Source organism: Bacillus sp. V3-13 (genome assembly GCF_002860165.1).
GTDB lineage: Bacteria > Bacillota > Bacilli > Bacillales > Cytobacillaceae > Bacillus_BJ.
On sequence record NZ_PGUZ01000049.1, the window covers coordinates 1 to 47,717 of the forward strand.

Consider the following 47,717-nt stretch of genomic DNA (forward strand, 5'->3'; position numbering starts at 1 on the left):
GCTCAAAATCATGGAAATGTATTAACTGAATATTCTAACTACATTTATGCAACGCTAGTGATATAAAGGCAAGCTTTAAGTTTTCACACAAAAGTTTGTAAAAGAAGAAATTGTGTTAAAAATCTCACTGACATACTTAATTTTTTCATTTTTAATGGGGAGTAAGTTGATCAATTTCTGACCTTTTTTACTTTATACGAGCGGGTTAGCAAGGGCGGGAGAAATTCCAAAATATAGGTTGGGGTTTGTCGACACATATTTCGAAGAGTGCTATAATGGTATCGGTTACAAGTTTAAATGTTGTGAATTTTGTAGCGTTAGGGGGGAGGGCATGGAGCTTTTGAACTTGTATCAGAATAATTATTTAATTGTTTTCGTGTTTCTGTGTCTCGGCGTTTTGCTGCCAATCGTGGCAATTACCTTTGGGCGGTTTTTGCGTCCTTTCAAGCCGATGGACACGAAGTACACCACATATGAGAGCGGTATTGAGCCATTCCACGACTCAAGGGTGCAGTTCAATGTCCGCTATTATATTTTTGGATTGATGTTTGTGATTTTTGATGTCGAAACGGTTTTTCTTTATCCCTGGGCAGTAGCTTATGAAAAGCTTGGTATTTTTGCTTTGATTGAGATGCTCATTTTTGTGTTTATGCTCATTATTGGCCTTGTGTACGCATGGAAGAAGAAGGTGCTGAAATGGATTTAAAATTGGACAACGTTACACCAGAGGAAATGGAAGAGCTAAAACGGAATGTTTTTTTAGCCACGCTTGAACAGATTAAAGCATGGGCACGGAGTAACTCGTTGTGGCCAATGACGTTTGGACTGGCATGTTGTGCAATTGAGATGATGGGAGTAGGATCTTCCCATTATGACTTGGATCGTTTCGGGTCCTTTTTCCGCACTTCGCCGCGCCAGTCAGATGTAATGATCGTCTCCGGAACCGTTACAAAGAAAATGGCGCCGATTGTCCGCCGCTTATACGATCAAATGCCTGAACCAAAATGGGTAATCGCAATGGGGTCGTGTGCTACTGCCGGAGGCCCTTACGTAAGATCGTACGCGGTTGTAAAAGGGGTTGACCAAATTGTGCCTGTTGATGTTTATATTCCCGGCTGTCCGCCGAATCCCGCAGCACTGATCTACGGGATTAATAAATTGAAAGAAAAAATCCGTTATGAGGCGAAAACCGGGAAGAAGGTGATCTAGTCGATGAGCGGGGAAAAAGATCTTGAACAATTAAAGAAGGAAGCGGCAGAGAAAGCGAAAGAGCTTGCCCGGCAACGTTTAGCCGAAAGGAAAGCCGCATCTGCCAAGACTGAATCACAGGCTTCCTCGGCAAAACCGGCAGCACCGGTTCTGAAAGAGGAACCATCTGCAGCAGAGGACGGTGACCTCGCAAAGCGCAAAGCAGCTGCTGCAGCAAAGGCAAAAGCCGCCGCGTTAGCGAAAATGAAGGCGAAGCAGCAAGCAGAAGGAAACGCAACACCTTCGGAAGCAGAACAGCCAGCACAAGAGGAACCATCTACAGCAGCGGCTCCCACGGATGAGGGAGATGACCTGGCGAAGCGTAAAGCCGCCGCCGTAGCCAAGGCAAAAGCGGCAGCCGCAGCGAAAAAGAAAGCAATGGAACAAGCCGGGGGAGCAAGCGATGCGACCGGTGACGAGAAGGCGAAAGCCATCGCAGCAGCCAAGGCGAAAGCCGCTGCGGCAGCGAAAGCAAAGGCGGCCGCACAGGCCAAACAGGCTGGCGGTGCAGCAGGTGATGATGAAAAAGCGAAAGCGATTGCGGCCGCGAAGGCAAAAGCAGCAGCTGCAGCCAAAGCGAAAGCCGCAGCATCCGGCAATGCCGGGAGCGAAACTGAACAAGCCGCCGAAGCGGCACCGTCTCCAAACCAGCCTTTCCTTGATAAATACGTGAAGGTGATTGAAGAGCATCTTGGAAATAGTGTTTTAGAAGAATACTATATTAATAAACTTTCAAAAGATGTGCCGACTCTTGTCGCCAATAAAGATACATATTTTAAAGTAGCTGAATTTTTAAAATACAATGAACAGCTTGGCTTCGATTACTTATCAGAACTGCACGGCACAGATTTTGAAACACATATGGAAGTGTATGCTCATCTATACTCATACAAAAATCGCCAGTCAGTTGCATTGAAGGTGAAAATTGATCGTGACACACCGGCTATTCAATCGCTGCAGCCACTTTGGGCCGGGGCAAACTGGCCTGAGTGTGAAGCGTATGATCTACTGGGGATTCAATTTATTGGCCACCCAAATCTGCATAGGATCATGCTTGGTGATGATTGGGTCGGCCATCCGCTTAGAAAAGATTACAAACCGTATGATGTGGAGGTATAACTCATGATACGCACAGAAGAAATGCTGCTTAATGTAGGACCTCAGCATCCAAGTACACACGGTGTTTTTCGTCTTGTCATCAAAATCGACGGTGAAATCATTACGGAAGCGAAGCCAGTAATCGGCTATCTGCACCGAGGTACGGAAAAGCTGGCTGAAGACCTTCAATACACACAAATCATCCCATATACGGACCGATTGGACTATCTGTCGGCAATGACGAACAACTATGTCCTTTGCCATGCTGTCGAGACGATGATGGACCTGGAAATACCTGAACGTGCCGAGTACTTGCGCGTGATCGCAATGGAACTGGGAAGAGTGGCAAGCCACTTGGTCTGGTGGGGAACATTTTTATTGGATATCGGCGCCGTCAGCCCGTTTCTCTATGCATTCCGTGAGCGCGAAATGATCATTAACATGTTAAATGAATTATCCGGAGCCCGATTGACCTTTAACTACATGCGTGTCGGCGGGGTGAAATGGGATGCCCCTGAAGGCTGGATCGAAAAGGTTGGCGAGTTCGTCCCATACATGCGCGAACAACTCAAAGGCTATCACCAGCTTGTAACCGGGAATGAAATTTTCCTGAACCGTGTAAAAGGCGTTGGAGCATACACGAAGGAGGATGCCTTGAATTATTCCTTAAGCGGGGCAAACCTGCGCTGTACGGGTGTGAAATGGGATTTGCGCAAGGATGAGCCGTATTCCATTTATGACCGCTTTCATTTTGATATTCCTGTCCAAAGCGGCGGAGACGCATGGGCCCGCTACCAGGTCAGATTAGCCGAGATTGAAGAGTCATTAAAGATTCTTGAGCAGGCGGTTGAGCAATTCCCGGCTGGGGGAGAAATCATGGCGAAGGTGCCGAAGATTGTCAAGGCGCCAAAAGGGGAAGCTTTTGTACGGATTGAATCACCGCGTGGTGAGATCGGCTGCTATATTGCCAGTGACGGTAAAAAAGAGCCTTACCGTTTAAAATTCAGAAGGCCGTCCTTTTATAACCTGCAAATTCTCCCGAAATTATTAAAAGGTGAAAATATTGCGAACTTGATTGCGATTTTAGGAGCCATTGATATTGTTCTTGGGGAGGTGGACGGCTAATGGTAGAGGATCTATTATATTCAACCCCTGGCCTGGCCAATTTTGGGATATTCTTTTTACTCGCAACCGCTTTACTGTTTGTTGTTTTAGGCTTCGTTACATATGCGATTCTTGCGGAGCGGAAGGTAATGGGGTTTATGCAGCTGCGCCATGGCCCAAACCAGGTCGGCGGCCGCTGGGGGCTGCTCCAGACAGTGGCCGATGTTTTAAAGCTGCTTCTTAAAGAGGATACGATTCCAAAGCTTGCCGACCGGCCATTGTTTATTTTGGCTCCTGTCATTGCGTTTGCACCGGCGTTTATGGTGCTGGCGACGATTCCGTTTACCGACCGGCTCCAATTTGCCGATCTTGGTGTTGGCCTCCTCTATTATATTGCGATTTCCGGCTTAACAACGATCGGAATCGTGACCGGGGGATGGGCGTCCAATAACAAGTATGCTCTGCTCGGCGGCATGCGTGCTGCTGCGCAGATGATTTCCTATGAGATTCCGCTCGTCATGTCAGTGCTCGGAATCATTTTGTTATCAGGCAGCTTAAACTTGAACGAAATTGTGGCCACGCAGGCGGAACATGGCTGGTTCATTATCTGGCAGCCGATCGCGTTTATTATCTTTCTGATTGCGTCTGTTGCTGAATTAAACCGGGCACCGTTCGATTTACCCGAGGCAGAATCGGAGCTTGTCGCCGGTTTCCATGTCGAATATTCCGGATTCCGCTGGGCGTTCTACATGCTTGCCGAATATGTGTATTTCTTTGCGATGGCGTCATTGACCACAGTGCTGTTTCTCGGCGGATGGCTGCCGCTGCCATTCCTGGATTTCATTCCAGGCGCTGTCTGGTTTGCATTAAAATTCAGCCTCGTCATTTTTGTACTGGTTTGGTTCCGCGTCACCTTTCCGCGTGTTCGTGCCGACCAATTAATGGAGTTCGGCTGGAAGGTGCTGCTGCCGGTTGCACTCGCCAACATTTTCTTGACGGCAATCATTAAAGAGATTTTCAACCTGTTTTAAAACAGCCTATTTTAACCGCAAGGGGTGAAAACATGCTTGGATTAGCGAAAGGTTTAAAATATACCCTGAAAAATATGACGCGCAGCAAAGTGACCTATGATTATCCAAATGAGCCGCTTCCGCTCCCTGACCGGTTTCGCGGAATTCAAAAATTTTATCCGGAAAAGTGCATCGTTTGTAATCAATGCGCTGCCATCTGCCCAACCGACTGTATCCAGCTCACGGGTAAAAAGCATCCTGACCCGGCGAAAAAAGGGAAGATCATTGACACATACGATATTAATTTTGAAATTTGTATTTTGTGTGATCTCTGTACCGAGGTATGCCCGACAGAGGCAATTATCATGACCAATAATTTCGAGCTGGCGGAGTACAGCCGCGATGAGCTATTCAAAAATCTTGAATGGCTGGATGAGAATGATGAAAACAAACGGCAGGTGAATAAAGCATGACGTTATCAGGCGAATTAGTTGCATTTATGTGCCTGGCGATCGTGGCGGTGATCGGCGGCGTGCTTTTATTAAACCTTTCCAAAGTCGTCCATATGGTCATTGCGCTCGTTTTTACATTTATCAGTATCGCCGGCATTTATATTCTGCTGTCTGCTGAATTTTTGGCCGTTGTCCAAATCTTGATTTATTCAGGTGCCGTTACGATTATTATGCTATTCGGGATCATGCTGACGCGCCATAATGACACGAGTGAAGCAAAAGCGGGGAAATGGCGCAAGCTGCTTTTGCTCGCAGCTGTTCTTGGCTTTGCATTTGCCGTCTATGTTGGAATCTACAATCTTGAGCTTCCTGCGGCAGAAAGTGCGCTCCACGAAAACAATACGGAACAGATCGGGATTGCATTGTATTCGAAATTTATGATTCCGTTCGAGCTCGTTTCCGTAATCCTGCTCGTTGCGTTGGTAGGCGCGATTGTTCTCGCCAGAAAAGATGATGTAAAGGAGGAGGGTAAGGAATGAGCAATGTTCCTGTTTCAGCTTACCTGGCCCTTGCCTTAATTTTGTTCTGCATCGGCTTGTATGGAGCTTTAACAAAGCGCAATACGGTCATTGTCCTGATTTCGATTGAGCTGATGCTGAATGCGGTCAATGTCAACCTGGTTGCCTTCAGCAAACACGGGGTCGCGCCGTCCATTGACGGGCAAATCTTTGCTCTGTTCGGAATTACGGTTGCAGCGGCTGAAGCTGCTGTCGGACTGGCGATATTAATCGCTTTATACCGCAACCGTAAAACAGTCAACTCGGATGAAATGAATATTTTAAAAAATTAACCATGCCAGAGAAAAAGGTTCCAAAAATTTTTTTAGGAATCCAAAGACGCCCCCGGCCCTGATCGGAGGGTTCGTCTGTCAGACCCGCAGCATGATGCGGGTCCAATCAAACGCGCTGACTGGACCAGGCAGCTTGCGTGGCACCTGCGCGTTCTAAAAGGGGATTGTGATAGAGATGGAGAGTGCTTGGATCATACCGCTTTTCCCGCTTTTATCGTTTGTAATCCTTCTTCTATTTGGCAAACGGCTCAAAGAAGCAAGCGCATATGTAGGGATTTTGCTTACTTTAGCTTCTTTTGTCTATTCCCTGTTGGTATTGTTTGAACGTTTTACTTCACCGACATATAAGACAGAGGCCGTCTGGCTGACGATAGGAGATGTTCAGCTAACAGCGGGGTTTGAAGTCAATCAATTGAATGCATTGATGTTGATTATAGTATCGCTCGTCAGTTTTCTTGTACATACATATTCAAAAGGCTATATGCATGGCGATGAGCGGCTTTCAGTTTTTTACGCCTATTTGGGATTATTCACATTTGCAATGCTTGGCCTTGTTTTATCACCGAACCTTTTGCAAACCTATATTTTCTGGGAGCTTGTCGGTCTCGGTTCGTTCCTGTTAATCGGGTTTTACTATTATAAAGATGAAGCGAAGCAGGCAGCTAAAAAAGCGTTTATTATGACACGCGTTGGCGATGTCGGCCTCTTTATCGGGATGATCCTGCTATTCTGGCAGGTCGGCAGCTTTGAGTATGATGAAATATTCAGGGCGGTTGAAGAAGGAATTATTTCCGAAGGAATGATTACGCTGACGGCGATTCTCGTCTTTGTCGGGGCAGTCGGAAAATCGGGCCAGTTTCCGCTTCATACATGGCTACCAGATGCAATGGAAGGCCCGACTCCTGTTTCCGCCCTTATTCACGCAGCGACAATGGTAGCGGCCGGTGTCTATTTGGTAGCTGCGCTATTCCCGCTTTTTACAGCGAGCGAAACGGCATTAATGACCGTCGCGGTCACTGGGGCATTCACGGCGATTTTTGCCGCAAGCATCGGCCTTGTCCAAAAGGATATTAAAAGGGTTCTCGCCTATTCCACGGTCAGCCAGCTTGGCTACATGATGCTGGCATTGGGTTCTGCCGGATATGTGGCCGGTGTGTTTCACTTGATGACCCACGCTTTCTTTAAGGCCTTGCTGTTCCTGGCGGCTGGCAGTGTGATCCATGCTGTCCATACGCAGGACATTGAACAAATGGGCGGCTTATGGAAGAAGCTGCGCATCACCGGACCGTTATTTCTAATTGGGACTCTGGCAATAAGCGGTGTACCGTTATTTTCCGGGTTCTTCAGTAAGGATGAAATTTTAATTGCGGCATGGGCCCACGGGAATACCGCATTGTTCTGGCTTGCAGTGGCAGCCGCGTTTTTTACAGCGTTCTATATGTTCCGGCTCTTCTTTATGGTATTTACGGGAGAAGCCCGCTCCGATATCGGAAAAGTCTATGAATCGCCTGCAGTGATGACGTTTCCGATGATCGTTTTAGGTGTGCTCGCGATTGTTGCCGGCTACGTCAATACCCCTTGGTTTGGAACCTTTTTGGGTGATTGGCTGGCGGAAGGAAATGAAGCGCTTGGCCATGGCCACATTGAAGGCCCGGCCTGGATCATGGTCGTGGCGACCGTTGTTTCCCTGCTTGGAATCCTGCTCGCCTGGCTTATTTACGGCAAAGGCTCGCTTGCAAGGGATATGTTCAGCAGCCGGATGCCAATGGCCTATAACATCCTGTATAACAAATACTATATCGATGAGTTTTACCAGCTTTCGTTTGTCAATGGCGCAAAGGGCATAAGCTACTTTCTCCGTTACATTGAAGTGTTTTTGGTCGAGGGAATCATTAAGGGAGTCACCACGTTCGTCCAGGCGTTAGGAAAAATGGGCGCAAAACTCCAGGATGGCCAGGTGCAAACATACGGTACGGTTGCCTTTTTCGGCCTCGCCTTGCTGGTCGTCATCTTTGCTTTGACAGGGGGGTATTTTGGATGAACAGCAGCTATCTTTTAACCGCTCTGGTTTTCTCCCCCTTGCTCGGTATTCTTGTGCTCGCCTTTGTGCCAAAAGCAAAGGAAACGTTGATTAAGACGATCGGCTTTATCGCAACACTGCCTGCGCTTATCCTCGCGTTGGTTGCTTATTTTCAATACAGGGGCGGGGCGGATTTGGACCGTTTTTCGGTTGAGCTTCCATGGATAAAATTTGCGAACCTGCCGGACGAGTATTTATATGCGATTTTTTATGAGCTCGGTGTCGACGGTTTCTCGTTAATTATGATTGTGTTAACAGCTGTGCTGTCGACCCTGGCAGCGATCGCGTCCATTCATATAAAAAAAGAATGGAAAGGCTATTTCATGCTGTTTTTGCTTTTGCAAACGGGAATGCTCGGCGTGTTTGCGGCTGAAAACTTGATTTTGTTCTTTATCTTTTTCGAGATCACGTTGATCCCGATGTTCTTTTTAATCGGGAAGTGGGGCTATTTTGAAAAAGAAAAAGCAGCATTCAGCTTCCTTGTCTACAACGGGTTAGGGTCTGCTGTCCTGCTGATTGTCATTATGGTGCTGTTTGCAAAAACGGGCACAGCGAATATAGATCTGCTCTCACAACTGGTCAATGCGGGAGGACCGCAGTCACCTTTGTCCGATCCGCTGAAGTTCGGCTTGCTGATTGCGCTGATTGTCGCTTTTGGCGTCAAGCTGCCGATTTTTCCTTTGCACAGCTGGATGCTGAAGGTTCACGTTCAGGCACCGCCATCAATTGTGATGCTTCACTCCGGAATACTTTTAAAAATTGGTGCATTCGGTTTGATCCGTTTTGGGATGGGGATTTTTCCGGAACAGTTTTTGGAGCTTGCTCCGCTGCTGGCGGTCCTTGGTGTTGTTAACCTGCTTTACGGGGCGTTCCTTGCCTTGATCCAAAAGGATTTCAAAATGGTGCTTGCGTATTCTTCGATTTCCCATATGGGGATCGTCTTAATAGGAGTGGGGGCAGCCAATGAGGCAGGCGTTCAGGGAGCCATTTTCCAGGTTGTCTCCCATGGGCTAATCTCCGCGTTGCTGTTCTTCCTTGTCAGTATTTTTTATGAACGATTGCAAACGTCCCAGCTTGACAACCTTGGCGGGCTTGCAAGAGGAATGCCGCTAACGGGGGGCTTTTTACTGGCCGGGGCAATGGCTTCGCTCGGCCTTCCGGGAATGTCCGGCTTCATAAGTGAGTTCATGGCGTTTCTCGGCTTGTTCGAAACAAATCCAGTTTTAGCGGCGATCGGGGCAATCGGGATCATCATGACAGCTGTTTATCTATTAAGGGCTGTCCTTTCGATCACGTTTGGTAAAGCACACCGCGAGTTTGCCGGAGTTCCCGATTTGCGAACGGTTGAAATGGTGCCAGTCTTAACGCTGATCGGTTTAATCATTTTAATTGGAGTGTACCCGGCTATTCTCGGCGGGGCACTGGAGACAACAATAGAGTCGATCATGCTCGGGATAGGAGGCTGATGAAGGATGGATCTCAAAACTTTATTATCGTTTGAATGGGGAATCATGGCACCTGAATTCATCATCCTCGGACTAGCGGCATTGCTGTCGCTGCTCGATCTTTTTATGCCAAAGCGAATCGACCGGAAACTGTTGGGCTGGCTCGGACTTGCCGGGATATTGGCGGCAATTGCTTTCCTCGTTGGTTTAATCGACGATCCGGTTGGCTCGATTTTGTATGATACTTTCAGGCTTGATTCATTTGCGAAGCTTTTCAAGCTGCTGCTTTTAGGGGGCGCTGCTTTAGTCATGCTGCTCGCGATCAGCTATGAACCGAAAGAAGGAATGAAGGAGTACAGGGGAGAGTTTTTCTACCTGTTTCTCGCCGGCCTGCTCGGCGCGATGATCATGACGTCAAGCGGTGACCTGATTACGCTGTTTGTGGGCCTTGAATTGTTATCGATTTCCTCATACATTTTAGCGGGAATGCGAAAAACGAATTTGCGCTCCAATGAATCAGCGATGAAGTACGTCATCAACGGCGGAATCTCAACCGGAATCACGTTGTTTGGGATGAGCTATGTATACGGCTTAACAGGAACAACCAATTTGAAAGAAATGGGCAGTGTTTTGAGGTCCAGTCTTGAATCCCAGCATATCTACCTGCTCGGATTAGCCTTTTTTATGATCCTTGTCGGGTTATCCTTTAAGCTTGCAACAGCTCCGTTCCATATGTGGGCACCGGATGTTTACGAAGGGGCGCCGACACCGGTTACAGCTTTCTTGAGCGTTGTCTCGAAAACGGCAGGATTTGTTTTGTTAGTGCGCGTGCTGCTGACGATTTTTGCGAGCATCTCTTCCGAAGGGCCAGGCTCGCTTCCTCTGTTGCTTAAGGTGCAGGATTATATCGCTTTTCTGGCAGGAGCAACGATGGTGATCGGAAATGTTGTCGCGCTAAGGCAGCGCAATATAAAAAGGATGCTCGCCTATTCAAGTATCGCACACGCCGGTTATCTGCTTGTTGCTGTGACCACCTTTACGTTTATATTCGATGCCTTGTGGTTTTACTTGCTGGCTTATCTGTTTATGAATCTGGGTGCCTTTGCGGTCGTGCAGTTACTGACTGAAAAGGCTGGCACTGAAGACGTCAGCGAGTTTGCCGGCCTTTACCGCCGCGCACCGTTCCTCGCTGTTATAATGGGAATTTTTATTCTCTCGCTAGCCGGCATTCCCGGAACAGCTGGTTTTATCGGAAAGTTGAATATTTTTATCGGTGCACTCGCACCTAACCCGGGCCATTACGTGTTGGCATCACTTATGATTGCAGCGACAGTTGTGTCATATGTTTATTATTTTGGCATAATGACACAAATGTTCTTCAGGCCTTCAGCAAGTGATGAAAAGATTAGGATCCCGGCTGGTGTTTCAGCCGTCATGATCGTGTGTGCTATTGCCACCGTCCTGTTTGGCCTCATGCCAAACCTGGCAATTGACTTTTTCCACTCTGGGAATTTTAACTTGCTGGATTATTTACAATAATAAAAATCGAGACAGTATCAGGCAAAGCAAGGCATTATGAAGAGTAAAATAATCGAAGGGGGCAAAATTGTCTCCTTCTTTTGTTGTTTAGCTGAAACCTTTCACCATGTTTTTCGTCAAATGATAAGGCAACTGTCTTTCTTGTGCTTAACAGAGATGGTACAATGGTCAACAGTGAAAATTAGGAGGTCGTTATCATGATGACAGGTTTTGGACAACAGGCTGTAATCAGCATTTTGGCACACCTCGTCTTTATTGCTCTCGCATGGTGGGCACTTCAGGCTATCAATATCGATAAGATTCTCCGTGCAAACCATGTGATCCAGGCCAGAGCACTCTATATTCTTTTATCGATTGCGCTCGGGTCGACTGTCAGCAATTTCTTTCTCGACTACTTGTTATGGTCCCAACAGCTCCCGCTCATTTTCCAATTTATTTTTATGGTAAAAATTTAGGTCTTCATACATGTTCCCAAACGGGAAGTTTTTAAGTAAAATACTTTTTGTTGCTGTTTTTTAAGGAGTACTTTTAGTCCCTACATAAAAGGCCGCTTCGCATGTATATGAAAAATGCATTGTGATTTGTTGAGCACACCTGTTCTCCCATTGTCTAAAAGTGACGAGAATTCCCAAGTATGATCAGCTCCCCCGTGGTAACACTGGTACTAAGGGGAGGAGTCTAAAAAATGAAGAAATTATCAATCGTGTTATCATTTATTGGCATAATTGGTTTTATCATCTTTCAACTTGGGAATAGAACGACTGTAGCAAATGGACAACAAGACCTATTGACATTGGCAAAGAAATTGCGTGACGAGAATATTATCATCAGTGAATGGTCTCTACATGCAAGAGAAAAACTGGAAACTTTTCAAACCGCCCATGATGCAGAGCAGTACATAGATGCTTTGCAACAGGAATTTTCGACATGGAAATGGTCGAATTTTGACGGCAAAAAACATCGTGAAGTTACTGCTTTCCTGGACGGTTCGAATTATCAAGAAAAGATTCGGGTCCTGATCACACCCGGCAACCAGGAAATCCATGCATATCTAATTTACGAGGTGAATGGAAAACAATGGAACGAAATTTCGGAAAATTTTCTCAAAATTGGTATCGCTGAGCGAATTTCTGACATTTTTCGTGGAAATACCACAATTTTCTCTTGTATCAAAGGCGAATTCAATGATAAGCTTAAAACGGCTTTGCCTGAATATGTAAACATGTTACTCGAAGTCTTAAATGGAAAAAAAATCGAAGCTTTACAGGAAGATTCATTTATTTCAGTGTCGGCATATTCGCCGCTGTTTGCCGCTGAGCTTAATGGCAAATCTGAAAAGATGAACTTTCAGTTGGCTTTACGCAATCATGGATTGGGCGAAAAGACTACCGTCGTAGTTGGCACACCCATCATAACGATTGAATATTAATATAGAGAAATTGGACGCGGAGGGGAATACTTTTGGAAAAAATCATCGTCCGCGGCGGAAGAAGGCTTAACGGTACCGTAAAAGTTGAAGGAGCAAAAAACGCCGTATTGCCTGTAATCGCTGCAACACTATTAGCAAGTGATGGAAAAAGCGTAATTCGTGATGTGCCGACTCTCTCCGATGTATATACCATCAATGAAGTGTTGCGCTATTTGAACGCCGAAGTGGAGTTTAAAAATAACGAAGTTGTTGTTAATGCATCTGGTGACTTAAAAGTGGAAGCGCCTTTCGAATATGTTCGTAAAATGCGCGCTTCAGTATTGGTGATGGGCTCACTTTTAGCGCGAAATGGACGTGCGCGTGTAGCATTGCCAGGCGGATGTGCGATCGGCTCCCGTCCGATAGACCAGCACCTCAAAGGGTTTGAAGCAATGGGTGCGGTAGTAAAAGTAGGGAATGGTTTCATTGAAGCGAAAGCACCTAGGGGCCGCTTGCATGGAGCAAAAATATATCTTGATTTTCCAAGTGTCGGCGCTACGGAAAATATCATGATGGCAGCAACTCTTGCTAAAGGTACAACAGTTATTGAGAACGTTGCAAAAGAGCCGGAAATCGTTGACCTTGCAAATTTCTTAAACAAGATGGGTGCAAAGGTAAGAGGCGCCGGTACCGGCACGATTCGCATTGAAGGTGTGGATGTACTTTTTGGTGCTGAGCACAACATTATTCCTGACCGAATTGAAGCAGGAACATTTATGGTTGCGGCAGCGATCACAGGTGGCAATGTCCTTGTTAAAGGTGCTGTTCCCGAGCATATCGCTTCATTAATTGCAAAGATGGAAGAAATGGGCGTCACCATTCGTGAAGAAGCAGACGGCATCCGCGTCATCGGCCCTGAAAAATTAAAGGCAGTCGATATTAAGACGATGCCGCATCCGGGCTTTCCGACTGACATGCAGTCCCAAATGATGTCTTTATTGCTTAGAGCCAAAGGAACAAGCGTGATTACCGAAACCGTTTTCGAAAACCGGTTTATGCATGTGGAAGAATTTAGAAGAATGAATGCGGAAATTAAAATAGAAGGCCGTTCTGTGATTGTAAACGGACCATCCGATCTGCAAGGAGCAGAAGTGGCTGCAACCGATCTTCGCGCAGCTGCCGCGTTGATCCTAACAGGACTTGTAGCAGATGGAGTTACCCGCGTAACAGAATTAAAGCACCTTGACCGCGGCTATGTCGATTTCCATCATAAATTAGCTTCGCTCGGTGCTGACATCGAAAGAGTCCGCGAAGAAGACGACATAATTGCGATTGAAGAAACAATGATCTCTGATATGAATGCTTAATACACAAAAAGTCGGGAACGATCTCCCGGCTTTTTATCGTTTTGCCGGTGCACGCGCATACTCCGATGTTATTGGGCATCTAAATGCGCGGTCATGGTCATGATGTAGTTTCACTTGTAAACGTGAACGTGAAGGACTTTTCCCAGGCACGGAACGCTCAAATTGTCCTTCATAAGCTGGATGAAGGACTTTTCCCTGGCCCGGAACGCACAAAAAGTCCTTCATAGCCTGGATGAAGGACTTTTCCCAGGCACGGAACGCTCAAATTGTCCTTCATGAGCTGGATGAAGGACTTTTCCCAGGCACGGAACGCTCAAATTGTCCTTCATAAGCTGGATGAAGGACTTTTCCCGGGCACGGAACGCACAAAAAGTCCTTCATAGCCTGGATGAAGGACTTTTCCCGGGCACGGATCGCACAAAAAGTCCTTCATAGCCTGGATGAAGGACTTTTCCCAGGCACGGAACGCTCAAATTGTCCTTCATGAGCTGGATGAAGGACTTTTCCCTGGCACGGATCGCACAAAAAGTCCTTCATTACCTGGAGAAGTTCCGCTCGTAAATCCGTGTTTCCGCTCATGAATTTTGAGTTCCGCTCGTAAATCTGAAGATCCGCTCGTAAATCTCAAGGCTCACACTCATAAATCCGAAATAGTATTCATAAATCATGAATCGCTCCCCCGGAAAATCCGAAATTCTCTTCCAATATTCGAAATTCCGCTCCAAAACCACAACCAATTATTTTTCTGACATATTTGGTTAAGCTTCTCCATATGATGAATCGAGACGGGAATGAGCCACTATCCCGTTTACATTTCGTATGGGGGCCTTATCATGATAAAGATCAAACCATTCATTGTACTAGCAGCCATTCTATTTGTCATCACCTTAATGGTTCCAACAATGCTTGTCCTTCCATTTGCAGAGGAAAAGGCAGCCGGACAGCTTGGCGAAGAGAAGGATCCATCACCACAAGCAACTGAAGGTGGAAACGCCGCTGAGCCGGCACTTGAAGTAGCCGTGTACAGAACTGCTGCAAAACAAATTGAAAAAATACCTCTTGAAAAATACTTGGTTGGCGTTGTCGCTGCAGAAATGCCGGCTGATTTTGAAAAGGAAGCACTCAAGGCGCAGGTATTGGCAGCAAGAACTTATATTCTCAGCCAAATGATCAGCGGCAAGACAGTCGGGGTACCCGAAGGTGCAGATGTGACAGATACAGAGCTGCACCAAGTATATAAAAACGATCAGGACTTGAAGAAAAATTGGGGCAAAGACTATGACTGGAAACTGAAGAAAGTTACCGCCGCAGTTCAGGAAACGGCCGGACAAATTTTAACATATGAAGGTTCACCGATCACGCCAACCTTTTTTTCGACCAGTAACGGCTTTACCGAAAACTCGGAGGATTATTGGAAAAACTCTTATCCTTATTTAAGAAGCGTCCAAAGTCCCTGGGATAAAGAATCTCCCAAGTTTACTGCCCAGAAAGTGATCCCGGTGGCACAGTTTGAATCGACGCTGGGCGTAAAGATTACTGATCCCGCCAACTTTGGGAAAACCATCACCGAAAGAACAGCAGGAAAACGGGTTGGAAAAGTGAAGATCGGTGGAAAAGAGCTGACCGGGAAAGATATCCGTGAAAAGCTTGACCTTCAGTCCTCCGATTTTAGCTGGGTATTAAAAGGGGAAAATGTCGTGATCACAACAAAAGGGTACGGGCACGGCGTCGGAATGAGCCAATATGGGGCAAACGGAATGGCATCTGAAGGAAAAAACTATCAGGAAATTGTCCAGCATTACTACCAGGGCGTTGAAATTACGCAATCTGATACACTTTTGACAAAAATAACGGCACAAAAATAACACCGAAGCCGCGCGCTTCGGTGTTTTTATATCTTTTTTAATTTATCCAATGCGGCAGCTACTACAGGAAAACGCCTCTGAAAATAAGCTTCCCTGATGATCCACCAGGCAACCGTCACACCAATGACATCTTTTATAAAATCAATTAAAGTCGCCGAGCGGTATGGGACGAAATATTGGTGAACCTCATCGAGTAATCCATAACACGCAGCGATCAGGGCGCAAACGAGATTTGCCGTTGCCGAAAACTTCCCAAATGTTAAAAAGGCTGCTGCCAACAGTACATGCAATATTGCAAATTCTACTAAATGAAGCGATTCCTTCGTGAAGCGGTCAATCGAAGAGGACGGGAGTTCAACGACGGCATTATCAGGCAAGCTCGAAAGAATCCAAATCAACGCCATATAAGCGAGCGGCAGCAGCCGTATCGTCCACTTTACAATCACCATGGGAAAAACTCCTTCAAAAAATTTTTTAAATAAATGCATAGATTTAAATTTTTGTCGAAAAATAAGCAGAAAAAAATATTTATAGAAACGTATATATTTTTCCGTATCTGTTCAAACTGGTTGCTGAGGTGATGAATATGAGAGAGGAAGAAAAGAAACGATCTTCTCAAGGTTCCAGTTTGAAGCGCTTTTTTAAAAAGCGTTGGGTATTTCCAGCCATTTATATTGCAAGCGCAGCAATTATCCTAACCGCGGTTCTCTGGTATCAACAAAGCAGCAACAATGCAGACACTGACAAATATGATTACAGTGCTTCCGACGTACCAGGCAGAAGCGCCAGTGATGAGCCTGCAGTAGAAGTAAACCGCTCGATGGAGAACTTTGTAATGCCGGTGACGGACCCTGACTCAGTTGTAATCCAAAAACAATTTTATGATTACAATGGAGATGAAAAAGATCAGGAAGCTGCATTAGTATTCTACGACAATACGTATCATCCGAATACAGGTATTGATATTGCAATGGAAAATGGCGAGACATTTGAAGTTGTCGCAGCACTCAGCGGGACAGTTACAAAAGTCGAAAAAGATTCCTTATTGGGAAATGTCATCGAAATCGAACATGACGATGAAATTACCACACAGTATCAGTCAATAACAGACATAGGCGTTGAGGTTGGCGACAAGGTCGAACAAGGACAAGCTCTTGCCAAGGCTGGACAAAGCTTGTTCAACAAGGATGCCGGAGTGCATGTGCATTTTGAAATCCGCAAGCAAAATGAACCTGTAAATCCACTTGACTATTTTAATAAACCATTGAGCACGCTGCAAGAAGAAACATCTGCTGAAGACAGCAAAGCTTCTGACGAAGGCGCTGCCGATGACAGTGGAGCTGCAGAAGAAAGCGAACCGGCAAAGGACAAACCTTCTGACGACACAGGCTCTCAAGAAGAAGAGAACGGTGCTGAAGACAGCCAATCCGGCCAGGATGAAGGCGACAGCACAAAGAGTGATGAAGGAAAATCTGGCAGCCCAACTCAAGATAAAGAAAATCAAGATGAGAATAAAGAACAATCTTCTAAATCATCAGATGCATAAAATGGATCTTGGCCCGCTCTTTAGCGGGTTTTTTTCTGTGCATTGAAAACTCAGCCCTGGAAACGTGATATTTTCTGTCAGTAAATATTGTGAAAATATCGACTAGTAGCTTAAAATACAATAGTCGGAAAAATGTAGAGCGCAAACTGGAACAAATATTAAACGAAAATCTCCTACACCCCCTACCTTCACAAAGAAAATACAAATTACGCACAGTACCCGCATTAATCAAGCGAAGCGCTGAAAACCGGAAAGCAGCTCTTTCATTTTATGACCAGAGATAACAAAAAGCAGAAGGACTGAGACGATGATGAATGTTTCCATCCAGCAATATATGCTAAACACGTTTGACCATTTGCACAGTATTCCTGAAGTAAGCTGGCAAGAATTTAAAACAACAAGCTTCCTGAAAAATGAAACGGAAAAACTCGGCTGCCGGGTAACAACATTTCCCGACAGCACCGGCCTGATCGCCGAGATCGGCAGCGGCAAGCCGGTTGTAGCGATCAGGGCGGATATTGACGCGCTTTGGCAGGAAGTGAATGGAGCCTTCCAGCCTAACCACTCCTGCGGGCATGATGCGCATATGACGATTGTGCTTGGCGCAATCCAATCTTTACAGGAGCGCGCTTCTGAGTGGGCAGGAACGATCCGCTTCATTTTTCAGCCGGCTGAGGAGAAAGGCACCGGTGCATTAAAAATGATCGAGTTCGGTGCCGTTGATGATGTCGATTATTTGTTTGGCGTCCATTTGCGCCCGGAAAATGAAATGGGTGACGGCTATGCCGCTCCGCTCCTGATCCATGGGGCAGCCCGTTTTATCAGCGGCAGCATTTCAGGTGAAGATATGCATGGCGCCAGGCCACATATGGGAGCGAATGCAATCGAGGCAGGAGCTGCGCTCGTGCACATGCTAAAAAACATATACGTAAACCCGCTGACACCGGCCTCGATCAAAATGACAAAGTTTATCTCAGGCGGGGACAGTTCCAACATTATTCCCGGCAATGCCGAATTCAGCCTCGACCTGCGCGCGCAAACGAACGAGGCGATGGACCATCTTCAGAACCAATTGGAGAAGGCTTTTAAAGCAGTTGAAACCTTTTATGATGTAAAAATTTCGTTTTCAATCCTGGCGACGCTTCCGGCAGCCGTTAAAAATGATGAAGCTGTAAGCATTATGAAAAAAGCGATTATAAATTCTTTATCAGAAGAACGATGCTTGCCGCCAATCATTACAACAGGCGGGGACGATTTTCACTTTTATACGATCAAGCGCCCGCATTTAAAAGCAACAATGCTCGGTCTTGGCTGCGGACTTGTGCCGGGCCTCCATCATCCCGACATGACATTCAGGAGGGAAGCGATGGTGAAAGGAGCAGAAATCCTGACGGAGGCAGCGATTCTCGCATTGGGAAAGGAAAAGTAGAGATTAAACGGAAATTAAACCAGGACACTTGCCAATATTTATTTTTTCTAAATCTTTCGACACAACATGGATGCGTCTGCTATAATATTTCGGTAGACGAAGTTTTTATTGTAGAGGGGGAAAACCTTTGTCATACCTTACATATCCATATCCATCGCAAAGAATGGCCGCTGTTTCCCGTAACGGCATGGTGGCAACTTCACAGCCGCTTGCTGCGCAGGCAGGGCTGGATATTTTGAAAAAGGGCGGTAATGCCATCGATGCTGCGATCGCAACGGCTGCCTGCTTAACGGTAGTTGAACCAACTTCGAACGGGATCGGCGGAGATGCATTTGCCCTCGTTTGGGTGAAGGATAAGCTTTTCGGGTTGAATGGGAGCGGACCGGCGCCGCAAAGCATTTCAATTGAAAAAGTGAAGGAATTGGGACATGAATCGATGCCAATTACCGGCTGGGTCCCGGTTACGGTGCCTGGGGCGCCATCTGCCTGGGCCGAGCTGTCGGAACGGTTTGGCCGCCTTCCGCTTACGGAAGTATTAAAGCCGGCGATCGATTATGCCCGCAATGGCTATCCGCTCACACCAATTCTGGGCAAGTATTGGGAGAGGGCTTTTACCGCCTATAAAACCCGCTTGAAAGGCAAAGAGTTTGACGAATGGTTCCGTGTTTTTGCAGCACAGGGCCGGGCGCCAAAAATCGGCGAAATGTGGAAGTCGGATGGCCATGCCGATACATTGGCAGAAATAGCCGAAACAAAAGGCGAAAGTTTTTATCGCGGCAGCCTTGCCGAAAAAATTGCCGCTGCTTCAAAAAGCTCCGGTGGATTCCTTGGCAAGGACGACCTGCATGCCTTTAAGGCTGAGTGGGTGGAACCGGTATCGGTGAACTATCGCGGCTTTGATATTTGGGAAATTCCGCCGAACGGACAGGGTCTGGTCGCCTTAATGGCCCTTAACATTTTAAAAGGGTTCGAGTTTGTTAGCCGTGAAGATGCAGACGCTGTCCATTTGCAGCTGGAGGCAATGAAACGAGCATTTACGGATGGAAAAACTTATATATCCGACCCGAGAACAATGAAGGCTAAAATAGAAGATTTATTATCAGAGGAGTATGGCGAAAAGTGCCGCAGCGCCATCAAGCCGACGGCCCAGCTGCCGCCGGAGCCGGGGACGCTGCCAAAGGGCGGGACCGTTTATCTGGCAACTGCGGACGGAGAAGGCAATATGGTTTCGTTTATTCAAAGCAATTACATGGGCTTTGGTTCAGGTATCGTCGTGCCAAATACCGGAATTTCGATGCAGAACCGCGGCCATGATTTCTCGCTTGATCCTTCTCATGAAAATGCACTTGCTCCGGGCAAGAAAACATACCATACGATTATTCCTGGATTTATCACAAAGGACGATCAGGCTGTCGGGCCATTCGGTGTAATGGGAGGCTACATGCAGCCGCAGGGGCATGTCCAGGTCGCGATGAATTTGATCGATTTTGGCTTAAACCCCCAGGCAGCGCTTGACGCGCCAAGATGGCAATGGATTGAAGGGAAGAAGGTCGAAGTTGAGCACACCTTCCCGAATTATATTGTCCAGCAGCTGGCGAGAAAAGGGCACGACATAAAGGTTGCTCACGATTCGGGCGGTTTTGGCAGGGGGCAGATCATTCTCCGTGATCCGGACACAGGTGTATTATCCGGTGGAACAGAACCACGTACAGACGGCTCGATTGCAAGCTGGTAAAAGGAGAGAGAAAGATGAAAACATTATTACTAACAGGATTTGAACCATTTCTGGAGTTTCCAATCAATCCAACCGAAAAAATCGTAAAAGAGCTGGATGGGAAACAGATTGGAGCTTACGAGATCACAGGCTTGCTGTTGCCTGTCGATTATGAAACGACAACGGCTAAAATGATCGATGCGGTGCAGACTGTAAAGCCGGATGCAGTGATTTCCCTTGGCTTGGCCGCAGGAAGAACAGCAATTACCCCGGAACGGATCGCGATTAATTGCCGCGACGGCGCACAAGACAATAAGGGGAACTCACTGCAGGACAGCCTGATCGTTGCAGGCGGAGCTGATGGTTATTTCAGCACCCTTCCGATCAGAAAGTTTGTCAACGTGTTAACCGAAGCAGGATTACCCGCGCAAATTTCAAATACAGCAGGAACCTATCTGTGCAACAACACGATGTATTCGGTTCTTCACGAGTTAAACGGCTCAGGTTTGGACATTCCGGCAGGTTTTATTCATATTCCCGCCTCCCATGAGCTCGCCTTAAATACGAAGAAGAGCATGCCTAGCTGGTCACATCAAGACCTGCTAAAATCAATTGAACTAATAATTGAAGCGCTCGACTAGAAGCGCATAGAAAAAGCTCCGGTTGCTTTGAATGCAACACGGGGCTTTTTTTTTCATGCAGGTTAAACAATAGAACCACATAGCCTCGACAAATTTCTCGGGAAATAATTGTTGTCCCCGCTTTGATTGCCCACCCATCAGGTGAAATTCTTTAGTTTCAAAAAATAAGCTGCGGTAAGCTCTCCGCAAAGACTGCTGTTGTCCCGTTTTCGAAAAACTTCTGCCACTCCTTGTCCCGATTGACTTTTTCGTGCATAATCCCTTATCCAAGCTAATAAAATGTTACAAACCTTAAAAGAGAGTGTTTGAGGTGAGGAGTCGTTTGAAAGCAGCGGGAATTTACTTGGAGACTTGATTATACTTGGCAAAAAAGCAAGCAGCGACTTTCGGAAGCATTGTCCAGGGACTTAAGATTCCTGTGCGGAGCAGCAGTATCTACGAAGCGAAGAGCGAGTCTCATTTCACACTTCTCACATCCAACTTGGGGAGGGCGAGTGGTGTGCACGATTACATCAAAGAGAGAACTATCAAGATTGGAAAGTATATCGTGGAGACGAAAAAAACTGTTCGCGTTATTGCGAAGGAGTTTGGCGTATCCAAAAGTACAGTCCATAAAGATTTGACAGAGAGGCTTCCAGAAATTAACCCTGAACTTGCAGCTGAAGTGAAAGAGATCTTAGATTATCATAAATCAATTCGCCATTTGCGCGGCGGAGAAGCAACAAAAATGAAGTACAAAAAAGAAGAGGAGCCTGTACAGTAAACGAAGAATGTAAAAAATTTTTCCTCCATTTAAATTATTTCCGCAAATTTTTCGCGAATTACGACAAAAAGTTACTTATTTCTACCTTTTTGTGATAATATATACAATTAGGATAGAAATGATTTCGTGAAGCGGAAGCGAAAAGGACAGAATGACGCTTGCTAAAATGAAAGACTGATCTTGGTCGGGAGCATCAATTTTAGCAAAGCCTCCATCAAACATCCGGTTTCAAGCTTAATATGATAAGAAACCGTTTTTTAACAAACAGAGTCCTTCGGAGCCGATGCTGGACAAAGATTAGCGGAGGCGGCTGTACAACAGCATTGCCTGCATAAACGATGATAAAAGGAATCATTGTAGTATTCTTTTAAATCGGGTTATGGGAATGGTATGCGTTCATGGCCGGGCAATCGTTCAAGGAGGAAAAAAGATAATGTTTGCTAGGGATATTGGGATTGATTTAGGAACGGCTAACGTGCTAATACATGTGAAAGGCCGGGGAATCGTACTGAATGAACCGTCTGTAGTCGCAATTGATAAAAATACGAACAGAGTTCTTGCTGTCGGTGAAGAAGCGAGACGAATGGTTGGCCGTACGCCAGGCAATATCGTCGCGATCCGTCCGTTAAAAGATGGGGTCATTGCTGACTTCGATGTAACAGAAGCGATGCTAAAGCATTTCATAAACAAGCTGAACGTAAAGGGTTTTTTATCAAAGCCAAGAATTTTAATTTGCTGCCCGACAAACATCACAAGTGTTGAGCAAAAAGCGATTAAAGAAGCGGCTGAAAAAAGCGGCGGCAAGAAAATCTATCTGGAAGAAGAACCAAAGGTGGCCGCAATCGGTGCAGGCATGGATATTTTCCAGCCAAGCGGTAATATGGTTGTCGACATCGGCGGCGGTACAACCGATATTGCCGTCCTGTCAATGGGTGACATCGTTACATCATCCTCGATTAAAATGGCCGGGGATAAATTTGATTCCGAAATTTTGAACTATATTAAAAGAGAATATAAATTATTGATTGGAGAACGGACTTCCGAAGATATAAAAATCAAAATCGGAACCGTCTTTCCTGGTTCACGGAACGAAGAGCTTGATATTCGCGGCCGTGACATGGTAACCGGTCTGCCAAGAACGATCACTGTCCGTTCGAGTGAAATTGAACAGGCATTGCGTGAATCCGTTTCGGTCATTGTCCAGGCTGCCAAAACCGTTCTCGAACAGACACCACCAGAATTATCGGCCGATATTATTGACCGCGGTGTCATTTTAACAGGCGGCGGCGCCATGCTGCACGGATTTGACCTGCTGCTCTCAGAAGAACTGAAGGTCCCGGTACTTGTTGCTGAAAATCCGATGAACTGTGTCGCAGTTGGAACCGGCATTATGCTTGATAATATCGACCGTCTTCCGAAACGGAAGTTAGGATAAGCAATCAAATAATCTGCCAGGCCGGAAAAACGGTATCGCCTGATTTTTCGGACTGCAGATTTTTTTGTTATTTACCCCTTGCCATCGGATTTAAACTTAAAAAGGAATATTTTTTTCATCTTTTGACTCTTTTCTGCAAATTTTTAATGTATCTTTGCAAAAATTTTTCTATAATAGGAAGTAAGTGAAAAAATTTGGACAAGCCCGCTTGATGCGAGCTTATGTTTATATTATATATTATGTCTATGGTGAGCTGTACATAATCGCTGTTGCGAGGTGGAGAAATGTTTAGAGGATTTTACACGGTTGCTTCCGGTATGCTGTCCCAGCAAAGGCGCACGGAAATGTTAACCAATAATATGTCGAATGCCAATACGCCAGGCTTTAAAGCCGACCAGTCGGCAATGAGGGCCTTTCCGGAAATGCTGCTGCAGCGCTTTGAACAGCAGTCGATCCCGACAGAAAATAATTTGCGTTTCCCTTTTAACCAAACAGTCGGTTCTATCAATACCGGTGTTTATATGCAGGAGGCAATGCCAAAATTCATTCAAGGCGATTTGCGTGAAACGAGCAAAAATACCGATGTCGCTCTTGTCGACGTAAATATTCCGGCAAGCGCGGAGAATGGTTTGCCGGGTACAGTGTTGTTTACGGTCCGCGAACCTGGCGGTGATATCCGCTACTCACGAAACGGCAACTTTACGGTCGACGGCCAGGGATTTTTGACTTCAGCAAGCGGCATGTATATTCTGGATGACGCAGGCAATCAGATCCAGCTTTCAAGCGACCGCTTTACAATCAGTGAAGACGGGCAGCTAACCGGGGAGAATGGCGAAACAGCAAGATTGGGCATCGCCTTTGCTGACAACCCGCAGCGCTTAATCAAAGAAGGAGACGGGTTGTACCGGACAGAAGACGGCGCCCCGCTTGCTGACGCTTTTGGGGCCGCGGGCGTGCAATTCAGGCTCCAGCAGGGGTTTTTGGAAAGCTCGAACGTCGATGTGTCGAGAACAATGACAGATATGCTGACAGCCTACCGCGCTTTTGAAGCGAATCAAAAGGTTTTGCAGGCGTACGACCGAAGCATGGAAAAAGCCGCGAATGAAATCGGCAGAGTCGGTTAATACGAAAGTCTCGAGCTAAACACTGACTCAAGGATTTCCGCAACCCGGACGACACTTTAAAGAATTAGTAAAACCCGCCCGAGGGGGACCAACATGAACAGAACAATGATTACCGCAACCAATACTTTAAATCAACTGCAAAAGCAGATGGATATGATCAGCCATAACCTTGCCAATGTCGATACAACCGGCTTTAAAAGACGCGAGGCGAGCTTTACAGACTTGCTTTTTCAGGAATTTCAAAACCAGCCGTATCCCAACCTGGAAATAGGCCGACTGACGCCGAACGGGGTCAGGCAGGGAGTGGGCGCCAAATTAGCGCAGGCACAAATGATCCTCAAGCAGGGCAGCATTAAAACGACCGACAGGCCTTTGGATGTTGCTTTTACAAAAGAAGGACAATTCTTCAGGGTTCTCGTCCAAACCGAAGACGGGGCAGCGGTCCGTTTTACAAGGGACGGTTCGTTCCATTTAACACCGATCGCCGATGATGAATTAATGCTTGTGACCGGTGACGGCCATGCCGTATTGGATGAAAACAATAACCCGATTTATATAAACGGGGAGCCAAATAATTTTGCCATGAACGAAAATGGCGAATTAACGGTGGCGATGGCAAATGGTACAACTCAAACCTTTGACCTTGGAGTGATCCTCGCCAACAAGCCGCAGTTCCTTGAGCAAAAGGGTGGCAATCTATTGGGACTGCCCGAAAACATGGACCAGCTTGGTGTGGCAGAAGAAGAAATCTTTACCGAATTAAACGGCCCTTTGCGCAACCAGATCGGCATCCAGCAAGGAGCGCTTGAACAATCGAACGTCGAGATGTCAAAAGAAATGACCGATTTAATTAATGTTCAGCGTTCTTACCAATTCCATTCGAGAGCAATTACTCTGGCCGATCAAATGATGGGACTCGTGAATGGAATCCGCTAAAGGGGAATTATCAAATGTCTTTGAACAAAAATAACCAGGAACCAGCTCAAAGTCGCGAACAAGTAAAAAAGCATAAAAAAGAGCAGCAGGAAAAAGCGCGGAAAACAAACGAACGAGTTCGCACCCGGCTTATTCCGATCTGGCTTCGGGTTATCATTGTAATCGTACTTATCTTTGTATGCCTGGTTGCCGGAGCAATGGTTGGCTATGGAGTCATCGGTGACGGCAAAGCAACCGATGTCTTTAAAGAATCAACCTGGACCCACATCATCGACTTAATCGAAGCTGAATAAAAAAATCGTTGGAAGGGATCAAACCCTTCCTTTTTTATGCCCCTTTTTAGTACAATAAAAGAAATGATACCTAATATTATGAGGAGGTCATAATAATGCTTAATATTAACGAGATCAAAGAGATCATTCCGCATCGCTACCCATTTTTATTGGTGGATAAAATTTTGGAAATTGAGGAAGGCCAGAAGGCAGTTGGCATTAAAAATGTTACAGCAAACGAAGAATTTTTTAACGGACATTTTCCAGACTATCCGGTAATGCCCGGGGTGTTAATCGTTGAAGCCCTCGCCCAGGTCGGTGCGGTTGCGATGTTGAAAAAAGAGGAGAACCGCGGCCGGCTCGCTTTTTTTACAGGCATTGATAATTGCCGCTTTAAAAGGCAAGTAAAACCCGGTGACCAGCTCCGTTTAGAAGTTGAGATGACGCGCGTGCGCGGCTCGATTGGCAAGGGCAAGGGAATCGCAACGGTTGACGGCGAGCTCGTTTGCGAAACAGAAATCATGTTTGCGCTCGGGGATAAATCAAGCAACTAATTTTTTCAATGGTCACAAACCTCAGTTTGACCCGATTTTTTCAAATCATGCAGGGCGATAAACATTTTTAAAAGGTTTCCATGACCATAGTTTCAAGGTAAAAATTTTACCTTTCCTATGCAAGTATTTACGGATTTTTGGACAATATAAGTTGAGACCAGTAAATGCGGTCAAAATCAACATTACTATAGGAAAGGGGCTTTTACTGATGAAGAAAAAGCTTTTAATGTTAATCGGGGGTTCACTCTTATCCGCGATGTTTATCGCTGGATGTGCAGATGACCAGGAGCCGCCTCCAGAAGATGATGTAAATGTGGAGGATCCAGCCGGTGATAACGACAATGGCGGCAACAATGGAAACAACAATGGCAACAACGGAGGAAACGGTAATAACAACGGAGGAAATGGCGGCAATAACGGTGATGACAACGGTTTAATAGACGATAACAACGGTGGGGACAATGGCGATAACGGTCTATTGGACGATAACAACGGAAACAACAATGGAGACAACAACGGCGACGTCGAAGATGAAGGCATCTTAACAGAAGACGGCCTGAACGACGACGAAAATCAATAACAAAGCGGACAGGCGCGTTGCCTGTCCTTTTGATTAACCCAGTTTCGGGCTTTCGCTTAATTAATCGCCCGTTTCGCGCAATTATTGATTTTCGCTTAATTATTCGGACTTTCCGCGTAATTAATATGAGTTTTCGCTTAAATAATTTTTGAGCATGAGTGCGAGCCTCTATGTCGTTTGCAAAACTATACTTGTGAGGAAAACTCTGAAGTTTTCCTCCAGAAAAATTCGATAATTGATACAAAAGTGTGTAAAAAGCCAGACCTGCTACCACATAATCACTGTTTTACAGCTTTTTTGAAGCCGGAATTTTTGGCCTGCTTTGCATTTTTTCCTTGAACTCATTCAATAGCTCATCCCCACTGAGCCCACTCTGCAACAGACTGCCAAGCAGCAATTCAGCATAGTCTTTTTTTGTTCTTTTTAAGGTTCCCTGGAGAAGGACACTCATCTTCGTTTCAAGCTGTTTCACGGAATGGACAGCCGTTTCAAAAGCAGCCGGGTCATTTTCCTTTTTTGTAATCACTGCCTGGACAAGCACCTCTTTATTTTGATCAGCAAGCTTTTGAAAGAACTCGTAATACGATTTATCTGTATAAGCCTCAAGAAGCCACGTATTTTTTTCATCTTCCTTATTAATAATCAAGCCATCGTCCAATTCGATATCAATTAAGTCTGTTCCATCAACGATCTGCAACGAGATTAATTTAAAAGTTTTCATCCTTTTCCTCCCGTTATCTTTTGCCAAAATTATAACATACGATTCCTTCAATGCGAATTTGCACCTCGTGTCGAAAAATAATTGTCGAAACCGCAGTTTCTCCAAAACAAAGGAAATCTTTCTGCGGAAAATTCTGTTTTCCCCTATAGAAAACAACGTTTTCGGATCTTTTTTTGCTCCAAAATCGGATTTTCCCCTTTTTACTTTGGCAAAAGCAACCTGCTACTATGGAACTATCACTTAGAAAGGAGATGAGCCATTGATTAATCAAGTTACCCTCGTTGGCAGGCTGACGAAAGACCCGGAGCTTCGGTATACACCCGAGGGCACCCCGGTTACCAACGTCATATTAGCTGTAAACCGCAACTATCGCAATCAACAGGGCGAAATTGGTGCAGATTTTGTCGCCTGTACGCTCTGGAAAAAGGTTGCCGAAAATACAGCCCAATATTGCCGCAAAGGATCTGTTGTCGGAATAACAGGTAGAATCCAAACGCGAAATTATGAAAATCAGGACGGCAAAAAAGTCTATGTCACAGAAGTCGTCGCTGAAGGCGTCCGGTTCCTGAGCGCAAAGCCAGCTGATGACGGGATAAGCCATGATGAAAAGGAGGCCTTGCCGATTGTGTAATTCAGGAGAATCTGCAGACAGACTCGAAAAGCTGCTTGAAAGCTTAATCACTATGCTCGGGAAAACAAACGGGCGAGTCGATGATCTGGCGAAACGGGTAAACCAGCTGGAAATGTATGTGACAGAATCAGCAAAGAACAAGCCGAATCCCAGCGTCTACACATTTATTTCCGAAGCAGAAAAAGCCAAATTGCCCCGCAATAGCAAGACCCGGAAAAGCATAGCCACATCCCAGTAACCACAAAATTCTCTTCTAAATTTTGTCTCCCAACTTCCTTTCCAAAAACCTTCAAAATAAAGAATCAATAAAATCTTCGAATTACTGCCTCTTTTTTTGATCCGGTGCTTTTCTGCCGGATTTTTTTCGTTGTGGAATAAAAATTGATTAACGAGCGGGTTGTAATTTCTTAAAAAATCGAGTATCTGAATACGCCTTTCTAGTATTTTTAATTTTGGATAAAAGAAAATAAATGGTTGGTTAATAATATATAATTCTGCAGTTTTAGAATGTTATTACTCTCTCTAAAATAGATTACCGATAGTGTCAAATTTTATCGGAAAATGTAAATGGGAATTTGTTGTTAATTGTAGTTTTACCAACTATACTTTAATTAAATTCCAGAAAATGCTACCCGGGTTGATCTTTTTCTATTTATTCAACTTATTAATTGGAGGGAAAGAGAATGGGAAAACGAAGGTTTGCGCGTCAGAGAAAAGTGATCTGTTGGTTAGCAATTATCATTTTATTATTTGGGATTGTGCCACCGAAAGGGAAAGATGTTGTTCAAGCTGCTCAAACCTCATCCGCTGGACAAGCTAAACAAGATGACGAAACAATAAAGGCTCCACCATTTGTACCTCCTGCTAATTCAGAACAACCACCAGTTATTTCTAATAATTTACCATCTCCACCAATTAAACCAAAGAAAAAAGCTTCCAAACCAGTTGAGATTGTCGAGGAACGGACAGAGACTGAAAAGATCTTTAAGAATGGGGACGGGACATTTACAAAAAAAATTTATATGGAACCAGTTCATGTCCAAGAAAATAAAAAATGGGAAGAGATCTCTTCCGAATTGATGGAGACCACTTCAAAGACCCTTATCACGAAGAAAACAAAGTTGAAGTCGAATTTCAAAAAAGACATTAAAAATGGAGAAGCATATGCAACCTTTGAGGCGAAAGGGCATTCAATTGAATTCGCACTTAAACAAGCAAAAGGGGACAAAGGCCAGATAGAAGCTTCTAAGGCAAAAGCTGCTTACAAGGAAAATACAATCAAGTATAAAGACATTTTCCCGGGAATTGATTTGAGAAGCACAACATTTAATAAAACGGTTAAAGAAGATATTGTTCTTCATCAATTCACTGGACAGCATCAATTTGTATTTGAATTAAAGACAGACTTACAACCTAGTATGAAAGATGACGGAGCAATCACTTTTCAAGATGCTAGTGAACAGGTCGTTTTCGTTTTACCAAAACCATACATGTCTGACTCTAATATAAATCCTGAATCAGCAGAGGCTGTTACTTCACAGGATGTAACCTTTGCTCTTGATCAAAAAGGTAATAATGTCTATGAGCTGACTTTAACTGCTGATCCAAATTGGCTACAGGCACCGGAAAGAGTATACCCGGTTTACATTGATCCATCTTTAACAATTGACTATTTTGATGATGCTTTTGTTGCCAGCAGGTATCCTACTACCAATTATTCGGGCGGGAATTTATGGAATCCCGGCTTAAATGCATATGTGCTAAAAGTAGGCTATTATGACGGAACGACTGGTACGAATGAGGCTTTTATTAAGCAGGAAATATCAGGTTTACAAAATACGTATGCCAGTATTTATAGTGCGAAGTTTTATGCCTATGCAGTCCACCATTATTATGTGAATAGTCCTAATGGAGTATGGCTCGACCAGGTAACATCGAATTGGTATCCGGCTTCACTCAACTGGAACAATAGGCCTGGATCTTTCAATGTGACGTCTACGAATGTTGGCAGAGGACAATGGGCAGTATTTAATGTTACAGGGCCTGTTCAATCCTGGGCAAATGGATCAACGTCCAACTATGGTTTTAAGTTGCATACAGCAGGGAATGGGCAAGCATATTGGAAGAAGTTTATCGCATCTGAAAACGGAACAAACGCTCCATATTTGGAGATAAACTATTCCTATCCAACACCTGCTAAGCCACGAGTTAATGCTTATTCCAACGGAACTGGCAGCAACTCAGGATATTTAGATGTTTCATGGGACCCAATGCCTGGAGCTACGGGATATGAGGTACTGATCTTCAATGGATATGACTATGTATATATTCCGGTAGGAAATGTAACGAATTGGTCAACAAAAGGAAAAAATATTTGGCCAACCCCAAGTCAAGTGGCCAGTGGCGAATTTAACCTGCATCTTGATGGCAGAGGAGCCGAACTCGCTTTAGATCCGTCGCCGGTGTATCGTAATGCCTTTTTAGCCGGAAGTCCATATGGAGATTACAGCTCCGCCCACGGTTATTGGATTCGAATAATGGCTAACTACCCTTATGCGGATAGTCCAATATCAGCTGAGAACATACCTTATATTCCACTTGAGCAAGTAAATAGGCCTGTTGGTTCAGCCTATACAAATGTAACAGGCAATAGTGGTTATGTGACTGTTAAGTGGGACCCTGTACCTGGAGCGACAGGCTATAAAATATGGATATACAATGGAAGAGATTATGAACCGTTTGATGTCGGAAATGTCACCACTTGGACGACGCAAAACCAAAATATTTGGCCGACTGATACAGAGATTGCCCAGGGACGGTATCTTCTTCACCATGATAAGGGAGGGACTGAACTATCGCTGGATCCGTCGCCTGTTTATCGAAATTCGGGGGGTGTCTATGGTTCGTGGACAAATTATTGGTTTCGTGTTACAGCGTATAGCACAACCGGATATCCGGAAAGCAGCATTTCACAAGAGTTTACTCCACGATTTACAACAACCTCGTTGTTAGGAATACAAGATTATTGGACAAACATTCCGGTCATCGGAGGAAGCGTCACCGCTTTTAATGGAAACTTTGTTATGGATGAGACAGATTTCCAATTAGAAGGGCGTGGTCCGGGTATTTCCATTACCCGTACGTACAATAGCCAGGACTCAGGGAATGGGTTGTTTGGTAACGGCTGGTACAGTTCCATTGAAGAAAGGATCAAAGAAGAAGCGAATGGTAATATTCTGCTTACTGAAGAAGACAAAGGAACCATTCTGTTCACAAAAACAGGAGACAACCAGTATCAACCACCAAATGGTGTCTACCTGGAAATAAAGAAAACAAGTACTGGCTTTGAAATTAAGGATAAAGACCAGTCGGTCACTGTTTTCTCAACAGAAGGTAAAAAACAACACGAAAAAGATGAATATGGAAACCAGGTCACATACACATATGATTCGACAGGGAAGTTGACCACAATTAAAGATGCGTCGGGACGGGAATTTTTGCTTACCTATACTGGAGAGCATGTAACTAAGATTACAGGACCGGAAAATCGCACCGTAACGTATGAATATAGTGGGGATAATCTGATTGCCTCGACAACCCCGCGCGGCAAGAAGTACCGATATGGATATGAGAACGGGAACTTACGTTATATATATGATCCTAAGCACACTGACACCGAGCCATATAAAACAACATACACCTATGAAAATAATAAACTTGTAAAAATAACGGACCCTCTTGGAAAAGAGACGTCATTGACATACAACGACGGCACACGTGAAGTAACGGTAACGGATCCGAAAAATGTCATGGATGTATATGGTTACACCATTGCTGGAAATCCGCTAAAAACAGTTGTAGATGCAGATGCGTTGAAACTAACAACAACGTATGAATACCAAACGAATAATTTAACGAAGAAAACGGATCCGAAAGATCAAGGACAGCGTGTATCTGAGTCATATACCTATGATGCAAAGGGGAACGTTACGACCGCGACAGATGCCATCGGCACAGAGAAGTATGAGTACAATCAGAATAATGATGTTACGAAGGTAACGGATGCGGAACAAAAAACAACATCTTTAACTTATAACGGCGCCAATCCAGTTTCCGAAACAGAGTACCAGGGCAGGACGTCTTCCGTTACGGGCTACGATCAATTCGGGAATCCAAATGCCGGCAGTGATGCTTTAGCACCTGCGGCTAATCTGTTGCGAAATGCCGGGTTTGAAAGTGCACTTAATTCTACCTGGCTAATTTCTCGTTTCAATGAGAATGGAAACATCACCTTGGATAGCAATGAAAGAATGGTTCAGATGGGCGGAAGCTCCTCATTGCTGATGACCCCGCAGCCTGTTTCCGCAGAATGGGGCTATGTATCCGCTATTCAGGTGATTCCTGTTGAGCCCAATAAGATGTATACATTAAGTGGCTGGATCAAACTCAATAATGTTACGAATGCCAACGTATTTTTTAACATAGAGATGTTAAATGAACAAGGGATACCAATCGCAAACCCTTGGCGTGATAATCGTTATGCCCAGATGACAGGCACGCATGATTGGACAAAACGGCAACTAACATTCACAACAAGCAGTGAGACCCGAAAAGTGCGGGTTTACCTTGAAATGGATCATAGCGGCACGGGAATCGGAGGAAAAGCGTGGTTCGATAATGTTCAATTGGAAGAGGGACCTGTCTCTTCTTCTTATAATCCGGTTGCGAACAGTAGTTTTGAGTATGTAAGTAATGGAAAACTAGAAAACTGGACATCGGTATGCAATCCACCAACAGATCCATTGGGGGACGGATTTGCAGGGTATTCCAGCCTTGAAATGGAACGCAAAAGTACTGCAGACCCAAGCTGCCACTATCGGCAAGAATTAATTCTGAATCAAACTAAACCACAAGATATAACTGTGACGGCCATGTCGAAAGCTGAAAAAGTGACACACACAACTGGTAAACCAAACATCGGTTATTCCTTCTGGGTGCATGTGTATTACGCAAACGGGGTAGAAGCAGATTATAATGCTGTATTTCCGATCGGTACAAAAGAGTGGAATCGCAGTGCCATTGTAATCCCTACATCTACCCATGGCGCGATTCGGAGATTGGACATTCATCCGGTGTTTAATGGAGATAATATTGGTAAAGTTTGGTTTGATGACTTCCGTGCCATAGAGGGCAGCATACTCACCAAAAATGAATATGACAATGGTGGAAACTATGTAACAGCATCATATGACGAAGAAAACCGCAAAACCTCATTTTCTTATGATATCTATGGAAATAAAAATACAGAAACAGATCCTAAAAACAATACAAAGTCCTATGAGTATAATTTAGACAACCAGCTAACAAAAACTACTCTGCCTAACGGAACCTCTGTTGCTTATAAATATGACGACAATGGCAATACGACGGAGAAACTGGTGTCCAGTGGTACAAAGGTACAAACCGTCACATACGAATATGACGCCGACAACAAGCTCACGGTATTCCAAGATGCACTACTTCGTAAAATCTTGCATACGTATGACGCGAATGCAAACCGCATAAGCACGAAAATGCCAAATGGAAGTTTGTTAGAATGGACGTATGATGCAGCCAACCGCGTCACAGAAGCAAAACGAAATGGAACTGTTGCGTTCTCGTATCAATATGACGCAAATGGGAATGAAACAAAAGTCACTGATTCGGTAAATACCATCACAAGAGATAAAGCCTATGATGCAGGGAACCGTATAACCAGCATGACAGACCGGGGCGGCAGCATCGCCTGGTCGTATCATCCAAATTCCCATAAGCTGAAAGAAACAAAGACTACACACGGAACATACACGAATACGACAACGTATGACTATGATGCGTTAAATCAAAATACGAAAGTGGTTGATGCTGACAAGTCATACTACTTTGAGTATGATGAGTTTGGAAACGTAGGCCGTTATCAATCGGGAAATGATACAGCAGCTCTATTCACCTATGATAAAACACAGAAAATTACAGATTTATTCATTGGAACAAAGAACGCAACACAAATATTATCTGAGAAGTACACCTATGATGCTAACGGCAACCGGACCAGCATTGATCGAAAAACAGGCCTGCACCATGGAAAGACCGCCTATGCCTATGACGAAGTCAACCAATTAACAAAAGAAACATTGCCAGATGGCACTGTAAATGAATTTACGTATGATGGCTTCAGCAACCGCACCAGTGTGAAAGTAACGAAACCTGACAGCACCGTTTCGACCACAACAGCCACCTTCAACAGTGGCAACCTGCTAACATCCTTTGGCAATGAAGCAATAACGTACGATTTAAATGGCAATCGTCTATCCGACGGCCAATTTACGTACCAGTGGAATGAAGCCGACCATCTTATTTCGGTCACCCAAAGAGGCCAAACCACACCTTTAGCCATGTACAAGTACGATGATGACGGCCGCCGCATTGAGAAGAATGTAAACGGCCAAATCACCCGTTACCACTACGACGGTGACAGCATCAATGTCTTGTACGAAACAGACGGAAATGGAGCAGTGCTGCGCCAGTACGTATATAACGCTGATGGTGTACGTCTTGCCATGAAATCGCAAGGGCAAACGCTGTATTACCACTACAACCCGCACGGCGATGTCATTGCGATCACCGACCAAGGCGGCCAAACGTTAGCCCAATATGCATATGATGCATGGGGCAATATCCTGCAGCAAACCGAGCAGGGACTGACAGTCGATAATCCATTCAAATATGCCGGATATATGTATGATGAAGAAATAAGTATGTATTACCTTATGGCACGGTATTATCATCCTAAGCATGGTGTCTTTATCTCAGTAGATCCAGATCCGGGGGATGAGGATGATCCGATTACGCAGAATGGGTATGCATATACGAATAACAATCCGGTAATGATGAATGATCCTGATGGGCACGTGGCTTGGTGGGTAGCAGGTGCTTTAGGTGGGGCCGCTTGGGATGTTGGTTCATATTTATGGAAAAATCGTAATAAGGGGTATACATGGAAGGGTGTAGGCAAATCAGCTTTAAGAGGAGCAGTAACAGGAGTAGCGTTAGGCGGAGTTGGAAAGATTGGTGCAACTGTATTTAGTAAAGCTGGGTATAAACTAGTTGGATACTCAAAAAATAATGGAAGGATTTTTGCTCTTGTTAACAAAAATATGAAACCAAATAAGTCGAGAGATTCACGATTATTTGCTCTCGATTATCATAAAATAAGAGAGAATAAACTACGGACAACTAAAAAAATATTACATGTACATTGGAAATATCAAAAGAATAAACATTACTTTGTATATCCGCCTAGAAAAAAAACAAAATGGACTAATTAAAATGTGGGGGAAACAAATGAATGAGTTAAGATTTAATCATAAACAATCGACCAATATGGATGATTTACCTTTAATAATTAATGATTTTTCTCAAAAAAAAGTATATGAAGTAGATTTATTGGAGAATGATGAGGAAAATATCGATTTTCTTATTACTCTAATAAGAGGCAGACTCGTAAAAGTATTAATAAGTCCTTATCATTTTTTGCAAAAAGAATTGGAAGATGAATTTAAAGCTAGAGATCTCGAATATGAAATTTTTACTCCTAGTAAAAAAAATAATTTTTTTACCATTAGTATCTCAGATCAAACAGACATCTCATTTTTAATAAATACGTGTTACGATCTGGGGGTACAAAATTGTTCAGTTTTTTTCTTTCTCGATGATGATGTGCATATCACTTACACTAAAACATCCAGTAAATTAAAAAACTATTTCATCGGTGAAGAATGGACACCTACCATAACATTGTTGGGTAATGGAAAATGTCTCTTTATGAGATATGATGGAGCATTATTAACTATGGTGGCTAACAACTAACAAATGTATAAGGAACATATTAGCATAGTCCACGGTTTCTCATAGGATGTCTTTTCTATATGTTAATTATTTTTAAAAAAGAGTGAAGAGTTCCTTTAATAAATGCGCGTTTCTGCGACAATTTTAGCAATTTAGATAAAAAGAGCACATAATGACAAATGGCCATTCTAAGTTAATGGCCATTTGTCTTAGCCGTAAACATCTTTATTAGGTCAGAATTCCCCTCGATTTGTCTCAGCTCTTAAATTGAAAGCACTGTTTAAATTAACAAATCAATACTTCTCAATCTGCTCAGCAAGATAAACGCTCAATTTCCTTCGTGCTTTCCTTTGTTTCATTCGGTCTTCCGCGGAATTAAACAAGTATTTTTCTTCTTCGGTCTCAGGATATACCTGCGGCACTTGCTTTGGCTTCCCATTTTCATCTAAGGAAACAAATGTGAGAAAGCTGGTCGCTGCGACAATGGTTTCCCCGTTAATCAAGTGTTCGGCGATTACTTTTACGAAAATCTCCATGGAACTTCTGCCTGTATAAGTAACGAACGATTCCAAATGGACGGCATCTGTCGGCCGGATTGGATGCAGGAAATCAACAGAGTCCATTGAAGCTGTTACACATTCTGACCGGCAGTGTTTAGCGGCTGAAATAGACGCGACTACATCGATCGAAGCCATCAACTTGCCTCCAAACAATGTTTGATGGTTATTCGTATCAGGCGGCATCACTCTGTTTGTCTGGAATACCCTTGATTCTGAACAAGGTTTGCTGTTCGGTGTCTTTGTCATAACTAATCCCCTTTTTCATTTCAACTACGTATAGATTTCATTATATAATTTCTACCGTAAACAAACCAAATTTGATTTTTGTAAAACCCCACTTATTAACCATGCCAATAGAACTAAATCCTCCCACATCCAACACTATGTCTACCAATCTACCATCCCCAAGAAAAATGGTTGTTTTTACCTATATCTAGCAATCTATAAACATTACTTTTGTACCTAACTACAAAAAAAAGGATGTGATACCTTTTATTTGTATCTAAAATTCTGAATATTGAGAAGGGGGTAAAGCATGAAGTTTAAGCGAATTTTACCGGTCTTATTGATTCTACTTCTCGCTTTTTCCAGTGCGGCTGCAGGGGCACAGGTGCCTGAAAAGGCAAAGAGCACAAAAGGCGAAGAAAACAAGAGAACGGTTCAGCAGATTAAGAGTGAAGAACTGGAAAAACAGTATAAGAGCACGGATATCGTCAGGGTTATCGTAGAAATGAAAACCGAGCCGACCGTTCTGTACGCGCAAAAGCAAGGGAAACGCGTAAAAGAGCTTGCGGAAGCAACGAAAAAGCAATTGAAAGCTGAAAAATTATCTGAGCATAAAAAAGTAAAAGACCGCGCAAAGCAATCGAAAGTAAAACTCGTTGAGCATGAAAGTTTTACGACGATTGTCAACGGCTTTAGTGCAGATGTCATGTACGGGGATATTGAACTGGTGAGAGAAATGCCGGAAGTATCGGAAGTACATATCGTTCATGAGTATACACGCCCGCAAGAAAAGCCGGAAATGCTTTACAGCAAAGAGCTTGTCCAGGCTCAGGATGCCTGGAGAGACTATGGATTTAAAGGGGAAGGTATGGTTGTCGGAGTCATTGATACCGGACTTGACCCATCCCATAAAGACATGGTTCTTTCTGACGGTACTGAACCGGAGCTAACAAGCGACGAAGTTAATAAGTTCAAAAATGAAAATGGCCTGGTTGGAAGATATTATACTGAAAAAGTTCCATACGGCTATAACTATATGGATGAAAACCACGTCATCCAGGACATTGCTCCTGGAGCCTCAATGCATGGAATGCACGTAGGCGGTACTGTGGGTGCAAACGGTGATGAGGAAAATGGAGGGATTAAAGGAGTTGCGCCAGAAGCGCAGCTACTCGCATTAAAGGTATTCGGAAATGACCCGAATATGCAATCGACCTGGGGCGATATTTATGTAAAAGCAATCGATGACGCGATTGTTTTAGGCGCTGACGTTCTCAACATGAGCCTTGGTTCGACTGCCGGATTTGTCAGACCTGAGGACGCGGAGCAAAAAGCGATCAAGCGCGCGGTTGACAACGGAATCTTAATGTCGATTTCGGCAGGCAACTCTGCTCATTTTGGAAATGGGTTCGCGAATCCGTTCACAGAAAATCCTGATATCGGTGTATCGGGATCACCAGGGGTTTCTTATGAGTCCTTACAGGTTGCTTCGATCGAAAATCAATTTATGGATTTGGATGCTGCCACTTATCAGTTTGGAAATGAGACTGGAAAAGCTCCTTTTCTATCAGCAGGAAGTGTCCATCCAAACGATGCAACACAAAAAACTTTTGAACTTGCCTATGCAGGTCTTGGAACACCGCAAGAAGTGGCTGCGGCCAATGTTGCCGGAAAATATGCGCTGATTAAGCGCGGCAGCATTACATTTGTGGAAAAAGCCATCAACGCGCAAAATGGCGGGGCATTAGGGGTTATTATTTATAATAATGCTGATGGCTATGTGAGCATGGCCACAGACCCTGCGATTAAAATTCCGCAGCTGTTCATGCTGAAGAACGATGGTGATAAGCTTCAGGCTGCGATTGCCGCTGGTGAAGCTGTAACAGTTTCCTTCACTGGCGAAAAAGTAAAAGCAACCAATCCTGCTGCAGGAAAAATGAGCGATTTTACATCATGGGGCTTAACGCCAAACCTTGATTTCAAACCGGAAATCACGGCTCCAGGCGGACAAATTTACTCTACACTCGAAAACAACCAGTACGGAATGATGAGCGGAACGTCAATGGCTGCGCCACATGTTTCCGGCGGTGCTGCGCTGGTTCTTGAAAGAGTAGACAATGAATTTGGCGTAACCGGATTTGACCGCGTGAATGTCGCCAAAAATCTATTGATGAATACATCACAGCCGGTGACCTATCAGGGAACTATAAATGCTGCGTTTGGCTGGGAACTGCCATACTCGCCACGCCGCCAGGGTGCCGGAATGATGCAGCTTCATTCTGCACTGCAAACTCCTGTTATTGTAACGGAAGCAAAGACGAATGAAGCGAAGGTTGCCTTGAAAGAGGTGGGCGATCAATTCGAATTCACGTTAAAAGCGCAAAACTACAGCGACAATGCCGTCGATTACAATGTTGCGGCCAATCTGCAAACGGACTTTGCCGCATACGGGGAATTGGGCTGGAGCCCGAATGTACTTGAAGCACAAAAGATTCTGGATGCCTCTGTGAAAGTAAACGGGGCTGACAATGCGGTCATAACTGTGCCAGCAAACAAATCAGTCACTTTCAAAGTCCAGGTTGACGTCAGCGACGCAAAAGTGATTGATCCGTCAAAAACACGCAGCTGGGAAACACCGATTGCGATTGAAGAAGTATTCCCGAACGGATACTTTGTCGAAGGATACGTCACATTAACGGATCCGACAGACACAAATGCAGAGCTAACTGTTCCTTATGTAGGCTTTAAAGGAGACTGGGACGATGCTTCCATTCTCGATGGCATGAAGTATGACGAAAAGTCTTTCTACGGAATGAGCGGAGCCGTTACTAAAAGTGGTGCAAACTATAACTACCTTGGTTATGATCCGGTTACAGACAAATTCCGTTCTGACACGATTGCCATTTCACCAAACGGTGATAATGTCCAGGAACAAATCATTCCGGTTCTTTCTTTCTTAAGAAACGCGAATGAAGTTAAATTTGCAATCGTCGATGAAAAAGGAAAAACACTAAGAACATTGCGGACTGAGAGAAGTATTACCAAGCATTACTATGATGGCGGCCGCGGTGCCACTTATACGCTCGACCCGAACCGGGCCTGGGATGGAAAAATCAATAACCGCCTCGCAAAAGACGGTCAGTATTTCTATGAAATCCGTTCTGTCGTCGATTTTGCAAATGCAGAATGGCAAAGCGTCAAAATTCCAGTCAAGGTTGACACTGCAAAGCCAAGCGTTAAAGCTGAATTAACTGATGGCAACACAGCTGTGGCGATTGAAGCAGCCGACAACCAAGGCGGAGCAGGAATCTCATATTTGGATATCCTTGCCAGCGAAAAATCAATTTTAACAGAGCCTTTAAGCGGTGACACAACGAAGTTTGCTCTTCCTGAAAGTGTGGAGCCAGGAACTGTCTTAACGGTCGTTGCGGTTGATAACGCAGGTAACCAAAATGCAGCAGCAGTGACAGTTGCCGGGGAAAGCAGTGACAAAACCAATCCAGAGGTATATCTTGAGAATCCGGCTGCGTTAGCGATCTATAATACGAATAAAATCAACTTTACGGGCCGAATTGTTGAAGAGTCAGGCTTAAAGGAATTCACTATTGCCGGACAACCTGTTGAAGTCACTTACAACGAAGCAAAAAAACAATACGAATTTAACACAATCCTTACATTAAAGGATGGATTCCAAACCTTTGAAGTGAAGGCAATCGACAATGCCAACAATACGACGGTCTTCAAGCGTTCTGTCCTCGTTGATTCGACAGCACCGGGAATGGCCATCAAAGGAGTTCCATCAAACAAATTTATTAAGCATAATGCGGCCAATCCGAAGGTGGACGTAACAGTTAAGGATAATTTTGACGAAATCCGTTTCTCCTTGAATGGAAACGAAATTTTCTACCAGGAGTTTAAAGAGCCATACGAGATGCGCAGCTTCGAAAAAATATTCAAGAGTATTGAGCTTGAGCTCGTCGAAGGTCTAAACGTTTTTGAATTCGAAGCAGTCGATCTGGGCGGCAATAAAACGGTCAAAAAAGTTGAACTGTATAAGCTGAAAAAAGGCGAAAAAGCGCCAAAGCGCTGGTAAAGGAAAAGAAAACCGGAACGGAAAACTAAAAAAGGGATAAACATAACAAAAACGGCTGCCAGGTCACGTCTTGGCAGCCGTTTTTGTGTGTGATCGCAGTCATATTCATCCTGAAAATAATCCATCATTATGCCAGGCGCAGGTGCACCAGCTCCCGAAGCTCATCGGTGGACAGCTCGGTAATCCAGCTTTCGCTTTGGATGACCTGGTCGTTGAGCGATTGCTTTTTTTCAAGCATGGCATCGATTTTTTCTTCAAGCGTGCCGGTGCTGATCAGCTTGTGGACATGGACGAAACGCTTTTGGCCAATCCGGTAAGCACGGTCGGTAGCCTGGTTTTCGACGGCCGGATTCCACCAGCGGTCATAGTGGATCACGTGGTTGGCAGCCGTTAAATTCAAGCCGGTTCCGCCCGCCTTCAAGGATAAAAGGAAGACGGGGAATTCGCGCTCCTGGAAGCGCTGAATCATCGCGTCACGCTGGTTTTTTGGAACGCTCCCGTTTAGAAAAGGAATCTTCAAGTTATATTTTTTCTCCAGCAATGAACGGATCATTTCACCCATCTCGATATACTGGGTAAAAATTAAACAGCTTTCCTTCTGTTCAAGAACAGCCTCGACAAGCTCAGTCAATTTCTCAAGCTTCACCGAGCGTTCAAGCAGCATTTGCGGCTTCTCTTCTTTTAAATAGAGGGCTGGATGATTGCAAAGCTGCTTCAGGCGGCTGAGCATTTGCAGGATCAAGCCTTTTCGTGCAAGGCCCGAGAGCTGTTCGATTTCAGCAAAGGTATCGCGGATCAGCTGCTCATACAAAGATGCCTGTTCCGCTGTCAGCGGGCAATATTCCTTTTGCTCGAGCTTATCCGGCAAATTAAGGGCAACCTCTTCATCCTTTTTCGTGCGCCGCAGCAAGAATGGCCTGATTAGCCGTTGCAATTCTTTGACCTTCTCCTGCTTGTCGTCCTTTTCGATCGGGATGACAAAGCGCTTTTGAAATTGGCCGAGATTGCCGAGATAGCCGTGGTTCGTAAAATCAAAAATTGACCACAGCTCGGATAAGCGGTTTTCCATCGGTGTCCCCGTTAACGCAATATGGTGGAGACCCTTTAATTTTCGGACGGCCCGCGACTGCTTTGTCTGGGCGTTTTTAATGTTTTGAGCTTCATCGATCGAAATCGAACCCCATGTCAACAATTCAAAGTCATCAAGGTCAAGATTGACAAGGCCGTAGGATGTCAGCACGACGTCCGCTTTAGCCGCCCTTTCCTTGAACGCGTCACCCTTTAAGCGGTTTGGCCCGTAGTGAAGGTACACATTGAGGCCGGGCGCGAACCGTTCAAGCTCTTTTTGCCAGTTGCCGAGCACGGATGTAGGGCAGACGATCAATGCAGCACCTGAGTTCTCTTGTGCTTTTACGGTTAACAAGTAGGAAATCAGCTGGACCGTTTTTCCGAGCCCCATGTCATCAGCAAGGACGGCCCCGAACCCGTATTTTCGCAAAAAGAGGAGCCAGCTCATCCCGAGCACCTGGTATGGGCGCAGTTCGCCGTTAAAAGCTTCAGGAACCGGTGCGGCAGGAATCTCTTTTATTTCCGACAGCTGTTTGATCATTTGTTTCCATTGCCGGTTCAGTTCAATTTGAATGCGGGCAAACGCTTTTGGATTCTCAAGGTCTGACGCGGCTTCATCCTCATCGGCTGTAAGCTCCTGCTCCAACAGGTCACGGACGTGCAGCCCTTCTTTTTCCGCTTTTTTCATTAAATCCTGGATCTGGCGGATGAACTGGGGGTCAAGCTTGATCCAGCGGCCGCGAATAAAGACAAGCCGTCTTTTTTCGGCAACAAGCTTGCGGAATTCCTCCTCGGAAAGCTCTACACCATTCATCGAAAAGCGCCAGTCATAATCAAGCATCGCAGACAAGCCGACAAACGAAGGACGATGGCTTCCTGTCCCTTTTAAGCGCGCTTTAATTTTTAAATTGGCGGCCTGCATCGCGTGCCACCAGGCTGGAAGCAAAATTTCAACGCCAAGCGCGAGCAGGAGTTCACTCGTTTCCGTTAAAAAAGACCAGGCTTCTTCTTCACTTAAAGTGTTTCGGAAGTGATCCCGTTTTTTTAACGAAGGCACGAGGCGGGCGAACCGCTCAAGTTCACGATTCATTTTTTCGGCATAAAGCTTCCATGCATCCGGATAGGTGGAACGGTCATCTGCGTCAATCACCAGATCAGGATTATTTTTATCGCGAAGAAACGCACCCAAACTCCACTCATCATCAGCTTCCTCGGGCTCCTGCAGGCGCAGCCCGATCGTGAATGGGGCAGTATCCTCTTTAATCCCGATCCACTCCGCCCATCTCTCCTCATCAAAAAACTCGGCAAGCTGCCTCGCATCGATTTGGTTGCTTTTTAAAACCGACAATTTTTTGTCGAAAAGCTCTTTCATACTCCGGTTCCGGCTCAGATAAGCATCGAGGGAGCGGGCAAACCAATCATGAATAAACGGGCGGACAGGAATCGGCTCTGAGTGCTCCCAGAAGGATGGGTCAAATTCTTGATAAACCCGTTCGGGCAGTGCCCACTGAAAGCGCTCCTGTTCCCATGCAGCAAAATCGGGGATCCAGTCCTTTTCGACAATTGCCTCATGAACGGCGGGGGCGGCTGCGATGCATAGTTCGGCCGTTTCATCCCAGTCCCACTCAATTAACCGGTTGAATTGTTCCTTTGCAAACAAGGTAGCCAGCTGCCAGCCGTTCACTGCAATTCCGACAATGCCCTGGTACTTTTCGATATCAAGAACGGTTCCAAAATAGCTTTCTTCATGGCGATGGAACAGGAGACTCTTCCATTTAGCCGGGTCGAGAAGCTCCTCGGATTCATCCTCTGCCGTGATCAAATAGCGGTTGTCATCGATGGACTGAACATTTATTTTTAAATACCTCGTTTTAAGCATGGATCAGTTTACTCCTTTTGCATTCTTCATGGAAGGCGCGCAGCCGTCTGGTCCGGAAGAGCAACTCTTCCATAAATGCTTCCCACTCGCTGGCCAGGCCGATTTTTTTATAAATCGTCCGCAGTTTTTTCAAATGGCGGACAGCTTCCTGGTAATTGCCCCTGCTTTTCATATCAATATTCTTTTGAATCGATTGATGGTAAAGCGGGAGAAGCACGGAGGGGCTTTCCTTTTGGATCGAATTTAGCCGCTCATTCGAAACCATGCCGATATCGAAGCCGATATACGAGAGAAGCTCACCCCATTTTTCATAAAGGCCATGTTCAAATAAGAATTGTTCATATTCCATATAACTGTATGGAAGAGTATACAACAGGGCCCGTTCATAAAAATCAGCGCGGCCGTTCTCCGTGCAAAATCGGGTAATTGCCCGAAGCGACAGCTCGGTAAACTCACGGCTGATCCGATACTCTCTTAGTGACAGTACATATTCCCTTACGTTCTGGATAAAAAGTTCTGTATAAGGAGTCATCCTTTTCCACGCTTTCTGGCTGGTGAGCATGTCGAGCCAAACAAGGTAATAAGGGGCTGCTTCCATGCCAAGCGAGTCCAAAATGTCGAGAGCTTCTTCATCTTTCCCGGTAAGCACATATTGATGAACAAGACCGATACTTAATGAAATCGAACCGTTTATTTTACAAAGCTTCTCAAGCTTGGCCGTTTCCTGATCGCGCCAGCTGCCCCGCTTGAAAAAATTTGTCCATAGAAACCGGTATAAATAAATCCCTTCATACCAAAACGCCGATTCATCTTCATCTTCGAGGAGCAGAATCGAGTCATCTTTCAGCCGCGTTACAAAAGCATCAAACGCAAACGGTAAAGAATGAATCGACAATTTATTGACGGCATCCTCAATTTCTTCAATTAAGAAATGGGAAACGTGACGGTAATAGCGGTCAATCATTTCTTCTGTATGGCCAAAATCTTTACTGACTCTTGCCACATTGTGAAAAGCGTGCAGCGCTCCAACCAGTTCATAAAGGGTCCGCCATTCTGCTTCAACCGGGGCACCGGCTCTGAGGCGCCTCATGTAAACTTCAAAAAGCTCTTGAAATACATATGGCTTCGGTTCGCCTTTTCCCGTCATAATCGAATTAAAGCTTTCCGTAAAAGCATTGATCCATTTATCATAATCAGGTTTTAAGCTGCCCGTTGATTTTAATAAATCCTTGGCCCGCTGTATGCCCCAAGTGGCCGCCGCCTTCCTCTCCTTCACCGGCTCCCGCCATTCCTCAATCCATTCCGCGACACTCCCGGCATGGGAATAAGCCTGGAAAAAGACTGCGAGCTGATGGCGGCAAAGCCCTTCGCCAGGACAGGAGCATTCACTCAGCTCCGGAAAGCTCAGGTCCAGGTTAACCCGCACCGGTATGACATCCTGGACAGAGGCATGGACTATCTCCTGGTCCATTTTCAGTTTGGAAACCATTCCTTGCCGGTAAAGCAGAAATCCTTTTTGGACGAGCTTATCGTCCCGCTCATCCCCGGCGATGAGCATATCCTTCATTTTTGCCGCTCCAAACCGGAGAAGCTCTATATAGTAATCAGGAACTACAGTCATGAAACGAACCTCCCGTTGTTGCAGTCCAAATAAAAAAAAGTCATATTCTTTTATTATACCTAAAAAAGCAGGTGTTTAGGAGAGGAAGAGCGAATAACGAAACAAAGAACTATTAATGGAAAAATTTTAGTATATGAGAAAAATTAATTTCAACGGTTTTAAACAATGATCATTCAAATGGAATGAATTAATAGATATGAGACAATTTACATTTACCATTATTTAGGTTTTAGGTTAAAATGATAGCAGAATACATATTTGGAGGACCTATCATGTTTTTTCAAAATAAGCTTACCAAAGGCTTGTGGGATCCAGCCCGTTTTTTCTACCAATTGCGTGAGGCGGAGCGGATCACAGGCTTGTGGAACCGTGTTGTTCTTTTGCTGCTGGCAAGCGCGTTGATTTTCGGTCTCGGCACATATACCGGCGTCGGAACGGAAATTTTATCGAAGGAAATTACGCAGCTGCCAATTAGCGAGTTCGAAGCGCATAAAGCGCTGTTTGCTGCCGGCCAGATACTTTGGGGCCTATTTTATGCAGCGCTGGTGCTATTTGTCCCTTCCTTGTTTTTTTGGACACTCACCGATATCGAATATAAAAAGCTGACCGTTGTCCAAACGCTCGTCCTGCTTATTTTGTTAATTGAAAAAGTCGTATTGCTCCCTTTCCAAATCACGTTTGGGCTCGACCGGTTTTCCTCGCCTTTTTCATTGGGAGTTATCGCGCAATATTTATCAATCAAATCGTTTTTTGTTTATTTTCTGGCTACAATCACTGTATTCAAAATATGGGGTATGGCCCTTCAATATAAAGCTCTTAAATTATTATCTGACAAAAATCCAAAAATCCTTCTATTAATGATCATCTCTATCAATCTCGCAGCCTGGTTATTTTCAGCTCTTATTTCGTACATAGAATTTGAAAAGGTCTTGTAAGGAGGGGAGACATCATGAAGTGGAAAATAAACTGGAAGAAACTCTCGTTCGTTGTTGGCTTAATTTTGTTCCTTTCAGCCAATTTCTATTTGATTTTTAAAAGTGAAAGTGAAATTACCCGGTCGGCGCGCGTCGAAAAGTGGACAACCGTAAAAAAGCAAAACTTGAGAGAAACAATGAAAGCTACCGGAAAGGTCGCCCCTTTTGAAGAATTCCATGTTTATTTCAACAAAGAACGCGGAGAATTGAGCGAGATTTTAGTGGAAGAAGGCGATGCGGTCGAATCGGGGACGCCGTTAATCGAATACTCTTCGAGCAATACGGAAAATGAGATTACCAATCTCGAGGCGGAAATCACCCGGGCAGAAGAGGAGATCTCCCGTCTCGAAGACCATATCATGGAGCTTGAGTCTCTCCAGTCTGATAGTTCCTACGACTCTTACGATTCCAATTCATTCGATGACTCAGCCGACACATTCGATGATACATTCGAATCTGCCGATGAATTTGATTCCAGCGATTCATACGAGCCTGTGAATAACACGAACGAAGTGATCGACTTTTCAATCCAGCAAGAGGTCCTCAATAAAGAGCTGAGAATCGCAGAGCTTGAAGCAGAGATCGTAAAATACGAGGAATTAATTACGGCGCTTGAGGAAGGCTTAACAGAGATGACAGTCAACAGTGAGCTTGATGGCTGGGTAAAGAGCGTTCGTTACGATTTGGGAAATCCAATTGTCACGATCATATCGAACCAGCAAAAAGTAGAGGGCATCCTGCCTGAAGAAAAGTTTTTGAAACTGGCAGAAGGAATGAAGGCATCTGTCACCTCTCCGCTTGCGAGGGGGAAAGCAGAGGGCACTGTCGAGAAGATCGCCGGCTTTGCTTCCGACAATCCCAAAAATGGCGAAACCAGCAACTACCCGTTTCAAATTCATCTTAAAGAAAACTTTGAAGGCCTTGTGCACGGCTCCAATGTCGATGTCACCTTCGTAACGAAGGAAGCCAAAGATACGCTGACCGTCCCGGCGGCAAGCACCAAAAGAAAAGGCAGCGTCTATGTGATGGCCGAAAACGGCAAATTAAGCAGGCAGGCTATCCAGCCGGGATTGGAAGTGAACGGCACGAAAGAAATTGTCAAAGGGGCGAAAGAGGGCGAATTCATCGTGCTCGAATCAACTTCCAAACTGCGACACAAAGCACCATTTTATACCCCGATCGAAACAGGAAAATGGAGCAAAAAAGCTTTCAAACAATTAGATAAAAAGGATTATATCAAATATATCATTACAGGGTTTTTGCAAATGTGACAGGCTTTGAGAGATCAATCCCTTTCATGAGAGAGGGATTTTTTCTTTTGTTTAAGAGAGGTTTAAGATTATTAAACATGTGGTAATAGAAGTAGTGCGAAAAAGTCAGCTCATGGAGGATAGATTTCTGGTAATGACGAGAACAGCGCATTCGATTTATGAGTACGAAATGCAATCTATAATCGCACCAATAGATTTATAGTTGGAAATCGAATTTTATGAATTGCAAAATCAAGTTTATGAGCGGAAACTTAGATTTATGAACGGAAAATCAAGTTTACGAGCGGAAACTCAGATTTATGAGCGGAAAATCAAGTTTACGAGCGG

38 protein-coding genes are annotated in these 47,717 nt (G+C 44.8%); 33 read left to right on the plus strand and 5 right to left on the minus strand.

Going from position 1 to position 47,717, the window contains the following annotated elements; genetic code table 11:
- Nucleotides 1–331 precede the first annotated feature (331 nt).
- The 15 genes from CU633_RS16990 (at nucleotide 332) to spoIID (ending at nucleotide 15,466) form a co-directional block, all read left to right on the plus strand.
- Nucleotides 332–706 carry an NADH-quinone oxidoreductase subunit A gene (locus tag CU633_RS16990; protein WP_101661778.1) on the plus strand — a complete coding sequence of 125 codons (375 nt, stop codon included), beginning with the start codon at nucleotides 332–334 and terminating at the stop codon, nucleotides 704–706.
- Nucleotides 697–1,209, plus strand: coding sequence for a NuoB/complex I 20 kDa subunit family protein (locus CU633_RS16995; RefSeq protein ID WP_142383434.1), 513 nt, complete (start codon nucleotides 697–699; stop codon nucleotides 1,207–1,209). Before CU633_RS16990 ends, CU633_RS16995 begins: the two co-directional genes overlap by 10 nt.
- A gap of 3 nt (nucleotides 1,210–1,212) precedes the next feature.
- Complete coding sequence (locus CU633_RS17000; RefSeq protein WP_101661780.1) at nucleotides 1,213–2,367, plus strand: NADH-quinone oxidoreductase subunit C; 1,155 nt, start codon at nucleotides 1,213–1,215, stop codon at nucleotides 2,365–2,367.
- Nucleotides 2,368–2,370: 3 nt separating this feature from the next.
- A complete protein-coding gene (locus tag CU633_RS17005; protein ID WP_101661781.1) occupies nucleotides 2,371–3,471 on the plus strand; it encodes an NADH-quinone oxidoreductase subunit D in 1,101 nt (366 codons plus the stop codon).
- Nucleotides 3,471–4,481 carry an NADH-quinone oxidoreductase subunit NuoH gene (gene nuoH / locus CU633_RS17010; protein WP_101661782.1) on the plus strand — a complete coding sequence of 337 codons (1,011 nt, stop codon included), beginning with the start codon at nucleotides 3,471–3,473 and terminating at the stop codon, nucleotides 4,479–4,481. Before CU633_RS17005 ends, nuoH begins: the two co-directional genes overlap by 1 nt.
- Nucleotides 4,482–4,513: 32 nt before the next feature.
- Nucleotides 4,514–4,933 (plus strand): NADH-quinone oxidoreductase subunit NuoI, encoded by a 420-nt coding sequence (gene nuoI, locus CU633_RS17015; RefSeq protein ID WP_101661783.1) that lies wholly within the window; start codon nucleotides 4,514–4,516, stop codon nucleotides 4,931–4,933.
- The gene (locus CU633_RS17020) at nucleotides 4,930–5,451 is read left to right on the plus strand and encodes an NADH-quinone oxidoreductase subunit J (protein ID WP_101661784.1); all 522 of its coding nucleotides are present in this window, start codon (nucleotides 4,930–4,932) and stop codon (nucleotides 5,449–5,451) included. Before nuoI ends, CU633_RS17020 begins: the two co-directional genes overlap by 4 nt.
- Nucleotides 5,448–5,762, plus strand: a complete 315-nt coding sequence (gene nuoK, locus CU633_RS17025; protein ID WP_101661785.1) for an NADH-quinone oxidoreductase subunit NuoK — start codon at nucleotides 5,448–5,450, stop codon at nucleotides 5,760–5,762. Before CU633_RS17020 ends, nuoK begins: the two co-directional genes overlap by 4 nt.
- Before the next feature lie 175 nt (nucleotides 5,763–5,937).
- Nucleotides 5,938–7,803, plus strand: a complete 1,866-nt coding sequence (nuoL, locus tag CU633_RS17030) for an NADH-quinone oxidoreductase subunit L (RefSeq protein ID WP_101661786.1) — start codon at nucleotides 5,938–5,940, stop codon at nucleotides 7,801–7,803.
- Nucleotides 7,800–9,308: a complex I subunit 4 family protein gene (locus CU633_RS17035; protein ID WP_101661787.1), complete on the plus strand. Its 1,509-nt coding sequence runs from the start codon at nucleotides 7,800–7,802 to the stop codon at nucleotides 9,306–9,308. Before nuoL ends, CU633_RS17035 begins: the two co-directional genes overlap by 4 nt.
- Nucleotides 9,309–9,314: 6 nt before the next feature.
- Nucleotides 9,315–10,826, plus strand: coding sequence for an NADH-quinone oxidoreductase subunit NuoN (gene nuoN / locus CU633_RS17040; RefSeq protein WP_101661788.1), 1,512 nt, complete (start codon nucleotides 9,315–9,317; stop codon nucleotides 10,824–10,826).
- A 197-nt stretch (nucleotides 10,827–11,023) separates the two neighbouring features.
- Nucleotides 11,024–11,281: a DUF1146 family protein gene (locus tag CU633_RS17045; protein ID WP_101661789.1), complete on the plus strand. Its 258-nt coding sequence runs from the start codon at nucleotides 11,024–11,026 to the stop codon at nucleotides 11,279–11,281.
- A 230-nt stretch (nucleotides 11,282–11,511) separates the two neighbouring features.
- Entirely contained in the window at nucleotides 11,512–12,255 is a 744-nt protein-coding gene (locus CU633_RS17050; RefSeq protein WP_101661790.1) for a YwmB family TATA-box binding protein, read from the plus strand.
- 32 nt (nucleotides 12,256–12,287) lie between these two features.
- Nucleotides 12,288–13,601 (plus strand): UDP-N-acetylglucosamine 1-carboxyvinyltransferase, encoded by a 1,314-nt coding sequence (gene murA / locus CU633_RS17055; protein WP_101661791.1) that lies wholly within the window; start codon nucleotides 12,288–12,290, stop codon nucleotides 13,599–13,601.
- 833 nt (nucleotides 13,602–14,434) lie between these two features.
- Nucleotides 14,435–15,466, plus strand: a complete 1,032-nt coding sequence (spoIID, locus tag CU633_RS17060; protein WP_101661792.1) for a stage II sporulation protein D — start codon at nucleotides 14,435–14,437, stop codon at nucleotides 15,464–15,466.
- A 26-nt stretch (nucleotides 15,467–15,492) separates the two neighbouring features.
- On the opposite strand, the gene CU633_RS17065 is transcribed toward spoIID, so the two are convergent.
- On the minus strand, nucleotides 15,493–15,915 hold the full coding sequence (locus CU633_RS17065; RefSeq protein WP_101661793.1) for a VanZ family protein: 423 nt from the start codon (nucleotides 15,913–15,915) through the stop codon (nucleotides 15,493–15,495).
- A gap of 137 nt (nucleotides 15,916–16,052) precedes the next feature.
- On the opposite strand from CU633_RS17065, the gene CU633_RS17070 reads away from it, so the two are divergent.
- The 11 genes from CU633_RS17070 to CU633_RS17120 all read left to right on the plus strand — a co-directional run bounded on the left by CU633_RS17070 (nucleotide 16,053) and on the right by CU633_RS17120 (nucleotide 26,460).
- Nucleotides 16,053–17,012 carry a M23 family metallopeptidase gene (locus tag CU633_RS17070; protein ID WP_101661794.1) on the plus strand — a complete coding sequence of 320 codons (960 nt, stop codon included), beginning with the start codon at nucleotides 16,053–16,055 and terminating at the stop codon, nucleotides 17,010–17,012.
- 310 nt (nucleotides 17,013–17,322) lie between these two features.
- Nucleotides 17,323–18,441, plus strand: coding sequence for a M20 peptidase aminoacylase family protein (locus CU633_RS17075; RefSeq protein ID WP_374703385.1), 1,119 nt, complete (start codon nucleotides 17,323–17,325; stop codon nucleotides 18,439–18,441).
- Between the two features lie 127 nt (nucleotides 18,442–18,568).
- Complete coding sequence (locus tag CU633_RS17080) at nucleotides 18,569–20,176, plus strand: gamma-glutamyltransferase family protein (RefSeq protein WP_101661796.1); 1,608 nt, start codon at nucleotides 18,569–18,571, stop codon at nucleotides 20,174–20,176.
- 14 nt (nucleotides 20,177–20,190) lie between these two features.
- The gene (locus tag CU633_RS17085; protein ID WP_101661797.1) at nucleotides 20,191–20,796 is read left to right on the plus strand and encodes a pyroglutamyl-peptidase I; all 606 of its coding nucleotides are present in this window, start codon (nucleotides 20,191–20,193) and stop codon (nucleotides 20,794–20,796) included.
- Nucleotides 20,797–21,295: 499 nt separating this feature from the next.
- Complete coding sequence (gene spoIIID / locus CU633_RS17090) at nucleotides 21,296–21,559, plus strand: sporulation transcriptional regulator SpoIIID (protein WP_101661816.1); 264 nt, start codon at nucleotides 21,296–21,298, stop codon at nucleotides 21,557–21,559.
- A 433-nt stretch (nucleotides 21,560–21,992) separates the two neighbouring features.
- Nucleotides 21,993–22,994 (plus strand): rod shape-determining protein, encoded by a 1,002-nt coding sequence (locus CU633_RS17095; protein ID WP_101661798.1) that lies wholly within the window; start codon nucleotides 21,993–21,995, stop codon nucleotides 22,992–22,994.
- 284 nt (nucleotides 22,995–23,278) lie between these two features.
- Complete coding sequence (locus CU633_RS17100) at nucleotides 23,279–24,118, plus strand: flagellar hook-basal body protein (protein WP_101661799.1); 840 nt, start codon at nucleotides 23,279–23,281, stop codon at nucleotides 24,116–24,118.
- 93 nt (nucleotides 24,119–24,211) lie between these two features.
- Nucleotides 24,212–25,054, plus strand: coding sequence for a flagellar hook-basal body protein (locus tag CU633_RS17105; RefSeq protein WP_101661800.1), 843 nt, complete (start codon nucleotides 24,212–24,214; stop codon nucleotides 25,052–25,054).
- Between the two features lie 14 nt (nucleotides 25,055–25,068).
- Nucleotides 25,069–25,347, plus strand: a complete 279-nt coding sequence (locus CU633_RS17110) for a DNA-directed RNA polymerase subunit beta (RefSeq protein WP_101661801.1) — start codon at nucleotides 25,069–25,071, stop codon at nucleotides 25,345–25,347.
- 95 nt (nucleotides 25,348–25,442) lie between these two features.
- Nucleotides 25,443–25,880, plus strand: coding sequence for a 3-hydroxyacyl-ACP dehydratase FabZ (fabZ, locus tag CU633_RS17115; RefSeq protein WP_101661802.1), 438 nt, complete (start codon nucleotides 25,443–25,445; stop codon nucleotides 25,878–25,880).
- Nucleotides 25,881–26,088: 208 nt separating this feature from the next.
- Nucleotides 26,089–26,460, plus strand: coding sequence for a hypothetical protein (locus CU633_RS17120; protein ID WP_101661803.1), 372 nt, complete (start codon nucleotides 26,089–26,091; stop codon nucleotides 26,458–26,460).
- A gap of 286 nt (nucleotides 26,461–26,746) precedes the next feature.
- Here CU633_RS17120 and CU633_RS17125 read toward each other — a convergent pair whose 3' ends face one another.
- Nucleotides 26,747–27,181: a YwpF family protein gene (locus CU633_RS17125; protein ID WP_101661804.1), complete on the minus strand. Its 435-nt coding sequence runs from the start codon at nucleotides 27,179–27,181 to the stop codon at nucleotides 26,747–26,749.
- A gap of 259 nt (nucleotides 27,182–27,440) precedes the next feature.
- On the opposite strand from CU633_RS17125, the gene ssb reads away from it, so the two are divergent.
- The 4 genes from ssb (at nucleotide 27,441) to CU633_RS17150 (ending at nucleotide 35,720) form a co-directional block, all read left to right on the plus strand.
- The gene (gene ssb / locus CU633_RS17135) at nucleotides 27,441–27,812 is read left to right on the plus strand and encodes a single-stranded DNA-binding protein (RefSeq protein ID WP_101661806.1); all 372 of its coding nucleotides are present in this window, start codon (nucleotides 27,441–27,443) and stop codon (nucleotides 27,810–27,812) included.
- A complete protein-coding gene (locus tag CU633_RS17140; protein ID WP_180955007.1) occupies nucleotides 27,805–28,050 on the plus strand; it encodes a hypothetical protein in 246 nt (81 codons plus the stop codon). The genes ssb and CU633_RS17140 overlap by 8 nt, the downstream gene beginning before the upstream one ends.
- Before the next feature lie 445 nt (nucleotides 28,051–28,495).
- A complete protein-coding gene (locus tag CU633_RS17145; protein WP_101661808.1) occupies nucleotides 28,496–35,179 on the plus strand; it encodes a DNRLRE domain-containing protein in 6,684 nt (2,227 codons plus the stop codon).
- 16 nt (nucleotides 35,180–35,195) lie between these two features.
- Nucleotides 35,196–35,720: a hypothetical protein gene (locus CU633_RS17150; RefSeq protein WP_101661809.1), complete on the plus strand. Its 525-nt coding sequence runs from the start codon at nucleotides 35,196–35,198 to the stop codon at nucleotides 35,718–35,720.
- 272 nt (nucleotides 35,721–35,992) lie between these two features.
- Here the strand turns inward: CU633_RS17150 and CU633_RS17155 are convergent, their stop codons facing one another.
- Nucleotides 35,993–36,505 (minus strand): acyl-CoA thioesterase, encoded by a 513-nt coding sequence (locus tag CU633_RS17155; protein ID WP_101661810.1) that lies wholly within the window; start codon nucleotides 36,503–36,505, stop codon nucleotides 35,993–35,995.
- Between the two features lie 289 nt (nucleotides 36,506–36,794).
- Here CU633_RS17155 and CU633_RS17160 point away from each other — a divergent pair, with 289 nt between their 5' ends.
- On the plus strand, nucleotides 36,795–40,577 hold the full coding sequence (locus tag CU633_RS17160; RefSeq protein ID WP_101661811.1) for a S8 family serine peptidase: 3,783 nt from the start codon (nucleotides 36,795–36,797) through the stop codon (nucleotides 40,575–40,577).
- Nucleotides 40,578–40,704: 127 nt separating this feature from the next.
- Here the strand turns inward: CU633_RS17160 and CU633_RS17165 are convergent, their stop codons facing one another.
- Both CU633_RS17165 and CU633_RS17170 read right to left on the minus strand, forming a co-directional pair.
- Nucleotides 40,705–43,524, minus strand: a complete 2,820-nt coding sequence (locus CU633_RS17165) for a DEAD/DEAH box helicase (protein WP_101661812.1) — start codon at nucleotides 43,522–43,524, stop codon at nucleotides 40,705–40,707.
- A complete protein-coding gene (locus tag CU633_RS17170; RefSeq protein ID WP_101661813.1) occupies nucleotides 43,517–45,145 on the minus strand; it encodes an SWIM zinc finger family protein in 1,629 nt (542 codons plus the stop codon). Before CU633_RS17170 ends, CU633_RS17165 begins: the two co-directional genes overlap by 8 nt.
- A gap of 272 nt (nucleotides 45,146–45,417) precedes the next feature.
- On the opposite strand from CU633_RS17170, the gene CU633_RS17175 reads away from it, so the two are divergent.
- Nucleotides 45,418–46,080, plus strand: coding sequence for a hypothetical protein (locus CU633_RS17175; RefSeq protein WP_101661814.1), 663 nt, complete (start codon nucleotides 45,418–45,420; stop codon nucleotides 46,078–46,080).
- 14 nt (nucleotides 46,081–46,094) lie between these two features.
- Nucleotides 46,095–47,390, plus strand: coding sequence for an efflux RND transporter periplasmic adaptor subunit (locus CU633_RS17180; protein WP_101661815.1), 1,296 nt, complete (start codon nucleotides 46,095–46,097; stop codon nucleotides 47,388–47,390).
- Nucleotides 47,391–47,717: the final 327 nt, after the last annotated feature.

Coding starts and splice junctions, on each gene's coding strand:
- nuoN (WP_101661788.1), top strand. CDS start 9,315: ATGGATCTCAAAACTTTATTATCGTTTGAATGGGGAATCATGGCACCT.
- CU633_RS16990 (WP_101661778.1), top strand. CDS start 332: ATGGAGCTTTTGAACTTGTATCAGAATAATTATTTAATTGTTTTCGTG.
- CU633_RS17150 (WP_101661809.1), top strand. CDS start 35,196: ATGAATGAGTTAAGATTTAATCATAAACAATCGACCAATATGGATGAT.
- CU633_RS17175 (WP_101661814.1), top strand. CDS start 45,418: ATGTTTTTTCAAAATAAGCTTACCAAAGGCTTGTGGGATCCAGCCCGT.
- CU633_RS17035 (WP_101661787.1), top strand. CDS start 7,800: ATGAACAGCAGCTATCTTTTAACCGCTCTGGTTTTCTCCCCCTTGCTC.
- CU633_RS17005 (WP_101661781.1), top strand. CDS start 2,371: ATGATACGCACAGAAGAAATGCTGCTTAATGTAGGACCTCAGCATCCA.
- CU633_RS17110 (WP_101661801.1), top strand. CDS start 25,069: ATGTCTTTGAACAAAAATAACCAGGAACCAGCTCAAAGTCGCGAACAA.
- CU633_RS17000 (WP_101661780.1), top strand. CDS start 1,213: ATGAGCGGGGAAAAAGATCTTGAACAATTAAAGAAGGAAGCGGCAGAG.
- spoIID (WP_101661792.1), top strand. CDS start 14,435: ATGATAAAGATCAAACCATTCATTGTACTAGCAGCCATTCTATTTGTC.
- CU633_RS17125 (WP_101661804.1), bottom strand. CDS start 27,181: ATGAAAACTTTTAAATTAATCTCGTTGCAGATCGTTGATGGAACAGAC.
- CU633_RS17155 (WP_101661810.1), bottom strand. CDS start 36,505: ATGACAAAGACACCGAACAGCAAACCTTGTTCAGAATCAAGGGTATTC.
- fabZ (WP_101661802.1), top strand. CDS start 25,443: ATGCTTAATATTAACGAGATCAAAGAGATCATTCCGCATCGCTACCCA.
- CU633_RS17085 (WP_101661797.1), top strand. CDS start 20,191: ATGAAAACATTATTACTAACAGGATTTGAACCATTTCTGGAGTTTCCA.
- CU633_RS17045 (WP_101661789.1), top strand. CDS start 11,024: ATGATGACAGGTTTTGGACAACAGGCTGTAATCAGCATTTTGGCACAC.
- CU633_RS17050 (WP_101661790.1), top strand. CDS start 11,512: ATGAAGAAATTATCAATCGTGTTATCATTTATTGGCATAATTGGTTTT.
- CU633_RS17070 (WP_101661794.1), top strand. CDS start 16,053: ATGAGAGAGGAAGAAAAGAAACGATCTTCTCAAGGTTCCAGTTTGAAG.
- CU633_RS17020 (WP_101661784.1), top strand. CDS start 4,930: ATGACGTTATCAGGCGAATTAGTTGCATTTATGTGCCTGGCGATCGTG.
- CU633_RS16995 (WP_142383434.1), top strand. CDS start 697: ATGGATTTAAAATTGGACAACGTTACACCAGAGGAAATGGAAGAGCTA.
- CU633_RS17180 (WP_101661815.1), top strand. CDS start 46,095: ATGAAGTGGAAAATAAACTGGAAGAAACTCTCGTTCGTTGTTGGCTTA.
- CU633_RS17160 (WP_101661811.1), top strand. CDS start 36,795: ATGAAGTTTAAGCGAATTTTACCGGTCTTATTGATTCTACTTCTCGCT.
- CU633_RS17095 (WP_101661798.1), top strand. CDS start 21,993: ATGTTTGCTAGGGATATTGGGATTGATTTAGGAACGGCTAACGTGCTA.
- CU633_RS17120 (WP_101661803.1), top strand. CDS start 26,089: ATGAAGAAAAAGCTTTTAATGTTAATCGGGGGTTCACTCTTATCCGCG.
- CU633_RS17075 (WP_374703385.1), top strand. CDS start 17,323: ATGAATGTTTCCATCCAGCAATATATGCTAAACACGTTTGACCATTTG.
- nuoL (WP_101661786.1), top strand. CDS start 5,938: ATGGAGAGTGCTTGGATCATACCGCTTTTCCCGCTTTTATCGTTTGTA.
- CU633_RS17105 (WP_101661800.1), top strand. CDS start 24,212: ATGAACAGAACAATGATTACCGCAACCAATACTTTAAATCAACTGCAA.
- nuoH (WP_101661782.1), top strand. CDS start 3,471: ATGGTAGAGGATCTATTATATTCAACCCCTGGCCTGGCCAATTTTGGG.
- CU633_RS17165 (WP_101661812.1), bottom strand. CDS start 43,524: ATGCTTAAAACGAGGTATTTAAAAATAAATGTTCAGTCCATCGATGAC.
- CU633_RS17100 (WP_101661799.1), top strand. CDS start 23,279: ATGTTTAGAGGATTTTACACGGTTGCTTCCGGTATGCTGTCCCAGCAA.
- nuoK (WP_101661785.1), top strand. CDS start 5,448: ATGAGCAATGTTCCTGTTTCAGCTTACCTGGCCCTTGCCTTAATTTTG.
- CU633_RS17170 (WP_101661813.1), bottom strand. CDS start 45,145: ATGACTGTAGTTCCTGATTACTATATAGAGCTTCTCCGGTTTGGAGCG.
- CU633_RS17065 (WP_101661793.1), bottom strand. CDS start 15,915: ATGGTGATTGTAAAGTGGACGATACGGCTGCTGCCGCTCGCTTATATG.
- nuoI (WP_101661783.1), top strand. CDS start 4,514: ATGCTTGGATTAGCGAAAGGTTTAAAATATACCCTGAAAAATATGACG.
- CU633_RS17145 (WP_101661808.1), top strand. CDS start 28,496: ATGGGAAAACGAAGGTTTGCGCGTCAGAGAAAAGTGATCTGTTGGTTA.